We start from the raw sequence: 53,657 nt of genomic DNA on the forward strand, positions 1-53,657 counted from the left end.
TGGCGGCGCGGACCGGGAAGGCCGAGGGCGTCTCCAGGTCGAGCAGGCGCGGCAGCGTGCGGCCGAAGCCGCTGGCGTCCAGCAGATGGCCGGCCTCCACGGTATAGGCCGCGCCGCCGTCCAGCGGCTGCACGTCCAGCTGCGGGCGCTGGCCCGGGCTCACACGCACGGCCGTCACCTCATGGCGGTAGCGCACATCGGCGCCGGCCTTGGCGGCACCGTCGGCCAGCACCTTGTCGAAATGCGCGCGCTGCACCTGGTAGGTGGTGCCCCAGCCGGGGGTGAACTTGTCGCGGAAGTCGAAGGCGGTGCGCTTCGGGCCGCGGCAGAAGGCGGCGCCGTTCTTGAACTGGAAACCGGCCTCGACGACATCCTGCAGCAGGCCGGCCTTCTCGATATAGGCCATGGACTGCGGCAGCAGGCTCTCGCCGATGGAGAAGCGCGGGAAGGTCTGGCGCTCCAGCACGGTCACGGCCAGGCCCTGGCGGCGCAGCAGGGCCGCAGCGACGGCGCCTGCAGGGCCTGCGCCGATGATGCAGACGTCAGTCGTTTCGTGAGTCATGGTCGGTGATGAAGAAGGGAGTGAGGACCCAGGCCAGGGCAATTCCCAGGCCCAGGGTCAGGCCGAAGGCCCGCAAGGCCGGCGTGCCGGACAGGGCCAGCAGCCCGAAGGACAGCCAGGTGCTGGCGGCCGCGAGTGTGATGGAGACGAAGCCGCGCAGGTCGCGCCGGCTGGGTTGGGCGAGCAGGAAGATGCCGTAGTCCACCCCCACGCCGAGCAGCAGCAGCAGGGCCAGCACATGGAAGAGCTGCCAGGGCTGGCCCAGCAGCGCGGTGGCGGCGAGGGACAGGCCGCCGGCCAGCAGCGTCGGCACCAGGGCTCGCCACCAGGCGGCACCCAGGCGCCAGGCCAGCAGGGCCGCCACGGCGCCGACGGCGATGACCAGCACGCCCAGCATGCGGATGCGCTGGCGGGCCAACAGCTCGGAGACATCGGCCACCTTGTCGACCCAGCGCACGGTGTCGCCGTCGGCCAGGGCCGCGAGCTGGGGCAGCCGTTCGCGCGACACGCCGCGCAGCATCACGACGCTGTGCCAGCGGCCGTCGGCATCGCGACCCAGCCATTGGTGGCGCGCGGCCTCACTGACGGGCGCGGCACGCCAGGCCTCCACGGTGAGCACGGGCGCGGCGACGGCGTCGCGCTGCGGCAGGGGCTGGCCCAGTTGCTCGGCCACCCCCAGCGACACCTCGGCCCAGCGGCGCTGCACCAGGGCCGCGTCGGTGGCCTGGCGGGCGGGCGACGGCACCCAGTCGGACACGGCCTGCCAGCCGGCCAGTCCCGGCACGCCGCCAAGCTTGGCCTTCAGGGCTTCCTCGCGCTCCAGCAGCACAGCTTCGCTGCCGGCGGTGAGCAGATAGAACTGGGCCGGGCTGGGCAGGTCCAGGCGCCGGCCGATGTCGATCTGCTCCTGCATCAGCGCGGGCGGCGTGTTCTGCAGCAGGCGGATGTCGTCGTTGGCCCGGCCACGCCAGACCGCCGCAGCCAGCAGCGCGGCGATGACGAGGCCACCGATCAGGCCACCGCGCCAGTTCAGCTGCGGCCAGCGCTGCCAGGCTCGGCCGAGAGCGCGCGTCAGCGGCCGCACGGGCACGGGGCCGGCGTCCAGATGCGGGAACCACAGCCAGGTGCTGACAAAGGCGGCCGTCAGGCCGGCGGCCGAGAACAGCGCGACCTGCTGCAGGCCGGGGAAAGGTGTCGTGGCCAGCAGCGCATAGCCGGCCAACGTCGTGCTGAGCGCCAGCACCATGGTCGGCAGTTGCTCGCGCATCAACGCAAAGCGCTGCGCCGGCGGCTGGGCGATGCGGCTGCTGTAGTGGCTGCTGGCGTAGTTCTCGGCCACGCCGACGAGACTGGCGCCGAACACCAGCGTGATGAGGTGCAGCTCGCCGAACACCGCCAGCGTCGCCGCCACGGCCACCAGCAGGCCGCTGCCCACCGACAGCAGTACCAGCAGGCGCGGCCGGATGCGGGCGAAGGCAACCCAGCTCAGCGCGAACACGCCGACGAGGGAGCCCACGCCGATGAGATGCATCTCGCGCTGGGCCTGGGTGGCGGCGGCATGCGCATGCAGGGGCACGCCGGCGGCCAGCACCTGGGCCTCCGGCACGGCCGCGCGGGCCTGCGCGAGGGCGTTGGCGATGCGTTCGTTGTCGCTCAAGGCGAAGGCGCTGGCGCCGCTGTCGATCAGCGCCAGCATCCAGTCGCCCTGGGCATCGGCCAGGCGCAGGCGGCCGTCGAGGGCGCGCACCTTGCTGCTTTGCGCGCGCTCGGCGAGCCAGGCCCCGAGGGTGTTGAAGGGGTCGTCGATCCAGCGCCCCACGCGCGGCAGGCCCATGGGCTGCATCAGGCCGGTCAGGGCTTCCTGGGCCAGCACATCCGACGCGGTGGACTCCAGCCGGGCACGTTGCGTATCGGTCAGCAGGGCGCCGCGTTGCGGGGCGAAGAACTTGAGCCAGTCGGCCTGCTGCTGGTCCGACACCTGATGGCGCAGCTTGATGCCCGGGGCGGCGGCCTGCAGCTTCCTGATGAAGCGGTCCATCACCGCCTCGCTGTGGTCGGGTGCGCGCAGCAGCACGATGACACGGCCTTCGCCGGCCTTGGCCAGCGCTGCCAGCGCCTGCTCGACCTCGGGCCGGCGCTCGTCCTTGGGCAGCATGGCCAGCACATCGGTGTTGATGCGCACGCGCCCCTGCCAGGCGGCCACGGCCAGGCCGGCGGCCATCAGCAGCAGCGCGAGCGCCCAAAGCCAGGGCGCCCACAGGCGGGGGCGATCAACCAAGCTGCTTGGCCTCGTCGGCGCTGGGGGCGGCGGGCTCGCGGGCCTGCTCGTCGAAGCGCAGCGTCGTCGTGTCGCCCTGGGCTTCGGTCATGACGATGCGGCGCAGCTGGCGGTCGCCTTCCAGCTCGATGCGGCTGAAGAGCTGGGCCAGCGCAGCCGCCTTGGGCTTGAGCGCCGCGCGCCAGGCCTTGTCGCCTTGCAGGCTGGCCTGCACTTCGAAGGCCTGTTGCAGCGCGCCGAGGTCGCCGTCCAGCAGCGACAGCATCAGCTGGGTCACGACGCGGATGCCGGGCTCCTTGCTGGCGTCCAGCTGCAGCCCGCCACCGCCAGCGATGCGGTCGCGCGTCAGCACCAGTTGGCTGGCGAAGGGTGCGGTGGTGCGCCAGATCAGGCCCTTGCCGCGCACCAGCAGGTAGTCGCCCTGGCTCTTCAGCGGCTTGGCGAAGCCGGCGAGCTGCTTGTCCTGCTCGAAGCGACCGCGCTGCACGGCGGCGCTGACGAGGCGTTGCTGGACCTGGGCGATGGTGTCGGCCAACGCGGGCAACGGGCACGCGGCGAGAAGGAAGAGGCGGCGCTTCATGGCAGGGGGATGCCCAGACGTTCAAACAAGATGGGCGGGCTGGCGAACTGCATTTCCTTGCTGCGCATGTCCACGGCCACCATCAGCGTGTGGGCCTTGGTCAGGCGCTCGTTGGTCGCGAGATCGCGCACCGTGTAGTCGATGCGCAGGCGATGCTCCCACTCGGTGATGCAGGCGCGCACGCCCAGGCGCATGCCGTATTCGGCGGGGCGCACGTACTTCAGTTGCAGATGGATGATGGGCCACGAGTAGCCGCTGGCGCGCATCTCGGGGTAGTCGTAGTTGAAGCGCTGCAGCAGCGCGCAGCGGGCCTGCTCCAGGTACTGCACATAGCGCCCGTGCCAGACGATCTCCATCGGATCGAGATCGTGGAAGGCGGGGGTGATCTCGATCTCGTGGGCGAGACGGGGATCCTCACGCAGGCGCATGCAGGGCTCCGGCGGGCAAACGGATCTCGCGCAGCAACATCTGCAGCTCGGCGTCCAGCGCGCGGTCTTCGTCGATAAGCGGCAGGCGGGCACACAGCTGCTCGTACCAGGCCGACAGCGACGGGCTCAGCTGCAGGCCGCCCAGGCGCTGGCGCAGGCCGATGCCCTGGCGGGCGCTGATGAGCAGCCCCGCGACAACCTGCTCACTGAGGTCCAGCACGCGCAATGCGTCGCGGGCGGCGATGCTGCCCATGCTGACCTTGTCCTGGTTGTGGCACTCGGTGCTGCGGCTGAAGACCGAGGCCGGCATGGTCTGCTTCAGGGCCTCCGCCGTCCAGGCAGAGACACTGATCTGCAGCGCCTTCAGACCATGGTTGATGGCGGCGCGCTCGCCGAGCGCACCGCTCAGATTCGACGGCAGGCCGTGGTTGAAGCGCGTGTCCACCAGCAGGGCGAGCTGGCGGTCGAGCAGGTCGGCGACGTTGGCGACGGCCGTCTTCAGCGTGTCCATGGCCATCGCGATATGGCCGCCGTAGAAATGGCCACCATGCAGCACGCGCTCTTCCACCGCATCGACCAGCGGGTTGTCGTTGGCGCTGTTGAGCTCGTTCTCGATGAGCTGACGCAGCCAGGGCAGCGCGTCTTCCAGCACGCCGATGACGTGGGGCGCGCAGCGCAGCGAGTAACGGTCCTGCAGGCGCTGTTCATTGCGGCTGGGCCTGTCGCTGGCGAGGTCGGTGCGCAGGCGCGCGGCGACGCGCTGCTGGCCGGCATGCGGTTTGACGGCGAACAGGCGCTCGTCGAAGTGATGGGCATTGCCGGCGCTGGCGACCACATTGGCCGCCGTGATGCGCGTGGCCAGCAGCGACAGCCTCTCGGCGCGCTGGAAGGCCAGGCAGGCCAGAGCCGTCATGACGGCCGTGCCGTTCATGATGGCCAGGCCTTCCTTGGGCCGCAGCGTGTGCGGCTTGAGGCCAACGGCCGCGAGGGCCTGCGCCGACTGCATCTGCTGGCCCTGGAACCAGACCTCGCGCTCGCCGCACAGCACGGCCGCGACATAGCTCAGCGGCGTCAGGTCGCCGCTGGCGCCAACCGAACCCTCGCTGGGGATCAGCGGCAGGATGTCGTGCTCGATCAGGGCAGCCAACTGTTGCAGCAAGGCGTAGCTCACGCCCGACACACCCTGCGCCAGGGACTGCAGGCGCACGGCCAGCACGGCACGCACCTGCTCGGGCGCCAGCATTGGGCCGGCACCGATGCCGTGATAGGTGTAAAGATGACGCGGCAGCTCGGCGACGAGCGCCGGCGGGATGCTGACGGTGCAGGAGTCGCCATAGCCGGTGGTGACGCCGTAGACAACGCCGTCCTCGGCCAACAGGCGGGCAATGAACTCGGCGCCGGCGTCGATGTGGCGCACGAAGTCGGGCGCGCTGCTCAGGCGGGCGCGGGCCTCGCGGCGGGAGATGGCGGCGATGTCATCCAGGCTCAGCGGGCGGCCGTCGAAAACAATCTCGCAAGGAACCGCCGGGCCGCCCCTAGGTTCCTTGACCCCCTCGGGGGGCGGGCTGGGCTGCGCCCAGCCTTGGGGCTGCTGTTCAAGCGGCATGCGGGCTGTCCCAGAAAGCGTAGAAGTTGAACCAGTCATAGGGCGATTCGCGCAGGCGGCGCTGCAGGATCTGCGCGTAGGTTTGGGCGTATTGGGCCAGAGCCTCGCGGCGGCCGGCGCGCGGCAGGTGCAGGCGCTCGGCCAGCAGCTCGAAACGGATCTCGTAGCCGGTGCCCTTGTGCAGGCAGGTCAGCAGCACCAGCGGGCAGTGCAGCACGCCAGCCAGCACATAGGCGCCCACCGGCAGCGGCGCCGGCGCGCCGAGGAAATCGACGGTGACGGTCTGCGCGGATTGGATGGGCACGCGGTCGCCGGCAATGGCCACCCAGCCGCCGGCATCCACCAGGGCCTTGAGCTGCAGCGCCATGTTCGGGCCGAAATCGGTGACCTCCAGCAGGTTGACGGCCGAGGCCGGGTCCAGGCGCTTGAGGATGCGGTTGAAGGCCTGGGCATGGCGGGTGTGCACCAGCACCGTCAGCTTCAGCCCATGCTTGGACTTGCCGATCATGCGGCACAGCTCCAGGCAACCCATATGGGCAGTGATCAGGATGCCGCCCTGGCCGCGGGCCAGCATGGCGTCGACCATGGAGAAGTCCTGCTCGCGCACGGCTTCGCCCGGGTAGCGGCCGGCCATGGCCAGCAGCTTGTCCAGCATGGTCTCGGCAAAGCAGGCGACGTGGCGCAGGCCCTCGCGCCAGTCGGGCTCGCGCTTGAACACGCCGGGCTCGGCGCGGTGCAGATGGCGCAGGTATTCGAGCGATGCGCGGCGCAGCGCCGGCCGCGTCAGCCAGTGCAGCAGCACGACGGGGAACATGGCCCAGCGCACCAGGCGCCGGCCGAAGAGTCTGTGCACGCCGTACAGCAGCCAGATGCCGCTGACGAAGGTGGTCTCGCCCAGGTTCGCCCAGTGCTGGGCACGCGCCGTCATGCCGAAGGGCTCCGCAGCTTGCGCGCTAGCAGGATGGGGCTGCGCCACAACATGCCGAAGAAGAGCCGCGTGTGCATGGCCGAGATCAGCACGTTGTCGCGCCAGACGCGGAAGTGCGAGATGCCGCCCACCGGGTAGTGCACGCGGGTGGGCTGGTTGACGACCGGCACACCGGCCCAGACCAGGCGAACGGCGATCTCGGTGTCGAAGTCCATGCGCCGGCCCATGGACGCATGGGCCAACTGCGGCAGCGTGGTGGCCAGCGGGTAGATGCGAAAGCCGCACATCGAGTCGCGCACCGCGAAGCTCAGCGTGTTGATCCAGACCCAGATGTGGGTGGCATAGCGGCCATACAGCCGCGCACGCGGCACGGACGCGTCGTAGACGGGGCAGCCGCAGATCAGCGCCTTCGGATTGCTCTCGGCGGCGGCGACGAAACGCGCGGCGTCGCCGGCATCGTGCTGACCATCGGCGTCGATCTGCAGGCCATGCGTATAGCCCTGCTCGGCCGCCAGGCGCATGCCGGCGATGACGGCCGCACCCTTGCCCTGGTTGTGCGGCAGGCGCAGCAGCTGGATACCGTCCTGCCGCGCCAGCGCGTCGAGCTGGGTCGCGGTGGCGGCCTCGCTGCCGTCGTCCACCAGCAGCACCGGCAGGCCCTGCCCGCGCAGCTTGGCCGCCACCGCAGCGACGGTGCCGCCATGGTTGTAGACGGGAATGACGGCGCAAACCTTCACGCAGTGGCTCCGAAGCGCAGCTTGCCACTGGCGTGGGCACCGCGCTCGCTGGTCAGCGCAAAGCGCAGCTCGCTGCCGTCGGCATTGACGGTCAGCTCGAGATCCACGGTGGTACCGGGGCGGATGACCTGCTGGAACTTGAGCTGGTCCAGCCCGGCGAAGGCCGGCTGCAGCGCGAACAGCTCGCGGGCGAAGCGCTCGGCCCAGTCCAGCTGCACGACACCGGGCAACACGGGCTGGCCGTCGAAATGGCCCTCGAAGCCGGGGTGGCGGGCCTCGATGTCCAGGCGCAGCCGCGCCGTCAACGGCTCGCGCGCCAGCAGCCGCGCGGGCGGGCGCATGGGGTCGAACAGGGCCTGCAGCGCGGCCTGCGTCGCCTTGCCCTGGGTGTTGGCGGGCAGCTCGCTGCACAAACGCCAGCGGCGCGGGCGCACGGTGGCCTCCAGCTGGGCCGCCAGGCGTTCGCGCAGCGGCGCCAGCCAGGCGGCGCGGCCGGCCTTCTCGATCGCGTCCCAGGCCTCGGCCGTGGGCACCAGCACGACGCCCAGCTCCTGGCGCGAACCCGGCAGCAGCAGGGCGCGGGCTTCCTGCACCTGGCCGCTGGACGTCAGGGCCTGCTCGACGGCGGCCAGCGACACACGCTTCTCTTCCACCTTGACGATGCGGTCCGCGCGGCCCAGCAGCACGAAGCCGGGGCCTTCGGCGCGGGCATGGTCGGCGGCGGTGTACCAGGCATCGCCGCCGATATGGGCCGAGCGCAGCTGCAATTGGCCATCGCTCAACTGCCACTCGACACCCGGCAGCGCGCGCCAGGGCTCGGCATCGCCGGCGCCGGGCGGGCGCTGGCGCCAGGCCACGCCGCCGGTCTCGCTGCTGCCATAGACCTCGATGGGCGTCTGGCCCAGGCGTTCGGCGCAAGGGGGCAGCGCATCGGCCGGCAGCGGGCCGCCGGAGCTGAACACGGCGGCCAGGCGCTCGGGCAGGTCGCCGGTGACGGCGAGCTGCAGGCGCTTCAGATGGGCCGGGCTGGCAATCAGCGCGATGCGGCCGGGGGCGGCATGCAGGTCTTCGAGATAGGCCACGCGGTGCGCCGCGGTGGGCCGGCCGGCGGCCAGCGGCCACAGCACGCGGAACAGCAGGCCGTAGATGTGCTGGTGGCTGACGGTGGCCTGGATGGTCGCGCCGTCCAGGCGTGCGCCGAACTCGGCTTCCAGCGCCCTCACCTCGTCGAAGAGCTGGTGCAGCTGCTTGGGGATGGCCGTCGGCTCGCCGCTGCTGCCGGACGTGAAGACCACGAGCTGCGGCGCCTGCGGGTCCAGCGGCTGCCAGTCGGGCGGCGCAGCGTCCGGCACGGCGGCGGTCGCATCGGGGCGGCCGGGCCAGTCGCCGGCAAAGGCACCCACGCGCTCGGACAGGCGCTGCGCCGTGGCCGGCAATGCGTCACCAGGCCACCAGACGGTCTTGCGCGCATGCCAGGCGCCAAACAGGGCCGCGGCGGCATGCAAGGTGTCTTCGAAATGGAGAGCGACATCCCCTGTCGCCAGCGCCTGGAAATGCGCGAACCAGCCGGCTGCCTGGGCCAGGAACTCGGCCGACATGATGGCGCGGCCGGCGCGAATGCCCACGGGCTGGGCGGCCCGCGCCGGGCTCAGCGCACCGGCGAGGCCGAGTCGGAGTTCACGCCACATGCTTGCCGGCTCGCACGCGGCGGCGCACCAGCCATTCGCCGCCCATCAGGGTGCCCATCAGCACATAGGTGATGAGGCCGTTGTAGAGCGCCCAGGTCTGCTCGCTGCCCCACAGGGCCGTGGCCAGGCTGATGCCGCCATTGAGGATGAAGAAGCCGCACCAGACGATGGTGACGCGCCGGGTGTAGGCCACGCCGTGGGCGTCCAGTTCGGGGTCGTGCAGGCGCGCCAGGCGCTCGACGACGGTCTGGCCCTTGAGCAGGCTGGCGCCGAACAGCACCAGCATGGCCACGTTCATCGCCACCGGATAGATCTTCAGCGGCAACAGCTGGTTGGACCAGGCCGTCAGCGCCGCCAGCACCAGGCCGGCCAGCGCGACCGCAAGCGCCTGCTGGCTGCGCGAGGCGAGATAACGCGCCAGCGCCAGCGCGAGCAGCAGCAAGGCCAATACCCGGGGCTCGGCATGTGCGAGGCCCAGGTAGACGAGAACGGGATAGAGGGCGGTCAGCGCCACCCAGAGGATGTTGCGCACGCTGGGACGAAAGGAAGGAGAGAAGAACTCAGGCGGCGCGCGGCAGCGCGGCTTCGTCTTCGCCGGTCGTTTCGTCAGCCTGCTGCAGCAGGGCCGTCAGCGCGTTGACGACGTCCTGCAGCGTGCGTACCGACTTGAAGGCCTCGGGCTGCAGGCGCTTGCCCACCAGGGGCTTGAGCTTGACGATGAGGTCCACGGCGTCGATGGAATCGATGTCCAGGTCGTCGTACAGCCGGGCCTCGGGGCGGATGCGCTCGGGCTCGATGTCGAAGGTCTCGACCAGGATGGCCGACAGGCGCGTGTAGATGTCTTGTTCGGTCATTTGAACTCCCCTGGCGATTCAGCTCTTGCGGCTTGTGGCCACGAAGGCTGCCAACGCCCGGATCGAGCGGAAATGCCGGCGCGTCTCTTCCGAGTCGGCCGACATGGTCACGCCATAGCGCTTCTGCAGCGCCAGGCCCAGCTCGAGCGCGTCGATGGAATCCAGGCCGAGGCCTTCGACGAAGAGCGGCTGCTCGGCGTCGATGTCGTCTGCGCTCATGTCCTCGAGGTTCAAGGCGTCGATGAGCAAGGTCTTGATTTCAAGTTCCAGGCTCTGTTCCATCGCCTTTTCCCCTAGAAAAATAGTCCCGCAAGTATCCCGTGAGCCGCCTGGCGGCGAGCGGGAATTCTCCGTGAGCCCCCTCTAGAAAGGGTGTCACGGCGATGTCCTCGCCCACATCCAGACTCAGCTGTAACGGCCGGTCGTGGGTTTTCCACCACGGCCAACCTTTGCTCAAGCCCAGCGGCTCGCAGCGGATGTGCACCGGCGTGATCGCCACGCCGCTGCGCAGGGCCAATTGGGCCGCACCGCGCTGCAACTGCAAAGCATGCCCCGGCACGCTGCGGGTCCCTTCGGGAAAAATCACCAGATTGCTGCCGGATGCCAGGCTGGCGTTGAATCCTTCCAACACCTCGCTGCCACGGTCGTTGCGCAAATAGTTACAGGCGCGCACCGGGCCCCAGGTGAAGGGGTTGTTGCCCAGGCCACCGCGCACGACGCAGTCGGCATTGGGCGTGCGGGCAATCAGCGCCACGACGTCGATCAGCGTCGGATGGTTGGCCAGCACCAGCAGGCCGCGGCGCTGCAGCCGCTCGGCGCCCGTCCAGCGCACCCGCACCAGGCCCAGCAGCGTCATCAGGCCGATGAAGCCGCGAAAGCTGGCGCCCACCAGGGCGCGCGACCAGCGGATGCGGCGCAGCGGCTCCCAGACGAGCAGGTTGATCAGCGGAAAGGCGATCAGGCCCATCAGCAGGCCGCCCAGGCCGAAGCAGGTGAAGCTGAAGGCGGTGGCCGGCACCCGCCAGGCGCGCGACCAAGCCGAAGCCAGGCTAGCGAGCGACGACATGGCGCCAATGCCAGTCCGCAGCGCCGTCTGCCTGGCGCAGTTCGGCGGCAGGGTCGAGCAGGAAGTGCAGCAACTGCAGATTGGGCGCCGTCGGCGCCATGGGCGTCGCAGGCGGGAGGCTGGCCTCACGTGACAGCCGCACAGCCGCCTCGCCCGGCCGTGCCAGCCGCAGCCGCAAGGCAAAGGCATGCAGGGGCGCGATCGCCGCATCCAGCCCGGTGGGGGCGTACAGCGCCGGCAGGGGCGCATCGAAGACGGTCAGCAACACGGCCGGCGCGCCGGTGGCGAGCAGGGCCTGGGCTTCGACCCAGCCGGCGGCGGCACTGACCTCGCCCGCCGCCACGGCGCTGACGTTGGCCGTGATGCCGCGCTGGATGGAGTACTGGGCGCCGATGGCGTTGTGCACCGAGTGGCTGAAGGCCGTGGGCGACAGCGCCTCGCCCTGGGCCAGTTCCTGCAGCATCGTGATGGAACGCGCCAGTTCGCCCCAACGCGACGCAAACACCAGCGGCATGGCCGTCAGCAGCGTGGCATCGACATCCTGCTGGGCCCAGTAGGCCACCTGCAGGGCTGCGCGGCCCAGGGGATCGATGCGGCGCCGCGCCATGGCGGGCACTTCGGGCAAGGGGGGCGACGCCGGGGCGTCGGCGGGCAGGGGCTGCGGATCGCGCAGCCAGGCGCGCCAGTCGTCCTGCGACGCGAGACCCGGCGCCCATGCCGCCCACTGCTCGACATGCAGATCCAGGCCATCCTGGGCAGCAGCGGGAGCGGTGGCGGGGGAAGTCATGGGTGGGTCAGAAAGTAGAAAACCCGCCAAGAGGCGGGCTTGCGGTTCAGCCAGGGCTTGCCCTTAGCTCTTCGCGCGGAACTTGCGCAGCGCCGCGACCTGGGCCGCCAGCGTGAGCAGTTCGTTCTGGATCGCGGCCTGGTCGAGTTCGCTCTTGGCGTTCTTGAGCGCTTCCTCGGCCTGCTTCTTGGCCTCGAGGGCCTTGGCTTCGTCCAGATCCTTGCCGCGGATGGCGGTATCGGCCAGCACGGTAACGCGGTTCGGCTGCACTTCGAGGATTCCGCCGGCAACGAAGACGAACTCTTCGCTGCCATCGGCCAGCTCGATGCGCACGGCGCCCGGCTTGATGCGGGTGATCAGCGGCGTGTGCTTCGGCAGGATGCCGAGCTCGCCACTCTCGCCCGGCAGGGCGACGAACTTGGCCTCGCCGGAGAAGATCTGCTCTTCGGCGGAGACCACGTCGACGTGGAGGGTTGCCATGTTCAATCTTCCTTGGCTAGGTTGCAAAGATTCAAGACTTGATCAGTTGGGGACAGAGCTGCCGCTGCGCGTCAGGTCTGTCCCGCAATGTCTTATTGAATCTTCTTGGCCTTCTCGAAGGCTTCGTCGATGGTGCCGACCATGTAGAAGGCCTGCTCCGGCAGCGTGTCGCACTCGCCGTTGACGATCATCTTGAAGCCGCGGATGGTTTCCTTCAGCGGCACGTACTTGCCCGGGGTGCCCGTGAACACTTCGGCGACGTGGAAAGGCTGCGACAGGAAGCGCTGGATCTTGCGGGCGCGGGCGACAGACAGCTTGTCATCCGGCGACAGTTCGTCCATGCCCAGGATGGCGATGATGTCGCGCAGCTCCTTGTAGCGCTGCAGCACCTGCTGCACGGCACGGGTCGTCGAGTAGTGCTCTTCGCCGACGACGTTGGGGTCGATCTGGCGGCTGGTCGAGTCCAGCGGGTCCACGGCGGGGTAGATACCCAGCGAGGCGATGTCACGCGACAGCACGACGGTGGCGTCCAAGTGGGCGAAGGTCGTGGCGGGGGACGGGTCGGTCAAGTCGTCCGCAGGGACGTAGACGGCCTGGATGGACGTGATCGAGCCGACCTTGGTCGACGTGATGCGTTCCTGCAGGCGGCCCATTTCCTCGGCCAGCGTCGGCTGGTAGCCCACGGCGGAAGGCATGCGGCCCAGCAGTGCGGACACTTCGGTACCGGCCAGCGTGTAGCGGTAGATGTTGTCCACGAAGAACAGCACGTCCTTGCCTTCGTCGCGGAACGACTCGGCGATGGTCAGGCCGGTCAGCGCCACGCGCAGACGGTTGCCCGGAGGCTCGTTCATCTGGCCGTAGACCATGGCGACCTTGGAGTCTTCGAGCTTCTCCTGCACGACGACGCCGGAGTCCGACATCTCGTGATAGAAGTCGTTGCCCTCACGGGTGCGCTCACCCACGCCGGCGAACACGGACAGACCGCTGTGCGCCTTGGCGATGTTGTTGATGAGCTCCATCATGTTGACGGTCTTGCCGACGCCGGCGCCACCGAACAGACCCACCTTGCCGCCCTTGGCGAACGGGCAGATCAGGTCGATCACCTTGATGCCGGTTTCCAGCAGGTCCTGCGACGGGCTCAGCTCGTCGTAGGCCGGAGCGGCGCGGTGGATGGAGGCGGTCAGCGTGGAAGCGACCGGACCACGTTCGTCGATGGGGTTGCCCAGCACGTCCATGATGCGGCCGAGGGTGGCCTTGCCGACCGGCACCTGGATGGTGTCGCCGGTGTTGTAGACCTCGGTGCCGCGGCGCAGGCCGTCGGACGAACCCAGCGCAATGGTGCGGACCACGCCGTCGCCCAGCTGCTGCTGGACTTCCAGCGTCAGAGCGGCGCCTTCCATCTTCAGGGCGTCGTAGACCTTGGGCATCTTGTCGCGCGGGAATTCCACGTCAACGACGGCGCCAATGCACTGAACGATCTTGCCGACTGCTTGAGTGTTAGACATTTGTGCGTTCCTTCAATTCAAATCTTTGCGTTCGGGCTGGATCAGCCCACCGCGGCCGCGCCGCTGACGATCTCGGACAACTCTTTGGTGATGGCTGCCTGGCGGGTCTTGTTGTAGACCAGCTTCAGCTCACCGATCAGCGTGCCGGCGTTGTCGGTCGCGGCCTTCATGGCCACCATGCGGGCGGACTGCTCGCTGGCCATGTTTTCGGCAACGGCCTGGAAGACCAGCGCTTCCGTGTAGCGGACAAGCAGCTCGTTGATGACCGTGGCGGCGTCCGGCTCGTAGATGTAGTCCCACGAGTGACCGGCCTTGTCGGTTGCCATGTCGGCAGCCTTCAGGGGCAGCAACTGGTGGACCTTCACCTCTTGCTTCATCGTGTTGATGAACTGCGTGTAGCAGAGGTAGACGGCGGACAGCTTGCCGGCGGCGTATTGGTCGAGCAGCACCTTGACGGGGCCGATGAGGGCCTCGATGTGGGGCTGGTCGCCGAGCTGCGTGGCGTGAGCCACGACCTTGGCGCCGATGCGGTTCATGAAGCCCAGGCCCTTGCCGCCGATGGCGACGACCTCGGCCTTCTGGCCCGCGGTTTCCAGTTCCTTGAGCTTGGCCGTGGCCGCGCGCAGCAGGTTGGTGTTGAGACCACCGCACAGGCCCTTGTCCGTCGTGACGACGACCATGCCGACCGTCTTCGCTTCTTCGTTCTTGACGAGGAAGGGATGGCGGTACTCGGGGTTGGCCTTGGCCAGTTCGGCCGCGATGTTGCCGATCTTCTCAGCGTACGGGCGAGCCGACCGCATCCGCTCCTGCGCCTTGCGCATCTTGGACGCGGCGACCATTTCCATCGCCTTGGTGATCTTCTTGGTGTTCTCGACCGACTTGATCTTGCCGCGGATTTCTTTGCTTGAAGCCATTCGAACTCCTAGTCAGTGTGGGGCTAAGTAGAGGCTCAGCCCCACGTGTTCCGTGGCTTCTTAAGCGAAGGACTTCTTGAAGGCCGTGATGGCGGCGTTCAGTTCAGCTTCGGCATCCTTGTCCATCGCCTTGTCGGCTTCCAGCTTGGCCAGCAGGGCGGCGTGGCTGGTCTTCAGGAACTGGTGCAGGCCGTGTTCGAAGGCCAGGACCTTCTTCACTTCGATGCTGTCCATGAAGCCCTTGTTGGCGGCGTACAGCGACGCGCCCATCAGCGAGATGGACAGCGGCGAGTACTGGGCCTGCTTCAGCAGTTCCGTCACGCGGGCACCGCGGTCCAGCTGCTTGCGGGTGGCTTCGTCCAGGTCGGAAGCGAACTGCGCGAACGCAGCCAGTTCACGGTACTGGGCCAGGTCGGTACGGATACCGCCGGACAGCGACTTGATCAGCTTGGTCTGGGCAGCACCACCGACGCGCGACACCGAGATACCGGCGTTGATGGCGGGGCGGATACCGGCGTTGAACAGGCTGGTTTCCAGGAAGATCTGGCCGTCGGTGATCGAGATCACGTTGGTCGGCACGAAGGCGGACACGTCACCGGCTTGGGTTTCGATGATCGGCAGGGCCGTCAGCGAACCGGTCTTGCCCTTGACTTCGCCCTTGGTGAAGGCTTCGACGTAGTCGGCGTTCACGCGAGCGGCGCGCTCCAGCAGGCGGCTGTGCAGATAGAACACGTCGCCAGGGTAGGCTTCGCGGCCCGGCGGGCGGCGCAGCAGCAGCGAGACCTGGCGGTAGGCGACGGCCTGCTTGGACAGGTCGTCGTAAATGATCAGCGCGTCTTGGCCGCGGTCGCGGAAGTACTCGCCCATCGTGCAGCCCGAATAGGCCGACACGTATTGCATCGCGGCCGACTCGGAGGCCGAGGCGGCCACGACGATGGTGTATTCCATCGCGCCGGCTTGTTCCAGAGCACGCACCACGTTCTTGATCGACGAGGCCTTCTGGCCGATCGCGACGTAGACGCAGGTCATGTTCTGACCCTTCTGGTTGATGATCGCGTCGATGGCGACGGCGGTCTTGCCCGTCTGACGGTCACCAATGATCAGTTCGCGCTGGCCACGGCCGACGGGAACCATGGAGTCAATCGACTTCAGGCCGGTCTGCACGGGTTGGTCGACCGACTTGCGGGCGATCACGCCCGGGGCGACCTTCTCGATGACGTCGGTCATCTTGGCGTTGATCGGGCCCTTGCCGTCGATCGGCTCGCCCAGCGCGTTGACGACGCGGCCAATCAGCTCGGGGCCGACCGGCACTTCCAGGATGCGGCCCGTGCACTTGACGGTGTCGCCTTCCGAGATGTGCTCGTAGGCACCCAGAATCACGGCGCCGACGGAGTCGCGCTCGAGGTTCAGGGCCAGGCCGAAGGTCTGGCTGCCGTCCTTGGCGACCGGGAATTCGAGCATTTCGCCCTGCATCACGTCGGACAGGCCGTGGACGCGGACGATGCCGTCGGAAACGGACACGACGGTGCCCTGGTTGCGGATGTCCGTGCTGCCACCAAGACCCTCGATGCGGCTCTTGATCAGTTCGGAAATTTCAGCGGGATTCAGTTGCATGCTAGGTCTCCCAGGTGGCCGTTCCTTCGCCGGATCAAGGGCGGGGTCAGACGCGGGGTAAATCGGAATGTCTTGCGGGTGTCCAGCTGCGGATCAGGCAGTCAGCGCAACTTTCATGCGCTCAAGGCGGGCCTTGACGGAGGTGTCCAGCACCTCGTCGCCGACGACGACGCGAACGCCGCCGATCAGGCTGGGCTCCAGCTGCACATGGGCTTCGAGCTTGCGACCGAAGCGCTTTTCCAGCGCAGCCTTGAGGTCAGCGAGCTGAGCGTCGCTGATCTCGTAGGCGCTGAAGATCTGCGCGTCGGACACGCCCGAAGCGGCGTTGGCCAGCACGTGGTACTGGGCCACGATCTCGGGCAGTGCAGCCAGGCGGCCGTTCTCGACGATGGTGCGCAGGAAGTTCTGCACGCCGGCGGCGAGGGTCTGCTTGGCGGCAGCGGTCACGACCGCGACGACCTGCTCGACCTGGGCCTTGGGGTGATCGGCGAACTGGCGCAGATCGGCGTCCTGCGCCACCTGGGCCAGCGCGTCGAGTTGCTGGCCCCAAGAGGTCAGGTCTTGCGACTTGGCAACCTGGAACAGCGCTTCCGCGTAGGGGCGGGCGATGGTGGCGATCTCGGCCATTTACAGCTCCGTCTTCAGGCGAGCCAGCAGCTCGGCGTGAACGCCGGCGTTGACTTCCTTCTGCAGGATCTGCTCGGCGCCCTTGACGGCCAGCGAAGCGACTTGCTCGCGCAGGACTTCGCGAGCGCGGGAAACCTGCTGCTCGGCGTCGGCCTTGGCGGCGGCCAGGATCTTGGCGCCTTCTTCTTCGGCCTTGCCCTTGGCGGCGTCGACGATGGCAGCGGCACGCTTCTCGGCGTCCGAGATCAGCTTGCCCGATTCGGCCTTGGTCTGAGCCAGTTCCTTGGCGATCTGCGCTTCGGCGCCGGCCAGCTCGGCCTTGGCCTTGTCAGCGGCGGACAGGCCTGCGGCGATCTTCGCGGCACGCTCATCGAGCGCCTTGACGATCGGCGGCCACACATACTTCATCGTGAACCCGACCAGCGCCAGGAACACGATCATCTGAACGATGAGCGATGCGTTAATAAACACCTTGGTGCCTCACAAAGTTTTCGAGTGCTTGAAGCCGCCCCCAGGAGTCCGAGGGCGGGGCGGCAACGTCGAATTACTTGGCGGCGATTTGCGCCAGCTGACCCAGGAACGGGTTGGCAGTGGCGAACCACAGGGCGATACCGGTGCCGATGATGAAGGCCGCGTCGATCAGGCCGGCCAGCAGGAACATCTTGGTCTGCAGTTCGTTCATCAGCTCGGGCTGACGAGCGGCGGACTCAAGGTACTTGCTGCCCATGATGCCGATACCGATACAAGCACCGAAGGCGCCCAGACCAATGATCAGACCAGCGGCGAGGGCAACAAAGCTAATGACTTCCACGATGACTCCTTAGAGGGACTAGAGAAAAGGGTTGAAGGAAAACTGCTTGGGGAAACTGGGGTGAGGCTCAGTGCGCGCTATCAGTGCGCGTCGTGGGCCTGGCCGATGTAGACCAGCGTCAGCATCATGAAGACGAAGGCCTGCAGCGTGATGATGATCAGGTGGAACGCTGCCCAGACGAAGCCAGCGATGACGTGCATGCTGAACAGGAAGGCGCCCATGCCGAAGCTCACCGTGGTGATGGCGCCGCCCATCAGGGCGATCAGCAGGAAGATCAGTTCGCCGGCGTACATATTGCCGAACAGCCGCATGCCGTGCGAGACGGTCTTGGCGACGAACTCGATGATCTGCATCGCGAAGTTGATCGGGTACAGATAGACCTTGTCGCCGAACGGTGCTGCCACCAGTTCGTGGGCCCAGCCGCCAGCGCCCTTCATCTTGACGTTGTAGATGAGGCAGGTAACCAGCACGCCAAGGGACAGGCCCATCGTCATGGACAGGTCGGCCGTCGGCACGACACGCAGCTTGGCGTGATGGTCGCCGGTGATGGTCTGCCAGATCAGGGGCAGCAGGTCGACGGGCAGCAAGTCCATCGCGTTCATCAGGAAGATCCACATGAACACGGTCAGGGCCAGCGGGGCCACCAGCTTGCGGCTGTTGGCGTTGTGCACGATGCCCTTGGCCTGCTCAGCGACGATTTCCACGAGGATTTCGACGGCGGCTTGAAAACGGCCCGGGACGCCCGATGTAGCAGCCTTCGCGGCACGCCACAGGAAGAAGCAGCCCACCACGCCCAGCAGGACGCTGAAGAAGAGGGAGTCGAGGTTGACGACGGAGAAGTCGGCGATGCTCTTCTGCGTGCCACTCTGGAAGTGCTGCAGGTGGTGAATGATGTATTCACCAGCGCTCGGGGCGGCTGTTTCGTGGCCTTCTGCTGCCATGTTTCTTTCTGCCTCGTCAGTTCTATCGACGGCTGCGCCAAGCGAGCGCAAGCCAGTTCACTTTGATGCACACCGCGAGGGTGACCAGCAGGGCTGGCCAGCTCAGGCCCGGCACCACCTTTGGCGCCAGCACCAGCATCGCGATCGATGCACCGATTTTCAAAAATTCCCAACCCATGAAGCCTGCAGCCGCACCGACCGCAGAGTCCACGTGCTTTGTCAGGCCCCGCGCCAGCAGCATGTTCGGCAGCACCACCGCCGCAGCGCCGTAGAGCGCCGAGGCCATGGCCACGCCGGACGCCGTCCACAGCCGGATCACGGCCACGCACAGCAAGCCTGCCACCAACTGCATCCCCAGCACACGCCAGGGCGACAGCATCGGCAACGCGGACTTCAGCGCCGCCGCCTCATCCGGGTTCAATGCCTTGACGGGCGGCTCCTCGATGTCGTCGTCCCAGCCACCGGCCGTCGAAACAGCGGGGGGCCAGGTCTTTCGGGGGCCGTTCTCGGTCATGGCGCCTGATCCTGGGGTGGGCGGCTCAGCCTCCCAAACTGCCGGAAAGCTGATTGCACCGGGGCGGCGCACAGGCGCCACCCAACAAAGCCACTCATTATAGGTGACTAGTTACACCGGGGTAAATACGCCCCCTCGCCGGCCCAGGATTCAGGCCCCGTTCAGGCGCCTGTCAGGCTGGCGGGCAAGCCCGGCACGTCGACGCGCAGCTGCAGCACGGCACCGGCGAGCGGTTCGCGCTCCAGTTCGTCGGCCGGGCGCTTTTCGCGGGCCGTCGTGATGAAGAGGGTGCGCAGGTCGTCACCGCCGAAGGTGGGCATGGTCGGGCAGGTCGCCGGCAGCTCGACGCGCTGCACCACTTCGCCGGTCGGCGCGATGCGCAAGACGCAGCCGCCCTCGAACATGGCGACCCAGTAGCAACCCTCAGCATCCATGGCCGCACCGTCCGGGCGGCCGCCATAGACCTCGCCGGGTGCGCGCGGCTTGAACTCGGCGAAGACGCGCGGCGCGGACAGCGTACTGGTCGCCGCGTCGAAGTCGGCGACGTAGACACGGTGGGCCTTGGTGTCTGACCAGTGCATGCGCTTGGCCGAGGGGCTCCAGGCCAGGCCGTTGGACGTCGTCAGGCCGGGCACCTGGGCCGAGAAGCCCTGGACGTCGAAGCGGTAGAGCGCCGCCTCGGGCTCGCGGGCGTCGGAGATGCTGCCGATCCACAGCCGGCCGGCCGGGTCGACCTTGCCATCGTTGAAGCGCAACCGCGCCGGGTCGTAGGGCGGTGGGCTGACGAGGGTCTCGGCGCCTGTCGTCGTGTCCAACGCCCACAGGCCGTCGCGACGCGCCACCAGCAGGCCGCCACCCGCACGGGCCGCGATGCAGCCGGGCTCGGCGTCCTGGCGCCAGACCTCGGGCGCTTCGGCACCCGCATGCCATCGCAGCACCTGACGGCCAGGAATGTCGACCGCGTAGAGCTGCTTTTCAGTGGGATGCCAGAGCGGCGATTCGCCGAGCAGGCAGCGGTGGGAACCGAGGGCTTGGATGTCTTGGGAGGCCATCCCGCCACTCTAGGCGGTTATCCGAAGTAACTCGGCCGGAAGGCGCCGAGCTCGGCCTTCAGGTAATGGGCGCCGGGGATGGGGTTGAAGTAGAACGGCGGCACCTCGGCGAAGCCCAGGCTCTCGTAGAGGCCGCGCGCTGCTTCCATGTCATCCAGCGTGTCGAGCAGCATGGACGAGTAGCCGGCCTCGGTGGCGCGGTCCATCAGCGCCTGCGCCAGGATGCGCCCCAGGCCGAAACGACGGAAGGCCGGACGCACATAGAGGCGCTTCATCTCGCAGGCATTAGGGTAGTCGGCATCGGGCAAGGGGCGGAAGGCGCCGCTGCCGGCGATGGCGCCATCAACCGTGGCCAGCAGCATCAGGCCACCGGGCGGCGCGTAGGCGCCGGGCAGTCCGGCGAGTTCTTGCTCGAAACCCTGGAAGTCGAGATCGATGTCCAGGCTGTTGGCGTAGTCCCGCAGCACGAGCCGGGCTTCCTGCCAGTCCTCGGGGGACTCGGGTGTGATGAGCTGGATGTCTGGGCCGGCCATAGGCGCCGCAGTTTAGCCAGCCGCCTCAGGCAGCAAATCCCAAGACCACGCGACGGGTCTTGGCGCTCTTCTTTTCTATCTTTGTCACGATCACAGGACCGATCTCAGATGTGTTGCTGACGTGCGTCCCACCGCATGGTTGCAGATCCACGCCTTGCACCTCCAGCACCCGAATGCGGCCAAGTCCGCGCGGCGGCTGCACGCTCATCGAGCGGACCAGGCCGGGATTGGCGTCCAGCTCGTCTTCCGTGATCCAGCGGTGGCCCACTGGATGCGCCTCAGCGACTAGGCGATCGAGCCCCGCCTGGATGGCCTCCTTGTCGAAGGGCTCGTCGGTGTGGAAGTCCAGCCGCGCATAGGTCTCGGTGATGGAACAGCCATCGACCGGATAGGGCAGCAGCGCGCACAGCAGATGCGTGGCGGTGTGGAAGCGCCGATGAGCCTGGCGGCGTGAGGCATCGACCTCGACACGAACGGCAGTGCCGATGGCCGGCAACTCGCCTTCGATCAGGTGGACGATGGCCTCGGGTTGCTCCTTGCTCTTGCGCGTGTCGGTGATGCGCCAGCGCTGTTCACCTGCGATCAACCAGCCGGTGTCACCGGCCTGGCCACCGCCGAGCGGGTAGCAAACGCTACGGTCGAGCAACACGCCGCCCTCGCCCTGGGCGATGACGGTCGCGTCACAGGCCAGCAGCGTCGCGTCTTCGCGAAACAGATCCTCGGTCTTCATCAGCCCATCGCCTCCAGTTCGACCTCGCCGCGTGGCGTGGCGAGACGCGCGCGCAGGCCGTCGCGTGAATCAAAGCCCAGCAGTTGCACGCCCTGATCGACCATGCTGTCGGTCGGGTGCGCCTCGCCCCATTCAATCAGCACGGGCAACGCTTCGCGGCGCAGGCGGCGGCCATCCTCGCGCAGCGCGATACGCCAACGCAGGTTGCCGCGCGAGGCTTCGGTCGCCTTGCCGGCATCCACGCCCTCGCTCTGCCAATTGGCCAGGGCCGCATCGAGATTGGGAACCCGGGCCACCCAGTGGATCAGCCCGGGCCCATGGCCCAGGCGCTCACGCAGTTCGGGCAGGTCGAGGTCGAACCAGCGCGCGCGGTCCGGTGGGGGCGCATCGGGGTCGATGGCGATGATCTCCAGATAGGCCCGCGGATGGTTGGGGCCGCTGATGTTGAGCAGGCGGTTGTGCGTGCTCATCAACGCATGCCTGCCGCCGGGGCCGGGCGTCACACCCAGCACGCGCTCGCACCAGGCAACGCCCTCTTCCAGCGTCGCGGCGCCGACGACGAGGTGGTCCAGCTCCATGCTCACAACTTCACCTGGCCATGGATCAGCGGCGTGACGTCCCCGCCAATCCAGGTGCCCTCGGCATCGCGCCTCACATGCACACGGCCGGCGCGGCCCAGGGCTGCGCCTTGGGCCGCGACATAGCTGTCGCCCGCCAGACCCTTTTCCTGCAGCCACAGTGCCAGACCCGCATTCAGGCTGCCGGTCACCGGGTCTTCGGGAATGCCGAGGTCGGGCACAAAGGCACGCACCTCGAACTGGCATTCGCTGCCTTCGGGATAGGCGCCGACGACGCCGAGCTTGAGCCCCTGCATGGCGATGAAGTCGGGCTGCAGGGCCAACACGCTGGCTGCATCGGCCAGGCGCGCGACCATCCAGCCCGGGCCGTTGTCCACCCATTCCAGATCCAGCAAGGCCTCGGGCGCGATGCGCAGCGCAGCGATCGCCTGTGCTCGTTCTGCCGCACCGACCACGCCGCTGCGCTGCAGCGGCGGCGCGGCAAAAGCCAGGCGCGCGCCGTCCCGCTTCACGCGCACCAGGCCGATGGCGCATTGCTGCACGACCTCACCGGGCTTCCTTGCGTCGCCGCCGCCGGCCAGGAAGGCGTGCGCACTGCCCAGCGTCGGGTGGCCGGCAAAGGGCAGCTCGCCGCCGGGCGTGAAGATGCGCACGCGGTAGTCGGCGCCCGGGTCGGTGGGTGGCAGCAGAAAGGTCGTCTCGGACAGATTGGTCCAGCGCGCGAAGTCCTGCATTTCCACGTCGGACAGGCCGCCGCCGTCGATGACGACGGCCAGGGCATTGCCCTTCAGCGGCGTGGCGGTGAAGACATCGACCTGGGCGAATCGGCGGAGTTGAGTCATGGCTTGAGATAGAGGCCTGGGCGAACGATTTCCATGCCGCGCTGCGGGTTGGCCAGCGGCGAGAAGCCGTGACCGGTGTAGACCGCATGGGCGTCGCGGGTGAAGAGCATGAAGCGGCGCAGGCCCTGCAGGTCGGCATGGGCCAGCAGCGTCTCGATCATCCACTTCGCGCGGCCGCTGCCGCGGTGGGCTTGGAGCACATAGACGTCGCAGAGGTAGGCGAAGGTCGCGCGGTCGGTCACGACGCGGGCGAAGCCCACCTGGCCCTGCCCTTCGGCGTGCATCGCGATGCACAGCGAGTTCGCGATCGAGCGCTCGACGATGGCCAGCGGCACCCCCTCGGACCAGTAGGCGCCAACGAGGAAGGCATGCGCGGCCCGCGCATCGATGTCCTCGGGCGCGAAGCTGAGCCGGTAGCCGTCGCGTGACGTCAAGGCGCGTGCTCCACGGCCGGCTCCAGCGCCTCGTGCAGCACACGGCCGAGCTTCTCGACGCCTTCGCGGATCAGGTCGGGCGTCAGCGTCACGAAGGACAGGCGCAGCGTGCGCGGGTCGGGATGCTGGGCATAGAAGGCCGCGCCGGGCACGAAGGCGATGCCGGCATCCACGGCCCGCGGCAGCAGGGCCATCGCGTCCAGGCCCTCGGGCAGGCGGATCCAGAAGAACATGCCGCCCTGGGGCGACAGATAGTCGCAGCCGGCCGGCAGGTGCTCGCGCAGGGCCTCGGCCATGGCGTCGCGATTGGCCTTGTAGAGGGCGCGGATGGTGGGGATGTGGCTGTCCAGGAAACCGTCACGGATGACTTCGTGCACGACGCGCTGGTTGAAGCCCGGCGTGTGCAGGTCGGCGGCCTGCTTGGCCTGCAGCAGCTTGGGGTACAGCTCGGGCGGCGCCACGATATAGCCGAGGCGGAAGCCCGGCGTCAGCACCTTGGAGAAGGAGCCCAGATAGAGCGAGCCCTCGGGCCACAGGCTGGACAGCGAGGCCGGCGGCGGCTCGTCGAACCAGAGGTCGCCGTAGGGGTTGTCTTCGACGATGGGCACGCCGGCGCGGCGCGAAGCCTCGACGACTTCGACGCGGCGCTGGGCGCTCATGACGCGGCCGGTGGGGTTCTGGTAGTTGGGCAGCAGATAGCTGAAGCGCGTGCCGGGCGCGTCGTGCGGCAATGCCGCAATGGCCTCGGGGCGCGGCCCTTCGTGGTCGCTGGCCAGGCTGGCGAACAGCGGCTCGAAGGGCGTGAAGGCCTGCAGGGCGCCGAGATAGGTCGGCGTCTCGACGGCCACCGGCGCGCCGGCGTCGCAGAGGATCTTGCCCACCAGGTCCAGCCCCTGCTGGGAGCCGCTGGTGATCAGCACCTGGTCGGGATTGACGTTCATGCCGAGTGAAGCGACCCGCGTCGCCACCCATTCGCGCAGCGGCGCAAAGCCCTCGCTGGCCGCGTACTGCAGGGCCTCGCGCGGGTTCCTGCTCAACACGCGGTCACAGGCGGCCTTCAGCGCGTCGACGGGAAAGGTATCCGCGCTCGGCAGGCCACCGGCCATGGACAGGATGCCCGGCTTCTCGGTGACCTTGAGGATCTCGCGAATGATGGACGGGTTCATCCGCGCGGCGCGGCGCGCTTGGGTCCAGACGGTGCTCATGATGGAGTTACGTGGGATTTCAAAGGAGTCAGCCTAGCATCCAGTCGACAGCGGCGCGGGCCTGCAAATCGGTGGAGTCGAACAGCGGCAGGGCGGCAGCGCTTTCAGCCGGCAACAGCAGGCCCAGCTCGGTACAGCCCAGGATGGCGGCCTGGGCACCGCGGTCGGCGAGTGCGGCGACCTGGCCACGCAGGGCCTCGCGCGAGGCCGGCTCGAAGCGGCCGCGGCACAGTTCCTCGTAGATCAGCCGGTGCACTTCGCTGCGGCCGGCCTCGTCGGGCGTGATGACTTCGATGCCAAAGCGCTCCCACATGCGCTCGCGGTAGAAGCCCTGCTCCATCGTGAAGCGCGTGGCCAGCAGGCCGGCGCGCTTCACGCCGGCGGCGCGCAGCGCCTCGGCCGTCGCGTCGACGATGTGCAGCACCGGCAGTCCGGCCGCCTGTTCGATCTCGGTGGCGACGAGGTGCATGGTGTTGGTCGCGATCAGCAGCGCCTCGGCGCCGGCGCGCTTCAGGCCGGCGGCGGCATCTCCCAGCACGCGTGCCGCTTCGGCCCACTGGCCGGCCGACTGCATGGCCGCGATGGGCGCGAAGTCGACGCTGTGCAGCACGAGCCGGGCGCTGTGCAGGCCGCCCAGGCGCGCCGCGACGCCGCGGTTGATCAACGCATACAGGTGCTGGGTCGACTCCCAGCTCATGCCGCCCAGGATGCCGAGTGTCTTCATGCGCCCTGCCCCGCCAGATTCATGCGCCAGCCCCGCGCCGGCCTGGCCTCGACTCTGCGCCTGGGCGCCGGCTGCAACAACTGGAAGGCTGCCTCCGGCCAGGCCTCGACGACGACTTCCTGCCCGGCCGCCAGCGTCAGACCCTCGCCGGCGCGCAGCCAATGGTCGTCCGTACCACCGGACACCGTCAGCCACAGCCGGCCACTCGTGACGACCAGGCGGCGCGGCGCGGCCATGGCGGCCAAGGTCAGCGCCTGGCCGGGCATGAGTTGAGTGGTGAAACGTTCGTTCATGGCGGGCCTCCTTCAGTGAACCGGTTGCCGTTTGCCCAGCCACACGACCGCGAGCACGGCGACGGCGAACACGACGGTCATCGCGTCCAGCCGCTCGCCCAGCAGCGGCACGGCAAACAGCATGGACAAAAAGGGTTGCAGCACCTGCACCTGGCTGACGCGCAGCGTGCCGCCCAGGGCCAGGCCGCGGTACCAGGCGAAGAAGCCTATCCACATCGACACCAGCGACACATAGGCAAAGCCGCCCCAGGCCGAGGCCGCGACCGGCGCGGTGGGTCGCGTCAGCACCGCCAGCGGCACGGTGATGGGCAGGCTGATGACCAGCACCCAGCAGATGACTTGCTCAGCCGTCAGTTCCCGAGTGAGCTTGGCGCCGCTGACATAGCCCGCTGACGCGCTGACGACGGCGCCCAGCAGCAGCCCATCCGCCAGCTCCAGGCCGCCCGCACCGCGCCAGGCGGCAAAGCCGATGACGAGGGCCAAGCCCGCCAAGGCGCAGATCCAGAAGCCGCCACTCGGCCGCTGGCGCAGCACCAGCGCCGCGATGACGGCCGTGGCCAGCGGCAACACGCCGGACACGACGGACGCATGCACGGCATCCACATGGCGGACCGCGAAGCCCAGCAGCAGCGGCCAGCCGAACACGACACCGGCGGCCGTGAAGACCAGCAGCCGCCATTCACCGCCACGCGGCCGGCGTGCGCCCGTGGCCCACAGGTAGGCGATCGACAGCAGCCCGGCGACGACGGCGCGCCCGAAGGCGACAAAGGCCGGATCGAGCTGGGGCGCCGCGGTGCTGCCGCCGGCCAGCCGCGTCATCGGGATGCTGAGGGCAAACATCAACACACCAGCCGCACCGAGCAGCAGGCCGCGCGTCGCATCGGACGAGGTGGTCGTCGAGACCGTGGTGGACGTGGAAAACCCTGACATGAACCCAGTCTGAGGCATTACACCGATACAGAACCAGTACAGTCAGCCAACCAGACCACGAATCTGTATTGCCATGCCGACCGGTACACACCCTCCGCTGCAACGCGGCGCCAGCCTGCCGCTGGCCGGCCAGCTTGCCGAGCGCTATGCCCAGCGCATCCGCGAACGCCTGCTGCTGCCGGGCGCCCGCCTGCCGTCGGTGCGCGACTGCGCGCGCCAGCACGGCGTCAGCCCGCACACCGTCGTCGCCGCCTATGACCAGTTGCAGGCCGCCGGCCTGCTCGAGGCGCGCCGCCAGCGCGGCTTCTTCGTGCGTGAAAGTCGCCCTGCCACGACGCGACCCCCCGCGCCCCGCGCGCCCGCCACGGCCATGCCGCGCCAGGCGCCGATGGACGCGACCGCGCTGATCCGCGGCATGTTCGAGGCCGACGCGGCGCGCTCGCCCGGCCTGGGCACGCTGCCGGCCGACTGGCTGGACCCGACGCTGCTGCAGTCGGCCCTGCGCCGCCTGAATGCGAACGACGCGCTGGCCGTGCAGACCAGCTATGGCGACCCGAGCGGCGACGAGCGCCTGCGCGCGGCCCTCGGCCAGCGCCTGCACGACCTCGGCATCCACGCTGCGCCGGCGCAGATCCTGACCACCAATGGCGCCACGCACGCGCTGGACCTCATCATCCGCACGCACTTGCAGCCGGGCGATGCCGTCCTCGTCGACGACCCCGGCTGGGCCATCATGTTTGCGCGGCTCACGCAGGCCGGCATCCGTCTGTTGCCCGTGCCGCGTGGGGCCCACGGACCGGACCTGGACGTGCTGGGTGCCCTGGCCGCCGCGCATGCGCCGCGTGCCTACCTGACCGTGTCGGTACTGCACAACCCGACCGGCCACAGCCTCAACCTGGCCGGCGCGCACAAGCTGCTGCGCCTGGCCGACGAGCACGACTTCTTCATCGTCGAGGACGACAGCTACGGCTTCCTGGCGCCCGAGCATCTGCCGCGCCTGGCGGCCCTCGATGGCCTGCGCCGCGTGACCTATGTGTCGGGCTTCTCCAAGGTGCTGACGCCGGCCTGGCGCGTGGGCTACCTGGCCGCCGCGCCCGAGCGCCTGCGCGCGCTGACCGACACCAAGCTGCTCGACGGCCTGACCAGCTCGCCCGTGCTGGAGCGTGCCGTCGCGCTGTGCCTGGAGCAGGGGCGGCTGCGCCGCCATGCGCAGCGCCTGCGCGAGCGCCTGGCCACGGCGCGCCAGCGCATCTCGGTGCTGGCCACCAAGCAGGGCTTTGCCTGGGCCGCGCCGCCGGACGGCCTGTTCGGCTGGCTGGACGTCGGTGTCGACACCGAGAGACTGGCCCAGCCGCTGCTGGACGCCGGCTGGCTGATCGCGCCCGGCGCCCTCTTCAGCGCCACGCGCCGGCCCGGCTCGCTGATGCGCATCAATATGGCGACCTCGCAGGACCCGGCCTTCTGGCGCGCGCTGCGCGCTGGCGTGGACAGCCTGCAAGGCCGGGCGGCGCCCCCCTAGGTTCATCCCCCCTTGTTCACGGGAGCAACCCCTGGCGCTGGAGCGGCGCTGCGAGTCCACTGAGCCGCCTGACAACGCCCGGGGGACTCCATGCTCGGCAACCGGTTCCGTTTCGCCCGCCTCCTCGGCGGCGTCGCCCTCACCCTGGCCTCGCTCACCGCCCAGGCCGATTTCGCGGGCGACATCACGGTGCAATTGCTCGCCCCCGGCGGCACGATGAGCGGCGGCCCGGCGGCCATCGCGCTGTCGCAGACGGTAGCCTTCGCCGACCTCGCCCAAGGTGTCCAGGCCACCAACCTGGGTGGCGCGGGCGACATCAGCGGCTTCATGCTCGACAACGAGCGCGTCTTCTTCACCGGCACCATGATCCTGATGCGCGTGGCCGCCGGCGACGACACGGGCGGCGTGCTGACGACGGGCTATGTCGGCAGTGGTGGTCAGCATGCGCGCTACCAGTTCGACGGCATTGCCTTCACGGGCCGCGTCATCACCAATGTGCTGGTCTATGCCTACGACGGCTTCGCGACCTCGGGGCCCGCCAGCGCGAGCGGCCTGCTCAGCCCGAACGACCCTGCGGTGCTGGTGCACAAGGTCGATGCCGACTCCTACAGCTTCGATCTCGACACCCTGCAGTTCAAGCAGCGCTTCGCGGGAGGGGGCGACAACTACGCCGAGTTCCGCATCGACTTTGTCACCGCCGCCGTCCCCGAGCCCGCCGCCTGGCTGCTGCTGGCGAGCGGCCTGCTGCCCGTGCTGCGCCGCCGCCGTGGCTGAAACCGCCGCCTTCACGCTGGCGCGCTTCGAGCCGCTGGTGGGCAGCCGCTTCACGCTGCGCCTCGACGATGCCACCGGGCTGCCCGCCCAGCTCATCGAAGCCCGCGCCGGCCGTGGCGAGGCCTTCAACGGCCGCCAACCCTTCAGCCTGACCTTCGAGGCGCCGGCCGAGCCGCCGCTGCCGCAGCGCATCTACCGCGTCGAGCACCCGCGCCTCGACGCCATGGAGATCTTCCTCGTGCCCGTGGCCCGCACGGCCGATGCCCTGCGCTACGAGGCCGTGTTCGGCTAGGAGACCGCGATGTCCACTCCCTTCCTCGGCGAGCTCAAGCTGGTGAGTTTCGGCTTCACCCCCAAGGGCTGGGCCCAGTGCAATGGCCAGCTGCTGCCCATCAACCAGAACCAGGCCCTGTTCGCGCTGCTGGGCACGACCTATGGCGGCAATGGCCAGACCACCTTCGCCCTGCCCGACCTGCGCGGCCGCTCGCCCCTGCACCAGGGCGCGGGCGTCAACCTCGGCGACAGGGCCGGCGCCGAGGCCGTGGCGCTGACGCTGGCCGAGCTGCCCGCCCACAGCCACACGCTGACGGCCACCAGCGACCTCGCCAACGCCAGCGTCGCCGGCGGTGCCGTGCCAGCGTCCAAGCCGCGCGGCGGCATCAACCGCTATGCGCCCCCGGGCAGCAACACCGTCATGGGCGCCACCTCCATCGCCGGCAAGGGCGGCGGCCAGCCGCACGACAACATGCAGCCCTATGTCGTGCTGAGCTGGGTCATCGCGATGCAGGGCATCTTTCCGAGCCGCAACTAGGAGACTGCGATGTCCACTCCCTACGTCGGCGAAATCCGCCTCTTTGCCGGCAACTTCGCACCCGTCGGCTGGGCCCTGTGCCAGGGCCAGTTGCTGTCGATCGCCGACAACGACGTGCTGTTCCAGTTGATCGGCACGACCTATGGCGGCGACGGCCAGCAGACCTTCGCCATGCCCGATCTGCGCGGCCGCCTGCCGGTGCACCAGGGCCAGGGACCGGGGCTGAGCAGCCGGGTCATCGGCGAGGTTGGCGGCAGCGAGACCGTCACGCTGACGCTCGCCCAGATGCCCGTGCACAGCCACGCCATGGCTGGCAGCTCGGCGGCCGCCAGCATGGGCAGCCCCGGCGGCGCGATGCTGGCCACCACGGCCGTCAACAGCTACGACACCAGCGCCGGCAGCACGGCCATGGCGGCCGGCGCCATTGGCAGCAGCGGCGCCTCCCAGCCCCACCAGAACATGGGCCCGACGCTGGCGCTGAACTACATCATTGCGCTGTTCGGCATCTTCCCGTCACAGGCCTGAGGAGCACGTCATGTCCGACCCCTTCGTCGCCGAAATCCGCGTGCTGCCCTTCAGCTTCGCCCCTGTCGGCTGGGCCAGTTGCGACGGCCAGTTGCTGCCCATCAGCCAGAACACCGCGCTGTTCTCGCTGCTCGGCACCTACTACGGCGGCAACGGCAAGACCACTTTCGCGCTGCCCAATCTGGCCGGGCGTTTCGCGATGGGACCGGGCCAGGGACCCGGCCTGAGCGATCGCTTCCTGGCCGAGGACACCGGCCAGGCCAGCGTGACACTGACCGCGGCCGAGATGCCTGCCCACAACCACGACCTCAAGGCCGGCAGCGCCGGCCTGGCCGCCAGCCCGGTCGGCGCCATGATGGCGCCACCCGTCAACGGCGCCAGCACCTATCGCGCGCCGGGCGCGCCGGCGCCGATGGCCGCCAGCATGGTGGGCGCGGCGGGCGGTGGCCAGCCGCACGAGAACCGCCAGCCCTATCTGGCGCTGATGTTCTGCATCGCGATGCAGGGCATCTTTCCGGCGCGCAGCTGATGGACTACCGCCTGCGCGTCGCCACCCCTGCCGACCAAGCCTGGCAGCTGGCCATCTATGCCGGCACCCGCGCCGACGAGATGGCGCTGACGGGTTGGCCGCACGAGCAGTGCGAGCAATTCGTCGCGATGCAGCACCGCGCCCAGCAGCAGCACTATGCGCTGCACTACCCCGCCTCGGTCTGCCATCTCATCCTCGTCCAGGACGAGGTGGCCGGCCGGCTCTGGCTGGACGACCGGACCGACCGCCTGCACGTCCTCGACATCGCGCTGCTGCCGGCCTGGCGCGGCCGCGGCATCGGCACGCGCTGCCTGCAGGCCCTGAGCGACTCCGGCCGGTCCCTGAGCATCCAGGTGGAAATCCACAACCCCGCCCGGCGCCTCTACGAGCGCCTGGGTTTTGTCGCCGAGGGCGAGTTGCAGGGCCTCTACCAGGCCATGCGACGCCCCGCCCCCAGCCCTGAGGAGTGCCTGCCGTGATCAACAAGCGCGATTTCCTGAAGAGCGGCGGGGCCGCTGTCGTCGCCGGCGCCGGCGCGACGGCTGCGCTGGCCGCGGTGCGCCCCAGCCTCGACGCCCGGGCCGGGCTGGCGAGCTGGCAGGCCCATGTCGGCCAGCGCTTCGAGATCGATGGCCACGCCGTCACGCTGCGGGCTGCCAGCGCCCTGAAAAGCCGCCAGCCGGGCGAGCAGTTCAGCCTGCGCTTTGCCGGCGCGCTGCCGGCCGGCGTGGGCGACGCCATCCACACGCTGACCCAGGATGGCGGCGACGCCCAGGCCCTGTACCTGGCCCGCACACCGCAGGGGCTGCGGGCCGATTTCTGCCGACTGCAGAGCTGACGAAAAGTTCTCGCCGAGCGGGTGTTTGTCACGGGCCGGGCGCGGCGCGGGCGGCAAAATCCTGCCGCTGCGAAATCGTTTCCGCGGCCCTCCGGCGGCCATGACAGACTCCTTGAAATTCCTCGTTGTAGATCCCCTGGCCGGCGTACAGACCTTTGCGCGGCAGCTGCTTCAAAGCCGCGGCTTCGCCGCCGACAGCATCCTGTGCTGCGCTGACACCGAGGCCGCCCTGGCCCAGGGCCTGCTCTTCAAGCCTCATTTCCTGATCACCGACTGGTTTGCCAAGGCGCCGCTCAGCGGCATCCAGCTCTACCAGCGCCTGCGCGAGGTGCGGCCCTCGCTGCATCTGTCGCTGCTGAGCTTCGAGGTGACGCCCGAGCATGAATTCGAGGCTCAGGCCCATGGCGCCGACTTCCTGCTGAAGAAACCCTTCACGGCCGAGCAGCTCAGGGCCGAGATGACGCGCTCGCTCGACGCCCTGGCCAAGCGCTCGCCCGGCCTGCATGGCCAGGTGCGCGAGGTGATGCGCGCGGCCAGGCCGGCTGCGCGCCCCGTGCTGCCGGTGATCCCGCCTCAACCCGTCATCAAGCCCGGTGACAAGGTGCGCTTCAACGGCGCCGTTCACGTGGCCCAGTACGTCGTGCACCGCCATGGCGAGACGGTCGTTCAGCTCAAGGGTCAGAGCAGCCTCGTGACCCTCGACAAGCTGCAGCCCGCCTAGACGACGACCACCAGCGCCATCAGCAACGGATAAGGTAAAGCGACCGTCGGGCGCAGCGCACTCTTCAGGTACTGCGTCACCAAGCCCGCGCCACGCGGCCGGCTGGCGAGCCAGTCACTGTGCAGCTGCATCGCCACCACGCCCTCGCCCGCCTTCAGCCCTGCCTCGACGGCGAGCAGGCGATCGCCCAGCCGACCCTGGAAGGTCTTGAGTACGCCTTCCTGCAGCCACAGCAGGGCCAGCAGCGCCAAGGCCAGCGTGTTGTCGGGAACAAGGACGGTGGCCGCAAACGCCACCAGCTTCACGCCCAGGGCCAGAGCCTCGTAGCGCTCGTGCTGGGACTGCAGGGCCAGCCACTCCTGGTTCAGGGCGTTCACTTTGCCTCCAGCACTTCCCAACGCTCCATCAGCGTCAGCAGCTCGGCGTCGATGTCGGCCGCGCGGTCCGTCACTTCGGCGATGCGGGTCGCACCTTGCGTGTACAGCTCGCTGCCAGCGATCAGCGCGTTCAACTGCTTCTGCTCGGCCTCCAATGCGGCGATCTGCTTGGGGAGCTCGTCCAGCTCGCGCTGCTCCTTGTAGCTGAGCTTGCGCTTGGTCGCGACGACCGGGGCCGGCTCGGGCGCGGGCGGCGGCGTGGGGGCCGCGGCGGCCTTGGGCGCCGACTGGGCCTGCAGGGACGCTGCGCGCCGGGACTGCGTCAGCCAGTCCTGCACGCTGCCTTCGTACTCGCGCCAGCGCGCATCGCCCTCGTAGACGATGGTGGACGTGACGACGTTGTCCAGGAAGCGTCGGTCGTGGCTGACGAGGAAGACGGTGCCGTCGTAGTCGGCGAGCAGTTCCTCCAGCAGCTCCAGCGTCTCGATGTCGAGGTCGTTGGTGGGCTCGTCCAGCACCAGCACATTGGCCGGGCGGGCGAACAGGCGGGCCAGCAGCAGGCGGTTGCGCTCGCCACCGGAGAGAGTGCGCACCGGCGAGTTGGCCCGGGCCGGCGAGAACAGGAAGTCGCCCAGATAGCTCTTCACATGCTTCTTCTGCGAGCCGATCTCGATCCACTCCGAGCCGGGGCTGATGGTGTCGGCCAGCGTCGCGTCGAGGTTGAGCGTGTCGCGCATCTGGTCGAAGTAGGCCACGCTCATCCGCGAGCCCAGGCGCACCGTGCCGCTGTCGGGCGCCAGTTCGCCGAGGATCATCTTCAGCAGCGTCGTCTTGCCGGCGCCGTTGGGCCCGATGAGGCCGACCTTGTCGCCGCGCAGGATGGTGGACGTGAAGCCGCGCACGATGGCGCGCTCGCCATAGCTCTTGGACACGTCCTCCAGCTCGGCGACGATCTTGCCGCTGGCGCCACCGGTGTCGATGTCCAGCCTGACCTTGCCCTGCACGTCGCGCCGCGCGGCGTGCGCCAGGCGCATGGCCTCCAGGCGCTGGATGCGCGCGACCGAGCGCGTGCGGCGTGCCTCCACGCCCTTGCGGATCCAGACTTCCTCCTGCGCCAGCAGCTTGTCGAAGCGGGCGTTGAACAGCGCCTCGTTCTCCAGCTCATAGGCCTTGGCGGCCTGGAAGGCGGCGTAGTTGCCGGGGTAGCCGCGCAGCTGGCCGCGGTCCAGCTCGACGATGCGGTTGGCCACGTTGTCCAGGAAGGCGCGATCGTGGGTGATCAGCAGCAGCGAGCCCTTGAAGTCGTTCAGCAGGCCTTCCAGCCAGGTGATGGCATCCAGGTCCAGGTGGTTGGTCGGCTCGTCCAGCAGCAGCACATCGGGCTGGGCCACCAGCGCACGGCCCAGCGCCACGCGCTTCTTCAGGCCGCCGGACAAGGTACTCACCAGGCGCGAACCGTCCAGGCCCAGGCGGTGCAGGGTCTCTTCGACGCGCTGCTCCCAGTTCCAGGCGCCGATGTGCTCGATGCGCTCCTGCACCCAGGCCAGGTCGTCGTTCTCGTCGTGGATCTCGTAGCGCTCGCGCAGCGCCTTGTGCTCGGCCACGCCCTCGCTGATGACGTCGAAGATGGTCGCGTCGCCGCGCAGCTCGGGCTCCTGCGGCACATAGACGTTGGTCAGGCCTTGTTGCTGCTGCAGCAGGCCGTCATCGAGCTTCTCGAGCCCGGCGAGGATCTTCAGCAGCGAGGACTTGCCGGTGCCGTTGCGGCCGATGAGGCCGACGCGTTCGCCGACTTCGAGAGAAAAGCCGGCACCGTCGAGCAGGGCGACGTGGCCGAAAGCGAGGTGGGCGTTGGAGAGGGAGAGGACTGCCATCCCTCGATTGTCCCTCGGCGGTTCAAACGGCCCTCAGCGACGGCGTTGCCGACAGGTGGGCCAGCACCTGCTGCATGACGGCCGGGTCACTGAGCAGGCGGCGGTGGCCCAGGCCCTCGGTCACGTGCAGGCGGCCCGCGGGCAGGCCGGCCAGCAGCGTTTCGCTGCCGGCAAGGGGGGCCGTCACATCGCCGCGGTCATGCACGATCAGCGTCGGCTGCCCGACGCGCTCGCCCAGCCAGGCGGGCTCGAAAAGGCCAAGCGACACGCCCTCGCGCTGCTCGACCTGGCCGCGCATGCGCAAGGCCAGGCCCTCCCCGGTGCCCATGGCCTGGGCGAACCAGCGCAGGAACTGCGCCGGTGCCGGCGCCAGCGCGACCAGCGCCGCGCGTCGCACCGGCAGGCCGCGGGCCAGCGCATGCGACATCGCCAATGCACCCAGGGAATGCGCGACGACGCCGTCCCAGGGGCCGAAACGCGCCGTGACGGCAAACAGCGCCCTCACCCACTGCAGCAGATTGCTGCGCCAGCCGCTGCTGCGCCCGTGCGCCGGCAGGTCCAGCAGCAGGGGCTCGAAGCCAGCCGCCGCCAACGTGTCGGCCAGCGGCCGCAGTTGCTGGGCGTCACCGGCCCAGCCATGGGTCAGCAGCACCTTGGGCCGGCCGGCCTCGATGTCGTTGCGCTGCCAGACGCTGATGTGGCCGCCCTCGAAAGGCAGCTGGCGCTCCACCCAAGGCCGCGGCACGTCGCGCGAGCGGGCCAGCCATTTGGTCGGCATGGGCGTGAAGAAGAGGCTGAGCGCGACGCGCGTGCCGAGGTCGGGCGACAGGCGGTGCAGGCCGCGCAGCAGCGCCGCGATGCCGCGGGCGGTGGGCGACGCGTAGAAGGCGGCGGCAGGGTTGTGCGAGGTGGTCATACAGGCTCCGTATTTCGCACGACCGTGCGAAGAAAAGGCAGGCGAAGAAAGTCAGCGGTCATGGGCTCAATCAGTCAGGGAGGCAGTCGTTCAGCAGGCGCTGCCAGGCACGCTCCGCGCGCTCGGGCGCGCGCGGATCGCGCAGAAAGCGGGCGTCGTGCAGCAGGATGGTGAAGATGGCGTCCATCTCGAACACCATCTGCTCGGCGTCGAGGTCGGCGCGCAGATGGCCGGCCTCCATCGCTTGCAGCACCGTGCGGCGCAGCGTGGCGCGCCAGCGCAGCACGCCGTCCAGCAGGTGCTCGCGCACCGGGCCTTCGCGGTCGTCGTACTCGAAGGCGCCGGCTGTGTAGAGGCAGGTCTTGTGGCGGTCGACGTCGCTGGCCCAGAGCAGCCAGCGGCGCATGACGGCCTGCAGCCGCGGCAGGCCGCGCGCCTCGCCCATGGCGGGCAGGAAGACGGTCTGCACAAAGCGCTTGTCGAACTCCAGCAGCACCGCCACCTGCAACTGCTCGCGCGAGCCGACGCGGGAGAACACGCCGCTCTTGGACAGCTCCAGTCGCTTGGCCAGCTCGCCGATGCTGATGCTCTCCAGGCCCTCGGTGACGGCCATGTCCAGCGCCGCGCCGACGATGGCGGCCAGCGTGGTTTCAGCGCGTTCGCTGCGGGTTTCCATGCCCGCAATTTAGCACGGTCGTGCCAAATACCTATCGGGGCGTCGGGTTATTGGGCATGTGCTGGTCCACGGCGTCCAGCACCTCCTCGGGTTCGTCGGCCTGGGCCGGCGTCTCGTTGTTCAGCACCGCCTGCATGCGCGCCGAGTCGAGGTCGCCAGTCCACTTGCCAACGACGACGGTGGCGACGCCATTGCCGATCAGATTGGTCAGGGCCCGCGCCTCGGACATGAAGCGGTCGATGCCCAGGATCAGCGCCAGCCCCGCCACCGGCACGCCGCCCACCGCCGACAGCGTGGCTGCCAGCACGATGAAGCCGCTGCCGGTCACGCCGGCCGCGCCCTTGCTGGTCAGCAGCAGCACGCCGAGCAGCGTCAGCTGCTGGGTCAGCGTCATCGGCGTGTCGGTCGCCTGGGCGATGAAGACGGCCGCCATCGTCAGGTAGATGGAGGTGCCGTCGAGGTTGAAGGAATAGCCGGTCGGGATGACGAGGCCGACGGTGGACTTGCGCACGCCCAGGTTCTCGAGCTTGGCCATCATGCGCGGCAGCACCGACTCGCTGGACGAGGTGCCCAGCACGATGAAGAGCTCTTCCTTGATGTACTTGATGAACTTCCACACCGAGAAGCCGTGCAGCCTTGCGATGGTGCCCAGCACGATGAAGATGAAGATCAGGCAGGTGGCATAGAAGGTGCCCATCAGCTTGGCCAGCGAGATGAGGGAGCCGACGCCGTACTTGCCGATGGTGAAGGCCATCGCGCCGAAGGCACCGATGGGGGCGACCTTCATGATCATGCCGACGATGGCGAACAGCACATGCGAGGTCTTCTCGATGCCGTCGAACACCAGCGTGCCGCGCCCACCGAAGCGGTGCAGCGCGAAACCGAACAGCAGCGAGAACAGCAGCACCTGCAGCATCTCGCCCTTGGCGAAGGCGTCCACCACCGTGGTCGGGATGATGGCCAGCAGGAAGTCCACCGTGCCCTGCAGCTTGCCCGGGCCGGTGTAGGCGGCGATGCCCTTGGTGTCCAGCGTCTTGGGGTCCACATGCATGCCCTCGCCGGGCTGCAGCACATTGACGACGATGAGGCCGACGATGAGGGCGATGGTCGACACGATCTCGAAGTACAGCAGCGCATAGCCGCCGGTCTTGCCGACGCGCTTCATGTCCTCCATGCCCGCGATGCCCACCACCACGGTGCAGAAGATGATGGGCGCGATGATCATCTTGATCAGCTTGATGAAGCCGTCGCCCAGCGGCTTCAAGGCCTCGCCCGTCTGCGGCCAGAAGTGGCCCACGACGACGCCGATGACGATGGCCGTGATGACCTGGGCGTAGAGGGACCGATAGATGGGCGGGCGCCCGGTGGCGGTGGCTTGCATGCGTGTCTCCATCAGTTCTTCGAGCGGAACCGGCTTTGGCGGCAGCTTAGGTGCGAAGGCCCGCGGTGGGGACTGTGGCTTCCCACATGAATTGCAAAGAAGTTAGGGGAGCAGCTGGCCCGCGTGGTGATGCAGATGGTCGTCGACGAAGCTGGCGATGAAGTAATAGCCGTGGTCGTAGTCGGCCTGGCGGCGCAGCGTCAGGGGCTGGCCGACCGCGGCGCAGGCGGCCTCGAAGGCCTCGGGGTGCAACTGCTCGGCGAGGAATTTGTCGTTCAGGCCCTGGTCGATGAGGATGCCGCCGGGATAGGGCGCGCTGGCCTGGGCCCGCATCAGCTCGCTGGCGTCATGAGCGGCCCAGGCGGTGCGGTCGTCGCCGAGATAGCCGCTGAAGGCCTTCTGGCCCCAGGGGCACTGCATGGGTGCGCAGATGGGCGCAAAGGCCGACAGCGAGGCGAAGCGGCCGGGGTGGCGCAGGGCCAGCGTCAGCGCGCCATGGCCACCCATGGAGTGGCCGAAGATGCCGACGCGGTCCAGCCCCGTCTCGGCCTGCACCAGCGGCAGCAGTTCCTTCATCAGCCAGCTTTCCATGCGCCAATGCTTCGCCCAGGACTCACGCGTCGCATCGAGATAGAAGCCCGCGCCGACGCCGAAGTCCCAGGCATCGCTCTCACCCGGCACACCGGCGCCGCGCGGGCTGGTGTCGGGCATCAGCAGGGCCAGGCCCAGCTCGGCCGCCACGGCCTGGGCGCCGGCCTTCATCGTGAAGGTCTCTTCCGTGCAGGTCAGGCCGGCCAGATAGACCAGCAGCGCCCGCGGCTCGGGCGGCGTGAAGAGGGCGAAGCGCATCGGCAGGCCGATCTCGGTCGAGTCGTGCTGGTGGAAGCGCTGAGTGCCACCAAAAGCGCCGTGTTCACTGAGGGTCTTCATGCCCCAAGTGTGGCCGCAGAATGCGGGCGATGTCCAAGACCTTCCAGACCTATCTCGTCGGCGGTGCCGTGCGCGACCGCCTGCTGGGCCTGCCGGTGCAGGACCATGACTGGGTCGTCGTCGGTGCGTCGCCCAAGGACTTGCTGGACGCCGGCTACCAGGCCGTCGGCAAGGACTTCCCCGTCTTCCTGCACCCCCGGACCCACGAGGAAGTGGCGTTGGCCCGCACCGAGCGCAAGACGGCCGCGGGCTATCACGGCTTCGCCTTCCACGCCGCGCCCGACGTCACGCTGGAGCAGGACCTGGCGCGCCGCGACCTGACCATCAATGCGATGGCCCAGGACGAGCAGGGCCAGCTCATCGACCCCTATGACGGCCAGCGCGACATCGCCGCCAAGGTGCTGCGCCATGTGTCGCCCGCCTTTGCCGAAGACCCGGTGCGCATCCTGCGCCTGGCCCGCTTCGCGGCGCGCTTCGCCGACTTCAGCGTCGCGCCCGAAACCGTCGAGCTGATGCGCGCCATGGTTGCCGCCGGCGAGGTGGATGCGCTGGTGGCCGAGCGCGTCTGGCAGGAGCTGTCGCGCGGCCTGATGGAGAACAAGCCATCGCGCATGTTCGAGGTGCTGCGCGAGGCCGGCGCGCTGCAGAAGCTGCTGCCCGAGGTCGAAGCGCTGTTCGGCGTGCCCCAGCCCGAGGCCCACCACCCTGAGGTCGACACCGGCATCCACCTGCTGATGGTGCTGGACCAGTGCGCCCGCCTGCAGGCGCCGCTGACGGTGCGCTATGCCTGCCTCTGCCACGACCTCGGCAAGGGCACGACGCGCAAGGAGGAACTGCCGCGCCACATCGCCCACGAGGTGCGCAGCGAGAAGCTCGCCCGCGGCGTGAGCGCGCGCTGGAAGGTGCCGACCGACTGCCGCGAGCTGGCCGAGTTGGTCGCGCGCGAGCACACGCATGTGCACCAGAGTCAGGGCTTCAGCGCCGAGGCGCGGCTGCGCCTGCTGGAGCGCTGCGACGCCTGGCGCCGGCCCGACCGCTTTGCCGAAATGCTGTGGGCCTGCGAGTGCGACGCCCGCGGCCGCCTCGGGCTGGAAGACCGCGACTACCCGCAGCGCGAGCGCCTGCTGGCCGACCTGGCCGCGACGCTGAAGGTCGATCTCGCCGCCGCCAGCGCCGAGGCCATCGCGCGCGGCGCCAAGGGGCCCGACATCGGTCGCGCCGTGCAGCGTGCGCGGTTGGCGGCGCTCAACGCGACGGTCACCTGAGCCTCAGGGCTTTGCGTTGCTTCACCGGCATGAAAGCGATTGCATGGCTAAAGTTGCTGGTTTTGCTCCGCCCGCCAACATTGGCGCCCGGGGCGGGCCGTCGAGAAGCAAGTCGAACAGGACGCAATGATGAAGTTGGCATGGGGTAGCAGCGCTCGGCTGGGTGTCTTGGTGGCGCTGGGCGCTGGGCTGGGTCTGAGTGGTTGCAGCGGAGGCGATAGCAAGCCCGCAGCGGCCGCGCCCCCGCCGCCCGAGGTGGGCGTCGTCACCGTCGCTCCTGGCCGGGCCGATCTGGCCGCCGAACTGCCCGGTCGGCTGGAGGCTTTCCGCGTCGCCCAGGTGCGTGCCCGTGCGGCCGGCATCCTGCAAAAGCGCCTCTTCACCGAAGGCTCGGACGTGAAGGCCGGCCAGGCCCTGTTCGAGATCGACGCGGCGCCCTACCGCGCCACGCTGTCCAGCGCCCAGGCCCAGCTCGCGCGCGCCGAGGCCAACCTCACCCAGGCCCAGGCCCTCGCCGACCGCTATGCGCCCCTGGCCAAGACCCAGGCCGTCAGCCAGCAGGAAGCGCTGAGCGCCCAGGCTGCCGCTGGGCAAGCCAAGGCGGACGTCGCCGCCGGCAAGGCCGCCGTGCAGACGGCGCAGATCAACCTCGGCTATGCCGCCGTCACCTCGCCCATCTCGGGCCGCATCGGTCGCGCCCTGGTCACCGAAGGCGCGCTGGTCGGCCAGGGCGAAGCCACGCCGCTGGCCATCGTGCAGCAGATCGACAAGCTCTATGTGAACTTCACGCAGTCGGCCGCCGAGGTCATGCGACTGCGCCAGGCCCTGGCGGACGGCAAGCTGCAGCGCGCCGGCGGCGGCGAGACCGCCAAAGTGCAGGTGCTGATGGAAGACGGCAGCGTCTACCCGCAGGCCGGCAAGCTGCTGTTCTCCGACCTCAGCGTCGACGCCGCCACCGGCCAGATCACGCTGCGCGCCGAACTGCCCAACCCCAAGGGCCTGCTGCTGCCCGGCCTGTATGTGCGCGTGCGCCTGGCCCAGGCCGAGGTGGCCGACGCCGTCTGGTTGCCGGCACAAGCGGTGGCGCGCGGCGCGACCGGCGAGACCGTGCTGGTGGTGGCCGACGACGGCAGCGTCAGCGCGCGGCCCGTCAAGCTGGGCCCGGCCCAGGGCGGCAACGCGCTGGTGCTGAGCGGCCTGAAGGCCGGCGAGAAGGTCATCGTGGACGGCCTGCAGAAGGCCAAGGCCGGCGGCAAGGCCCGCCCGGTGCCATGGTCGCCCGCGGGCTCGGCACCGGCTGCTCCTGCTGCGGCCCCTGCTTCCGCCGCCTCGAAGGCCTGACCCCACATGGCGCAGTTCTTCATCAACCGACCCATCTTCGCGTGGGTCATCGCGCTGTTCATCACGGTCATCGGCATCGTTGCGGTCACGCAGCTGCCGATCGCGCAATACCCGCCGGTGGCACCGCCGTCCATCGTGCTGTCGGTCAGCTACCCCGGCGCGTCGGCCCAGACGCTGGAGGACTCGGTCATCAGCGTCATCGAACGCGAGATGAACGGCTCACCCGGCCTCATCTACATGGAAGCCGTGGCGCAAGCCGACGGCACCGGCTCCATCACGATGAGCTTCGACCCGGCCACCAGCCCCGACCTGGCCCAGGTGGACGTGCAGAACCGCTACGCCCGCGCCCAGCCGCGCCTGCCCCAGGCCGTCATCCAGCAGGGCGTGCGCGTCGACAAGGCCAACCCCAACTTCCTGCTCTTCATCATCCTGTCGAGCAGCAACCCGGCCTTCGACCCCATCGCGCTGGGTGACTACGCCTCGCGCACCGTGCTGCCCGAGATCCAGCGCGTGCCCGGCGTGGGCCAGGGCCTGCTGTTCGGCACCGAGCGCGCCATGCGCATCTGGCTGGACCCGGCCAAGCTGGTCGGCTTCCGCCTCGCGCCGTCGGACGTCAACGCGGCCATCCAGGCCCAGAACGCCCAGGTCAGCTCCGGCTCCATCGGCGACCTGCCCAATCTGCCCGGCCAGACGGTCGCGGCCACGGTCGTCGTGCGCGGCCAGCTCACCAACGTCGAGCAGTTCGGCAACATCGTGCTGCGCGCCAACGCCGACGGCTCCACCGTGCGGCTCAAGGACGTGGCCCGCATCGAGCTGGGCGCCGACAGCTACACCGGCCGCTCGACGCGGCTGAACGGCAACCCGTCGGCCGGCGTGGGCGTGCAGCTCGCGCCGTCGGCCAACGCGCTGCAGACGGCCAAGCTCATCAAGCAGCGCCTGAAGCAACTGGAGCCCTATTTCCCTGCCGGCGTGAAGGCCAGCATCCCCTACGACAGCTCGCTGTTCATCGACATCTCCATCTCCCAGGTCGTCGAGACGCTGGTGGAGGCCGTGGCGCTGGTGTTCCTGGTGATGTTCCTGTTCCTGCAGAACATCCGCTACACCATCATCCCGACGCTGGTCGTGCCCATCGCGCTGCTGGGCAGCTTCGCCACGCTGCTGGCCCTGGGCTTCTCCATCAACGTGCTGACGATGTTCGGCATGGTGCTGGTCATCGGCATCGTGGTGGACGACGCCATCGTCGTGGTGGAGAACGTCGAGCGCGTCATGAGCGAGGAGGGGCTGTCGCCCCTCAAGGCCACGCGCAAGGCCATGGGGCAGATCTCCGGCGCCATCGTCGGCGTGACCGTGGTGCTGATCTCGGTGTTCGTGCCGCTGGCCTTCTTCAGCGGCTCCATCGGCAACATCTACCGCCAGTTCTCGGCGGTGATGGTCAGCTCCATCGCCTTCTCGGCCTTCCTGGCCCTGTCGCTGACGCCGGCGCTTTGCGCCACGCTGCTCAAGCCCGTCGAGGCCGGCCACCACCTGGAGAAGCGCGGCTTCTTCGGCTGGTTCAACCGCGGCTTCACGCGCACGGCCAAGGGCTATGAGGGCTGGGTGTCCAAGTTCATCTACCGCGGCGCGCGCATGGCCGTCGTCTACGCGGCCGTCATCGCGGCGGCCGTGCTGGTGTTCCAGAAGCTGCCCACCTCCTTCGTGCCCAATGAAGACCAGGGCAACATCCTCGTCAACATCCAGTTGCCGCCGGGCGCCACGCAGGCCCGCACGCTGGACGTGGTGAAGCAGGTCGAGACCTACATGCTCAAGCAGCCCGAGGTGGAGAGCATGGTCGGCGTCGTCGGCTTCAGCTTCTCGGGCGCGGGGCAGAACGCGGGCCTGGCCTTCGTCACGCTCAAGCCCTGGGACGAGCGCCACGGCGCCGAGCACTCCGCGCAAGGCCTGGCCGCCCGCGCCTTCGGGGCGCTGAGCAAGGTGCGCGACGCCATCATCTTTCCGACCAGCCCGCCGCCCATCCGCGACCTCGGCCGGGCCAACGGCTTTGCCTTCCGCCTGCAGGATCGCAGCGGCCACACGCGCGCCGAACTGCTGGCCGCGCGCAACCAGTTGCTGGGTGCTGCGGCCAAGAACCCGCTGCTGGCCGCCGTTCGGCCTGATGGCCTGGAAGACGCCGCGCAGCTGGAGCTCAGCATCGACCGCGACCGTGCCCAGGCGCTGGGCGTGAACATCGGCGCCGTCAACGCGGTGCTGGGCACGTCGCTCGGCTCCTCCTATGTGAACGACTTCCCCAACACCGGCCGCCTGCAGCGCGTCATCGTGCAGGCCGACGCGCCCGCACGCATGCAGCCCGAGGATCTCGGCCGGCTGAATGTGCTCAACAGCGCCGGCCAGCCGGTGCCGCTCTCCGCCTTCTCCACCAGCAAGTGGGTCACCGGTGCGATGCAGACGGTGCGCTACAACGGCTATTCGGCCATGCGCATCCTGGGCGAGCCGGCCAAGGGCGTGTCCACCGGCGTGGCCATCGCCGAGATGGAGAAGATCGCCGCCACGCTGCCCGACGGCTTCGGCTACGAGTGGACCGGCCAGTCGCGCGAGGAGAAGCTCTCGGGCTCCACCGCCTTCATCCTGTTCGGCTTCTCGCTGCTGGCCGTCTTCCTGTGCCTGGCCGCGCTGTACGAGAGCTGGAGCATCCCGCTCGCCGTCATCCTGGTCGTGCCGCTGGGCGTGCTGGGCGTGGTGCTGGGCGCCACCTTCCGCGGGCTGGAGAACGACGTCTACTTCAAGGTGGGCATGATCACCATCATCGGCCTGTCGGCCAAGAACGCGGTGCTCATCATCGAGTTCGCCAAGGACCTGCAGGCCCACGGCAAGAGCGCCTTCGATGCGGTGCGCGAGGCGGCGCACCTGCGCTTCCGTCCCATCATCATGACGTCCCTCGCCTTCATGCTGGGCGTGCTGCCACTGGTGCTCGCCAGCGGCGCCGGCTCGGCCAGCCAGCGTGCCATCGGCACGGGTGTGCTGGGCGGCATGCTGTCGGCCACGGCGCTGGCCGTGTTCTTCGTGCCGGTGTTCTTCGTCGTCGTGCGCCGCTTCTTCCCGGGCAGCGAGCGCCAGAGAAAGCGCGATGCCCACGAGGCGGAAGATGACATGGGAGGCCAGGCATGAAGACGTCTCTCTCGCTGATCGCCCTCGCGGCGCTGCTGGCCGCCTGCGCCGGCCCCGAGCCCAAGCGCCCGGTTGCCTCGGAAGCCGCGGCCGCCGCCGTGCCGCAAGCCTTTCCGCAGGCCGGTGGCCCTGGCGCGACGGCCGCCACCGAGCTGCCCTGGGCCCAGGCCTTCAAGGGCGCACGGCTGCAAAAGCTCATCCCGCTGGCCCTGGCCAACAACCGCGACCTGCGCGTCGCGGTGCTCAACATCGAGAGCGCCCGCGCCACCGCTTCGGCGCGCGATGCCGACCTCTGGCCCACCGTCAACGCCGGCCTCAGTGGCTCGCGCACGCCGACGGCGGCTGGCGGCATCAACAGCGTCTACCAGGCCGGCCTGCAGGTCTCGGCCTATGAGCTGGACCTGTTCGGCCGCCTGCGTGGCCTGAGCGCCGCGGCCGCCGCGCAGGTGCTGGCGGCACAGTCCAACCAGCAGGCGGTGCGCACGGCGCTGGTGGCGAGCGTCGCCAATGCCGAGATCGCGCTGCAGGCCGACGAGGCCCTGCTGAAGATCACGCGCGACGCCCTCGCCACGCGCGAGCAGTCGCTGTCGCTGACCCGCCAGCGCTTCGAAGGCGGCGTGTCAGGCGAGTTGGACCTGCGCTCGGCCGAGTCTTCCTGGCAGGCCGCCCGCGCCGTGCTGGCCCAGGCCCAGCGCCAGCGCGCGCTGGACGAGAACGCGCTGGCCCTGCTGATCGGCGGCCCGCTGCCGGCCGACCTGCCCGCGCCCACCGGCGACCTGGCGGACTTCGAGCCCCTGGCCGAACTGCCCGCCGGGGTGCCCAGCGAGGTGCTGACGCGCCGGCCCGACATCCGCCAGGCCGAGTTCCAGCTCGGCGCAACGGACGCCAACATCGACGCCGCCCGCGCCGCCTTCTGGCCGCGCATCACGCTGACCGGCAGCGTCGGCACGGCCAGCGGCCATCTGTCCGACCTGTTCAAGAACTCGGCCTGGAGCTTTGCACCGCAGCTGATCCAGCCCCTCTTCGACGCCGGACGCAACCGCGCCAACCTGGCCGGTGCGCGTGCGTCGCGGGACATTGCGCTGGCCCAGTACGAGAAGGCCATCCAGACCGCCTTCCGCGAGGTGGCCGACGGCCTCGCGGGCCGCGCCACGCTGGCCGAACAGCGCGCCGCACTGGCTGCCCAGGTGGAAGCCGAGACTCGCCGCCTGAACGCGGCCGAGCAGCGCTACACGGCCGGTGTCTCCAGCGCCCTGGACCGGCTGGACGCTCAGCGCTCGCTGTTCGCGGCCCAGCAGACGCTGGTGCAGGTGCAGAGCCAGCGCGCGCAGAACCTCGTCGCGCTCTACCGGGCGCTCGGCGGCGGCGGCTGAACCATGCGTGCGCTCGCACTCGCGCTTCTGGTGTTGCTGCCCGCAGCACAGGCCCAGGAGACGCTGCGCGAGCGCATCAAGGCGCGCATGGAGCAGCGCCGCGCCGGGCAAGAGTCACCGGCCGGCTTGCAGGAGATCCAGGTGCAAGGCCGCAAGGTACTGGTGCACCTGCCTACCGGCTATGACACCGCCAAGCCGGCGCCCCTGGTGCTGGCCTTCCACGGTGGCGGCGGCCATGCCGAGTACATGGCCGACGACGCCAAGTACGGCTTGCAGAAGAAGGCCGACGAGGCCGGCTTCGTCGTCGCCTTCCCGAACGGCTACAGCAAGCTGCCGGGCGGCAAATTCGCCACCTGGAATGCCGGCGGCTGCTGCGGCGATGCGCGTGACCGCCAGGTCGACGACGTCGCCTTCGCCCGCGCCGTCGTCAAGGCCATCGAGGGCCGGTACGGCATCGACGGCACGCGAATTTTCGCGACCGGCATGTCCAACGGCGGCATGCTGAGCCACCGCCTGGCCTGCGAAGCGGCCGACGTGTTCCGTGCGGTCGCGTCCGTCGCCGGCACCGATGCCACCGCCAGCTGCACGCCGAGCAAGCCGATCTCGGTGCTGCACATCCACGCCAAGGACGACGACCATGTCCTCTTCAACGGCGGCGCCGGTCCGAACGCCTTCCGCGACGAGAGCAAGGTGATGAGCTTCACCTCCGTGCCCGAGACGATCTCGCGCTGGGTACAACGCGATCACTGCGCCGCCCCACCACAGCGCACGCTGGACAAGGCGGGCGCCTACTGCGAGGCCTACAGCGGCTGCAGCGGCGGCACGCAGGTGCAGCTCTGCGTCACCGACACCGGCGGCCATTCCTGGCCCGGCGCCGACAGTGTGCGCCGCGGCAAGCCGGCCGCGTCACAAGCCCTGGACGCCAACGACGTGATCTGGCGCTTCTTCGAGCAGACTTCGAGATAGCCTCGCTGGAATCGCTTCCAATTTCCTGCTTCATACTGCGTCGCCATGCGTTTCCTGACCGCCTCCCTCCTCCTCGCCACCAGCCTCGCCGCCCAGGCCAGCGGCCCGCCGGCCATCTATGACGAAGGCGTCGACGCCAAGGCCGCCATCCGTGCGACGCTGGCCGAAGCCGAGAAGGCCAAGGTGCCCGTCCTCGTCGTCTTCGGCGCCAACTGGTGCGGTGACTGCCGCATGCTGGACAACACGTTCAAGCACGGGCCCAGCGCGCCACTGATCGCCAAGAGTTTCAAGGTGGTCAAGGTCGACGTCGGCCGCTTCGACCGCAATGTCGATATCGCCGAGGGCTACCGCGTGCCCTTGAAGAAGGGCATTCCCGCCGTCGCCGTGCTGTCGCCCCAGGGCAAGCTGATCTACGCCACCGAGGGCGGCGAGCTGGCCGACGCCCGCAAGATGGGCGACCAGGGCGTCTACGACTTCTTCACCCGCATCAGCGCGACCGCCAAGTGACGTCGGTCGTCGGTGCTTCGCGCGCGCTGCGCGCGCAGTTCTTCGTGCTGGGCGTCATGTTCGCGACCTGGGGCGTCCATGTGCCCACCGTCAAGGGCCACTACGGGCTGGGTGAACAGGCCCTGGCCATCGCCATGCTCGCCGGGGGCGTCGGCGCGCTGCTGGCCCTGGCCCAGGCCGGCCGCGTCGTCGGCCGCTGGGGGCCACGTGCCGTGTCCGCCGTCATGGGCGTGGCCTGCTGCGCCTCCATCGCCTGCCTGCTGGCAGGATCGACCTATGCCGCCCTGCTGGGCGTGATGCTGGTGTTCGGCATCACCGGCAGCCTGGTCGACGTCGCCATCAACACGGAGGCCACCGAGATCGAGCGCCTGGCCACCAGGCCGCTGATGAGCGGCTTCCACGGCATGTTCAGCCTCGGCGGCATGGCGGGTGCCGGCCTGGGCAGCGCCGCTCCCGCGCTCGGCCTGTCGCCCCAGGCCCATCTGCTGGTGGCCACCGGCATCGGCGCCATCGTCGTGCTGGTGGGCAGCCGGGCCATGCTGCCGGTGCCCGAGAAGGCGGCCGAGGAGAAACATCCGCTCAGCTTGCCGCGCGGGCCGCTGCTGCTGCTGGGCGTGCTGGCCTCGATGGGCCTGATCGCCGAGGGCGCGATGTACGACTGGAGCGTGCTCTTCATGAAGCAGGAGCGCGCCAGCGAGGCCAGCACCGCGGCCCTGGCCTATGCCAGCTTCAGCGGCGCGATGGCCGCCGGCCGCTTTGGCGGCGACTGGGTGCGCGCGCGCATGTCCGGCACGAAGCTGATGCGCGCCAGCGGCGTGCTCGGCGCCGCCGGCATGGCGCTCGCGCTGGCCGTGCCCTCGCCCGCCGTGGCGCTGATCGGCTTCGCGCTGGTCGGCCTCGGCCTGTCCAACGTCGTGCCGGTGATCTTCAGCGCCGCGTCGCAAGCGCCCGGCGTGTCGTCGGCCCACGGCATCGCCGCTGTGTCGGGCGTCGGCTACCTCGGCATGATGGCCGGCCCGCCGCTGATCGGCCTCATCGCCGAGCGCTCGTCGCTGACGGCCGGCCTGGTCGTCGTCGTCGTGTTCGCCGTCTTCATGGCCTTGTCGGCAAAGCGGGCGATGCGCGGGACCTGAGCTGGCGTGAAGCCACCGCCTGCGCGGCCTGGATCTGCTCCGCGCTCAGCCCAAGGTCGCGCCCGGCGCGGTTGGCTTCGCCGAGGCTGGCCGGATCGCGGCCGCTGAGCTGGCCGAAGATGACGAGCGCCTCCAGGTAGCTTCCCCAGGCGCTGAGGTGATAGCCGTCCTCGCCCCACACGTTGAACTTGCCGGCATCGATGCCGTCGTAAGGGTTGCGGTCGGCCACGCCCTCCTGCACGGCGCGCAGGGTGGCGTCGCCCACGGGCACGACGCCGGCGATGCAGCCGGCGCGCGCCATCGCCTGCGCGTAGGCCGCGCGCAGCTCACCCTGCATGGCCTCCAGCGACTTGCCGTTCCAGCGGCCGCCAGGCGTGCGGTAGACCTGGTCGGCACGCGCCCAGGTCTGCAGCAGATAGACGCGGGCGGCGGGGTTCACACCATGCACCGCGGCTTCCAGCCGGCCGGCTGCCGCAATGAAGGCTGTCGCGTCGCCGGGCCGCTGCGGGCTCAGCGTGCTGTATTCCTGCAGCACGACGATGTCCCATGGCCGGCTGGCGATCAGCGTGAGCTTCTCGTCGAGGTGGAACTGCAGCGTCTGCCCGCTGAGCAATTCGCTGGCGACGTCGACATGCAGGCCGGCGTCATCGGCGAGCTGCTTGAACACGGCCGGCACGCCGCCATGGCCGCTGCCGTTCAGGTCGGTCACGCGGTCCGCGTTGTAGTGCAGCACCGGCGGCATATGGCCGTGCAGGAAGCTGTTGCCGACGAAGAGGATGCGGTGGGGCGCGTCGGCCCGCGCAGCGGGCAGTGGCCTGCGCTCGCAGGCGGCGCTGGCCGACGCGGCGGCGGCCCACAGCGCCAGCAGCGGGAGAAGATGGCGGGCGCGGATCATCGCGCGGAGTATGGCCGGGCCCAGGAGGGCGAGGTGATGCAGGTCAGCGAACACCGGGCCCTCGCTGGCCCGTCTCAGCCCACCCTCCTCAGCGGGAAGGCGGTCGCGGCCTGGACTTCGTCGAATGTCAAACCGGGAGCCAGATCGATCAGCGTCGCGCCGTCGGCATCGAAGGCGATGACTGCCATGTCGGTAAACACGCGGCTGACGCAGGCCAGGCCTGTGAGCGGATAGGTGCAGCGTTCGACCAGCTTGGCCTGCCCGTCCTTGGTCAGGTGATCCATCATGACCCAGACGGCCTTGGCACCGGTGGCCAGGTCCATCGCCCCGCCAACGGCGGGAATCGCATCGGCAGCACCGGTATGCCAGTTCGCGAGATCGCCGTTGCCGGCGACCTGGAATGCGCCGAGCACGCACAGGTCCAGGTGGCCGCCGCGCATCATGCCGAAGCTGTCCGCGTGATGGAAGAAGCTGCCGCCGGGCAGCAGCGTCACCGGCTGCTTGCCGGCATTGATGAGGTCGTAGTCCTCCTGCCCCTCGGGCGGCGGGCCGCCCATGCCGAGCACGCCGTTCTCGCTGTGCAGGATCACCTCGCGGTCGGACGGCAGGTAGGCCGCCACCTGCGTCGGCAAGCCGATGCCGAGGTTGACGACCATGCCTTCGGCAATGTCCTGCGCGACACGCGCGGCGATCTGCTGACGCGTCCAGCGCTTGCTGCCCGTGCTGCTCATGGCCTGTGCCCTCTCACGACTTGAAGCCGCCGGCCCGCGTGGCCGCACGGGGTGTCTGGACCAGGCGCTTCACGTAGATGCCCGGCGTGACGACCTGCTCGGGGTCCATCTCTCCCAGCGGCACCAGCTCGTGGATGCTGGCCACCGTGACCTTGGCCGCCGTGGCCATGACGGGACCGAAATTGCGGGCGGTCATGCGATAGGTCAGGTTGCCCCAACGGTCACCGCGTTCGGCCTTGATCAAGGCCAGGTCGGCATGGATGGGGTGCTCCAGCACATGGCCGCGCCCGCCGATGACACGGGTCTCCTTGCCCTCGGCGAGCGGCGTCCCGTAGCCGGCGGGTGTGAAGAAGGCACCGATGCCCGCCCCGGCCGCGCGGATGCGCTCGGCCAGGTTGCCCTGCGGCACCAGCTCCAGCTCCAGCTTGCCGGCGCGGTACAGCGCGTCGAAGTGATGCGAGTCGGTCTGCCGCGGAAAGGAGCAGATGATCTTGCGCACGCGGCCGGCCGCGAGCAGCGCCGCCAGGCCCGTGTCGCCATTGCCCGCGTTGTTGTTGACGACGACCAGGTCCCTGGCACCCTGGGCGATCAGCGCTTCAACCAACTCATCGGGCAGGCCTGCGGTGCCGAAGCCTCCGATCATCACGGTGGCGCCGTGTGGCGTATCTGCCAGCGCCTGCTCGGCGCTGGCGCAGAGTTTGTTGATCATGAAGAGACGTCCAGCTTCTGAAGGAATTCGCGCAGGGCGGCGTGGAACGGGCCCGGCTGCTCGATGACCGACAGATGGGCCGCGCCTTCCAGCAGATGCAGTTGCGCACCCGGAATTCGTGCGGCCATGGCCTCACTCATGGTGAGCGGCGTGGCCTGGTCCTGCGTGCCCGCGATCAGCAGCGTGGGCAGCCTGAGTTCGGGCAGGCGCCCCAGCGTGTCCAGTTCGCTGACCGCCTGGCATGCTGCCGCGTAGGCCTGCGCATCGGTGCAGACGAGTCGGCGTCGGGCGCGCGCCAGCGTCGCGGGATGGCGCTCGCTGAACTCGGCGCTGAACCAACGCTGCAACGCAGCGTCCGCGATCTCCTCCATGCCTCGCGCCCGCACGGTGGCGATGCGCTGGTGCCATTGCGCACGCGCCGCCTCGTCATAGCCGGCACAGGAGTTCGCGATCACCAAGGCCTTCAGCCGCTGCGGGTGGCGCAATGCCAGCTCCTGCCCGACCATGCCCCCCAGGGACAGGCCGACCCACACCACCGGCTCGGGCCCCAGCTCTTCGAGAACCCTGACGGCATCTTCGGCCAGCTCCGCCATGCTGCAAGGGCCGGCCGGCCGATCGGACTGCCCATGACCGCGGTGGTCGTAGCAGACCACGCGGCAGTCCGCGGCGAGCTTGCTGGCCAGCGCATCCCACATGGACTCGTCGCAGCCCAGCGCATGACTGAGCACGAAGGTATGCCGCGGTGCGGCCCGGCTGGCCGGCTCGCGCACGGTGTAGTGCAGCGACGTCGGGCCGCGCGTACAGGCCTCGCGGCCATAGCCGGGGTGGAAGCTGTCGGCCAGCGCCGCAGGTTCGAGCACCATGCCCAGTTCGCGCATGATCTTCAGCGCATGCGTCACTGCCGTGTTTGCGGCTGGCACGCCGGCATAGATGGCCAGCTGCAGCAAGACCTCTTTCAGCACATCCGGCGTCAGGCGTGAGGCCTCGTCCGCGCTGCTCAACGCGGCGCGGCAATGCAGCTCGAACTCCTCCCAGCGGCCCAGCGACGCGGTAGAGACCAACACGATGATGCGTCGCGTGCTGGCCGCAAGGCCCGGCCGCCCCCAGACCTCATGCCAGGCATAGCGGGTGATGAAGGCCTGGAAATCGGCGTTGAACGCGTTGGCGCCCGCGCTGGCGCCATCCACCCAGGCGTCGCCCAGGATCTCCCGCCGATTGCGCAGGCCGCGTTCCAGCGGGTTGTCGAAATTGTCGGGGGGCATCTTGTCTCCAGCGCTCAGTGGTTGTCTTCGCGAAGCTCGGCCAATTGCTGTGCTGCCAGCGCGGCGGCTTGGTGAACGCCCTGCTCAAGCTTCACGGGCTCAGGCAGTGCGCCGATGTTGGCGAGCATGCGAGCGGTATCCACCCGCAGCCCCGACATCGCGCCGCACAACGCCGCCAAGGCCGCATGGGCGCTGATCCACAGCCACGGCCATTCAGCCATCTCGGCCTGCCAGTTGCCCAGACCGCGCTCGTGCTCCTGATCCATGCAGGCCAGCAGCGCCGCCGCGCGCGCCGGGACACGCCTGGCGTTGGCCAACGCCAGCATCGCGCCGACCGGGTTGTGTTTGTGAGGCATCGCCGTGGAACCACCGCCCTGCTCTTCCTGCAGCTCGCCAACCTCAGCCTGGCTCATCAGCGCGAGATCGGTAGCGAGCTTGGCCAGGCTGCCGCAGAGCACTGCCACCGCCAGCCCCAGTCGCACCCAGTCGTCGCGTTGCGTGTGCCAGCAGCCCGATGACGCCTGCAGCTGCAGCGCCTTCGCCATGGCCTCGCGAACTGCGGGTCCGTGAGGTGCCATGGCCGCGAGCGTGCCGACGGCGCCGCCCAGTTGCAGCTGAAGGCTGGCCTGGGCCTGCGCCAGCAGATGCTTGCGGGCGCGCACCAGCGGTGCTGCCCAATTGATGCACTTGAGCCCGAAGCTGCTGGGTTGAGCCGGCTGCATCAGCGTGCGCGCCAGCACCGGCGTGCGCAGATGCCGCTCGGCCAGCCCGAACAGCATCGCGATCAGTTCCCCCAGACCGGCGTCGATCAGTTGCAGCGCTTCGCGTGTGGCCAGCACCATGGCCGTGTCCAGGACGTCCTGGCTGGTGCAGCCGAGATGGACGCAGTGCACGGCAGCGGGGTCCTTGCGGCCCACGGCCTCCTTCAAGCCCTGGACCAACGGAATCGCCAGACTGCCGGCGCGGCGGCCTGCCGCGGCGAGCGCGGGGATGTCGAAGTCGGCGACGCGACAGCAGGCCACGATGTGCATGGCCGCCGCAGCCGGAAGGAGGCCACAACCAGCCTGAGCGCGTGCCAGCGCGGCCTCGAAGTCCAGCATGTGCTGGACCAGGGCCTCATCTGAAAAGACTTCGCCCATGGCCTCGGGGGCGAGGAAGCGCTCGAAAAGTGGCAGGCTCATGGCACGCTCAGCAGTAGTCGAAGAAAACGGTTTCCGTCACCGGATCCCCCTGCAGGCGGATGTCCCAGCGGTAGCGGCCCTCGCCGGCGGGAACTGCCAGCAGGCTTGCGCGGCGATCAGTCTGCACCTGCGCCAGCAGCGGCGCCTCCGCGAGGCCCGCGTCATCTGCCAGGAACACCGCCGTTTGTTGATGGAGCCCCAGTCCCCGCGCGAACACGGCGACGTAGGCCGCCGGCTCACCGGCGTGCGGGCGCTTGGCGAGTGCCAGCGAGAACATGCCTTGATCGTCGGTCGCCAGGCGCCGGAAGCTCGGCATGCCGTCTGATGGTGAGCCTTCACCAGGCATCCAGGCTTCCACCCAGCCATCGTTCACCGGCGCGCCATCGCCGTCCAGCAGGCGGCCTTCGATGCACAGTGCCGGCAGGCCGCTCGGGGCACTGGCAGTGACCGCCCATTGCCAGGCTTCGTGAGGAAAGGGGCCGATCGTCTGGGACGGCGTCAACGGCTGTGCCGCGGGAGGGACTTGGCTCATCGGGCGCTCCTCAGAGTCCGAACGGCGTGGCGTTGCGCCCGCGCAGCACGATGTCGAACACATAGCCCAGCATCTGGGCACCGACAGTCTCGTCCAGGCTGAAGCGCGACACCAGGCGCTGGCGGGCTGCGGCGTCCTCGATGCTCTGGAAGATGGGGTCGTGGTCGAACAAGGGGTCGCTCGGGAAATACATCTGCGTGACCAGGCGTTGCGCCATCACGTTCCCGAACAGCGAGAAGTGGATATGTGCCGGACGCCAGGCCTTGTCGTGATTGCCCCAGGGATAGGGCCCGGGCTTGATGGTGACGAAGCGGTAGCGGCCCGTGTCGTCCGTCAGCAGCTTGCCGAACCCGAAGAAGTTGGGGTCCAGCGGCGCCGCATGCTGGTCCTTCTTGTGCCAGTAGCGGCCCGCAGCATTGCACTGCCAGACCTCGACCAGCGAGTTGCGCACCGGCCGACCGTCTTCGTCGGCCACGCGACCGGTCACG

General features: G+C 69.2%; 61 protein-coding genes (2 of these 61 cut by a window edge). 16 read left to right on the plus strand and 45 right to left on the minus strand.

Going from position 1 to position 53,657, the window contains the following annotated elements; all coding sequences use genetic code 11:
- The 32 genes from AC1D2H_RS11335 to AC1D2H_RS11490 all read right to left on the minus strand — a co-directional run.
- Positions 1-562 carry the beginning of an NAD(P)/FAD-dependent oxidoreductase gene (locus AC1D2H_RS11335; RefSeq protein WP_477932018.1) on the minus strand. Its footprint begins 671 nt before the window's first position, so 562 of the gene's 1,233 nt are visible here — the first part of the coding sequence; it begins with the start codon at positions 560-562; its stop codon lies off the left edge, out of view.
- Complete coding sequence (locus AC1D2H_RS11340) at positions 543-2,840, minus strand: MMPL family transporter (protein WP_478011004.1); 2,298 nt, start codon at positions 2,838-2,840, stop codon at positions 543-545. Before AC1D2H_RS11340 ends, AC1D2H_RS11335 begins: the two co-directional genes overlap by 20 nt.
- Positions 2,833-3,420 (minus strand): LolA family protein, encoded by a 588-nt coding sequence (locus AC1D2H_RS11345; protein ID WP_478011005.1) that lies wholly within the window; start codon positions 3,418-3,420, stop codon positions 2,833-2,835. The genes AC1D2H_RS11340 and AC1D2H_RS11345 overlap by 8 nt, the downstream gene beginning before the upstream one ends.
- Positions 3,417-3,848, minus strand: coding sequence for an acyl-CoA thioesterase (locus AC1D2H_RS11350; RefSeq protein ID WP_477932024.1), 432 nt, complete (start codon positions 3,846-3,848; stop codon positions 3,417-3,419). The genes AC1D2H_RS11345 and AC1D2H_RS11350 overlap by 4 nt, the downstream gene beginning before the upstream one ends.
- Positions 3,835-5,454, minus strand: coding sequence for an HAL/PAL/TAL family ammonia-lyase (locus AC1D2H_RS11355; protein WP_478011006.1), 1,620 nt, complete (start codon positions 5,452-5,454; stop codon positions 3,835-3,837). Before AC1D2H_RS11355 ends, AC1D2H_RS11350 begins: the two co-directional genes overlap by 14 nt.
- Positions 5,444-6,382 carry an LpxL/LpxP family acyltransferase gene (locus AC1D2H_RS11360; RefSeq protein WP_478011007.1) on the minus strand — a complete coding sequence of 313 codons (939 nt, stop codon included), beginning with the start codon at positions 6,380-6,382 and terminating at the stop codon, positions 5,444-5,446. The genes AC1D2H_RS11355 and AC1D2H_RS11360 overlap by 11 nt, the downstream gene beginning before the upstream one ends.
- On the minus strand, positions 6,379-7,119 hold the full coding sequence (locus AC1D2H_RS11365) for a glycosyltransferase family 2 protein (RefSeq protein ID WP_478011008.1): 741 nt from the start codon (positions 7,117-7,119) through the stop codon (positions 6,379-6,381). The genes AC1D2H_RS11360 and AC1D2H_RS11365 overlap by 4 nt, the downstream gene beginning before the upstream one ends.
- Complete coding sequence (locus AC1D2H_RS11370; RefSeq protein ID WP_478011009.1) at positions 7,116-8,807, minus strand: ApeI family dehydratase; 1,692 nt, start codon at positions 8,805-8,807, stop codon at positions 7,116-7,118. Before AC1D2H_RS11370 ends, AC1D2H_RS11365 begins: the two co-directional genes overlap by 4 nt.
- Positions 8,797-9,339, minus strand: a complete 543-nt coding sequence (locus AC1D2H_RS11375; RefSeq protein ID WP_478011010.1) for a COG4648 family protein — start codon at positions 9,337-9,339, stop codon at positions 8,797-8,799. Before AC1D2H_RS11375 ends, AC1D2H_RS11370 begins: the two co-directional genes overlap by 11 nt.
- 28 nt (positions 9,340-9,367) lie before the next feature.
- Positions 9,368-9,661: an acyl carrier protein gene (locus AC1D2H_RS11380; RefSeq protein WP_477932036.1), complete on the minus strand. Its 294-nt coding sequence runs from the start codon at positions 9,659-9,661 to the stop codon at positions 9,368-9,370.
- Positions 9,662-9,679: 18 nt separating this feature from the next.
- A complete protein-coding gene (locus tag AC1D2H_RS11385; RefSeq protein WP_477932038.1) occupies positions 9,680-9,943 on the minus strand; it encodes a phosphopantetheine-binding protein in 264 nt (87 codons plus the stop codon).
- Entirely contained in the window at positions 9,921-10,628 is a 708-nt protein-coding gene (locus AC1D2H_RS11390; RefSeq protein WP_477932040.1) for a lysophospholipid acyltransferase family protein, read from the minus strand. The genes AC1D2H_RS11385 and AC1D2H_RS11390 overlap by 23 nt, the downstream gene beginning before the upstream one ends.
- Before the next feature lie 82 nt (positions 10,629-10,710).
- A complete protein-coding gene (locus tag AC1D2H_RS11395) occupies positions 10,711-11,514 on the minus strand; it encodes a beta-ketoacyl synthase chain length factor (protein WP_478011011.1) in 804 nt (267 codons plus the stop codon).
- A 63-nt stretch (positions 11,515-11,577) separates the two neighbouring features.
- On the minus strand, positions 11,578-11,994 hold the full coding sequence (locus AC1D2H_RS11400) for a F0F1 ATP synthase subunit epsilon (RefSeq protein WP_477932044.1): 417 nt from the start codon (positions 11,992-11,994) through the stop codon (positions 11,578-11,580).
- Between the two features lie 92 nt (positions 11,995-12,086).
- The gene (gene atpD, locus AC1D2H_RS11405) at positions 12,087-13,499 is read right to left on the minus strand and encodes a F0F1 ATP synthase subunit beta (protein WP_477932046.1); all 1,413 of its coding nucleotides are present in this window, start codon (positions 13,497-13,499) and stop codon (positions 12,087-12,089) included.
- Between the two features lie 41 nt (positions 13,500-13,540).
- Entirely contained in the window at positions 13,541-14,413 is an 873-nt protein-coding gene (gene atpG, locus AC1D2H_RS11410) for a F0F1 ATP synthase subunit gamma (protein ID WP_477932048.1), read from the minus strand.
- Positions 14,414-14,473: 60 nt separating this feature from the next.
- Positions 14,474-16,027, minus strand: a complete 1,554-nt coding sequence (gene atpA / locus AC1D2H_RS11415) for a F0F1 ATP synthase subunit alpha (protein WP_478011012.1) — start codon at positions 16,025-16,027, stop codon at positions 14,474-14,476.
- A 93-nt stretch (positions 16,028-16,120) separates the two neighbouring features.
- Entirely contained in the window at positions 16,121-16,654 is a 534-nt protein-coding gene (locus AC1D2H_RS11420; protein WP_477932051.1) for a F0F1 ATP synthase subunit delta, read from the minus strand.
- Entirely contained in the window at positions 16,655-17,125 is a 471-nt protein-coding gene (locus tag AC1D2H_RS11425) for a F0F1 ATP synthase subunit B (protein WP_477932053.1), read from the minus strand.
- Positions 17,126-17,198: 73 nt separating this feature from the next.
- Positions 17,199-17,465: a F0F1 ATP synthase subunit C gene (gene atpE, locus AC1D2H_RS11430; RefSeq protein ID WP_056873235.1), complete on the minus strand. Its 267-nt coding sequence runs from the start codon at positions 17,463-17,465 to the stop codon at positions 17,199-17,201.
- Positions 17,466-17,545: 80 nt separating this feature from the next.
- Positions 17,546-18,406 (minus strand): F0F1 ATP synthase subunit A, encoded by an 861-nt coding sequence (atpB, locus tag AC1D2H_RS11435; RefSeq protein ID WP_478011013.1) that lies wholly within the window; start codon positions 18,404-18,406, stop codon positions 17,546-17,548.
- A 22-nt stretch (positions 18,407-18,428) separates the two neighbouring features.
- Positions 18,429-18,920: an ATP synthase subunit I gene (locus AC1D2H_RS11440; protein WP_477932058.1), complete on the minus strand. Its 492-nt coding sequence runs from the start codon at positions 18,918-18,920 to the stop codon at positions 18,429-18,431.
- 161 nt (positions 18,921-19,081) lie between these two features.
- Entirely contained in the window at positions 19,082-19,972 is an 891-nt protein-coding gene (locus AC1D2H_RS11445; RefSeq protein ID WP_478011014.1) for an SMP-30/gluconolactonase/LRE family protein, read from the minus strand.
- Between the two features lie 17 nt (positions 19,973-19,989).
- Positions 19,990-20,505, minus strand: coding sequence for a GNAT family N-acetyltransferase (locus AC1D2H_RS11450; RefSeq protein ID WP_477932062.1), 516 nt, complete (start codon positions 20,503-20,505; stop codon positions 19,990-19,992).
- Positions 20,506-20,530: 25 nt separating this feature from the next.
- Positions 20,531-21,235 (minus strand): alanyl-tRNA editing protein, encoded by a 705-nt coding sequence (locus tag AC1D2H_RS11455; protein ID WP_478011015.1) that lies wholly within the window; start codon positions 21,233-21,235, stop codon positions 20,531-20,533.
- Complete coding sequence (locus tag AC1D2H_RS11460) at positions 21,235-21,813, minus strand: VOC family protein (protein WP_478011016.1); 579 nt, start codon at positions 21,811-21,813, stop codon at positions 21,235-21,237. The genes AC1D2H_RS11455 and AC1D2H_RS11460 overlap by 1 nt, the downstream gene beginning before the upstream one ends.
- A 2-nt stretch (positions 21,814-21,815) precedes the next feature.
- Positions 21,816-22,655 (minus strand): PhzF family phenazine biosynthesis protein, encoded by an 840-nt coding sequence (locus AC1D2H_RS11465; protein ID WP_478011017.1) that lies wholly within the window; start codon positions 22,653-22,655, stop codon positions 21,816-21,818.
- The gene (locus tag AC1D2H_RS11470; protein ID WP_477932070.1) at positions 22,652-23,089 is read right to left on the minus strand and encodes a GNAT family N-acetyltransferase; all 438 of its coding nucleotides are present in this window, start codon (positions 23,087-23,089) and stop codon (positions 22,652-22,654) included. Before AC1D2H_RS11470 ends, AC1D2H_RS11465 begins: the two co-directional genes overlap by 4 nt.
- On the minus strand, positions 23,086-24,294 hold the full coding sequence (locus AC1D2H_RS11475; RefSeq protein ID WP_478011018.1) for an aminotransferase-like domain-containing protein: 1,209 nt from the start codon (positions 24,292-24,294) through the stop codon (positions 23,086-23,088). Before AC1D2H_RS11475 ends, AC1D2H_RS11470 begins: the two co-directional genes overlap by 4 nt.
- A gap of 28 nt (positions 24,295-24,322) precedes the next feature.
- Positions 24,323-25,018, minus strand: a complete 696-nt coding sequence (locus AC1D2H_RS11480; RefSeq protein ID WP_477932074.1) for an aspartate/glutamate racemase family protein — start codon at positions 25,016-25,018, stop codon at positions 24,323-24,325.
- Positions 25,015-25,311: a DUF2917 domain-containing protein gene (locus tag AC1D2H_RS11485; protein WP_478011019.1), complete on the minus strand. Its 297-nt coding sequence runs from the start codon at positions 25,309-25,311 to the stop codon at positions 25,015-25,017. Before AC1D2H_RS11485 ends, AC1D2H_RS11480 begins: the two co-directional genes overlap by 4 nt.
- A gap of 12 nt (positions 25,312-25,323) precedes the next feature.
- The gene (locus AC1D2H_RS11490) at positions 25,324-26,241 is read right to left on the minus strand and encodes a DMT family transporter (protein ID WP_478011020.1); all 918 of its coding nucleotides are present in this window, start codon (positions 26,239-26,241) and stop codon (positions 25,324-25,326) included.
- 73 nt (positions 26,242-26,314) lie between these two features.
- Between AC1D2H_RS11490 and AC1D2H_RS11495 the strand changes: the two genes are divergently transcribed.
- From AC1D2H_RS11495 to AC1D2H_RS11535, 9 genes are all read left to right on the plus strand, one after another.
- Positions 26,315-27,760: an aminotransferase-like domain-containing protein gene (locus AC1D2H_RS11495; RefSeq protein WP_478011021.1), complete on the plus strand. Its 1,446-nt coding sequence runs from the start codon at positions 26,315-26,317 to the stop codon at positions 27,758-27,760.
- Positions 27,761-27,850: 90 nt separating this feature from the next.
- The gene (locus AC1D2H_RS11500) at positions 27,851-28,534 is read left to right on the plus strand and encodes a hypothetical protein (protein WP_477932082.1); all 684 of its coding nucleotides are present in this window, start codon (positions 27,851-27,853) and stop codon (positions 28,532-28,534) included.
- Positions 28,527-28,826: a DUF6916 family protein gene (locus AC1D2H_RS11505; protein ID WP_477932084.1), complete on the plus strand. Its 300-nt coding sequence runs from the start codon at positions 28,527-28,529 to the stop codon at positions 28,824-28,826. Before AC1D2H_RS11500 ends, AC1D2H_RS11505 begins: the two co-directional genes overlap by 8 nt.
- Before the next feature lie 9 nt (positions 28,827-28,835).
- Entirely contained in the window at positions 28,836-29,345 is a 510-nt protein-coding gene (locus AC1D2H_RS11510) for a phage tail protein (protein ID WP_477932086.1), read from the plus strand.
- 9 nt (positions 29,346-29,354) lie between these two features.
- Positions 29,355-29,870 (plus strand): phage tail protein, encoded by a 516-nt coding sequence (locus AC1D2H_RS11515; RefSeq protein ID WP_477932088.1) that lies wholly within the window; start codon positions 29,355-29,357, stop codon positions 29,868-29,870.
- A 10-nt stretch (positions 29,871-29,880) separates the two neighbouring features.
- Positions 29,881-30,399 carry a phage tail protein gene (locus AC1D2H_RS11520; RefSeq protein WP_478011022.1) on the plus strand — a complete coding sequence of 173 codons (519 nt, stop codon included), beginning with the start codon at positions 29,881-29,883 and terminating at the stop codon, positions 30,397-30,399.
- Positions 30,399-30,878, plus strand: a complete 480-nt coding sequence (locus AC1D2H_RS11525) for a GNAT family N-acetyltransferase (RefSeq protein WP_478011023.1) — start codon at positions 30,399-30,401, stop codon at positions 30,876-30,878. Before AC1D2H_RS11520 ends, AC1D2H_RS11525 begins: the two co-directional genes overlap by 1 nt.
- On the plus strand, positions 30,875-31,237 hold the full coding sequence (locus AC1D2H_RS11530) for a DUF6916 family protein (protein WP_478011024.1): 363 nt from the start codon (positions 30,875-30,877) through the stop codon (positions 31,235-31,237). Before AC1D2H_RS11525 ends, AC1D2H_RS11530 begins: the two co-directional genes overlap by 4 nt.
- Before the next feature lie 100 nt (positions 31,238-31,337).
- Entirely contained in the window at positions 31,338-31,958 is a 621-nt protein-coding gene (locus AC1D2H_RS11535) for a response regulator (RefSeq protein ID WP_478011025.1), read from the plus strand.
- Here the strand turns inward: AC1D2H_RS11535 and AC1D2H_RS11540 are convergent.
- The 6 genes from AC1D2H_RS11540 to fghA form a co-directional block, all read right to left on the minus strand.
- The gene (locus tag AC1D2H_RS11540) at positions 31,955-32,335 is read right to left on the minus strand and encodes a hypothetical protein (RefSeq protein ID WP_477932097.1); all 381 of its coding nucleotides are present in this window, start codon (positions 32,333-32,335) and stop codon (positions 31,955-31,957) included. The genes AC1D2H_RS11535 and AC1D2H_RS11540 overlap by 4 nt on opposite strands.
- Entirely contained in the window at positions 32,332-34,209 is a 1,878-nt protein-coding gene (locus tag AC1D2H_RS11545) for an ATP-binding cassette domain-containing protein (RefSeq protein WP_477932099.1), read from the minus strand. Before AC1D2H_RS11545 ends, AC1D2H_RS11540 begins: the two co-directional genes overlap by 4 nt.
- Before the next feature lie 22 nt (positions 34,210-34,231).
- Positions 34,232-35,125, minus strand: coding sequence for an alpha/beta hydrolase (locus tag AC1D2H_RS11550; protein ID WP_478011026.1), 894 nt, complete (start codon positions 35,123-35,125; stop codon positions 34,232-34,234).
- Positions 35,126-35,195: 70 nt separating this feature from the next.
- A complete protein-coding gene (locus AC1D2H_RS11555) occupies positions 35,196-35,801 on the minus strand; it encodes a TetR/AcrR family transcriptional regulator (RefSeq protein WP_478011027.1) in 606 nt (201 codons plus the stop codon).
- 31 nt (positions 35,802-35,832) lie between these two features.
- Positions 35,833-37,182 (minus strand): dicarboxylate/amino acid:cation symporter, encoded by a 1,350-nt coding sequence (locus AC1D2H_RS11560; RefSeq protein WP_477932105.1) that lies wholly within the window; start codon positions 37,180-37,182, stop codon positions 35,833-35,835.
- Positions 37,183-37,284: 102 nt separating this feature from the next.
- Positions 37,285-38,112, minus strand: coding sequence for an S-formylglutathione hydrolase (gene fghA / locus AC1D2H_RS11565; protein ID WP_478011028.1), 828 nt, complete (start codon positions 38,110-38,112; stop codon positions 37,285-37,287).
- A gap of 29 nt (positions 38,113-38,141) precedes the next feature.
- Here fghA and AC1D2H_RS11570 point away from each other — a divergent pair, with 29 nt between their 5' ends.
- From AC1D2H_RS11570 to AC1D2H_RS11600, 7 genes are all read left to right on the plus strand, one after another.
- Positions 38,142-39,377 (plus strand): multifunctional CCA addition/repair protein, encoded by a 1,236-nt coding sequence (locus tag AC1D2H_RS11570; protein ID WP_478011029.1) that lies wholly within the window; start codon positions 38,142-38,144, stop codon positions 39,375-39,377.
- A gap of 129 nt (positions 39,378-39,506) precedes the next feature.
- Positions 39,507-40,718, plus strand: coding sequence for an efflux RND transporter periplasmic adaptor subunit (locus AC1D2H_RS11575; protein ID WP_478011030.1), 1,212 nt, complete (start codon positions 39,507-39,509; stop codon positions 40,716-40,718).
- A 6-nt stretch (positions 40,719-40,724) separates the two neighbouring features.
- Entirely contained in the window at positions 40,725-43,880 is a 3,156-nt protein-coding gene (locus AC1D2H_RS11580) for an efflux RND transporter permease subunit (protein WP_478011031.1), read from the plus strand.
- The gene (locus AC1D2H_RS11585) at positions 43,877-45,253 is read left to right on the plus strand and encodes an efflux transporter outer membrane subunit (RefSeq protein ID WP_477932115.1); all 1,377 of its coding nucleotides are present in this window, start codon (positions 43,877-43,879) and stop codon (positions 45,251-45,253) included. Before AC1D2H_RS11580 ends, AC1D2H_RS11585 begins: the two co-directional genes overlap by 4 nt.
- Before the next feature lie 3 nt (positions 45,254-45,256).
- Positions 45,257-46,219, plus strand: a complete 963-nt coding sequence (locus AC1D2H_RS11590; RefSeq protein WP_478011032.1) for an extracellular catalytic domain type 1 short-chain-length polyhydroxyalkanoate depolymerase — start codon at positions 45,257-45,259, stop codon at positions 46,217-46,219.
- Positions 46,220-46,264: 45 nt separating this feature from the next.
- On the plus strand, positions 46,265-46,726 hold the full coding sequence (locus AC1D2H_RS11595; RefSeq protein ID WP_478011033.1) for a thioredoxin family protein: 462 nt from the start codon (positions 46,265-46,267) through the stop codon (positions 46,724-46,726).
- The gene (locus AC1D2H_RS11600) at positions 46,723-47,859 is read left to right on the plus strand and encodes an MFS transporter (protein ID WP_478011034.1); all 1,137 of its coding nucleotides are present in this window, start codon (positions 46,723-46,725) and stop codon (positions 47,857-47,859) included. The genes AC1D2H_RS11595 and AC1D2H_RS11600 overlap by 4 nt, the downstream gene beginning before the upstream one ends.
- Here the strand turns inward: AC1D2H_RS11600 and AC1D2H_RS11605 are convergent.
- From AC1D2H_RS11605 to pcaH, 7 genes are all read right to left on the minus strand, one after another.
- Entirely contained in the window at positions 47,819-48,754 is a 936-nt protein-coding gene (locus AC1D2H_RS11605; protein WP_478011035.1) for a PEP-CTERM sorting domain-containing protein, read from the minus strand. The genes AC1D2H_RS11600 and AC1D2H_RS11605 overlap by 41 nt on opposite strands.
- A 74-nt stretch (positions 48,755-48,828) precedes the next feature.
- Positions 48,829-49,485 carry a 3-oxoacid CoA-transferase subunit B gene (locus tag AC1D2H_RS11610; RefSeq protein ID WP_478011036.1) on the minus strand — a complete coding sequence of 219 codons (657 nt, stop codon included), beginning with the start codon at positions 49,483-49,485 and terminating at the stop codon, positions 48,829-48,831.
- Positions 49,486-49,498: 13 nt separating this feature from the next.
- Positions 49,499-50,194: a 3-oxoacid CoA-transferase subunit A gene (locus tag AC1D2H_RS11615; protein ID WP_478011037.1), complete on the minus strand. Its 696-nt coding sequence runs from the start codon at positions 50,192-50,194 to the stop codon at positions 49,499-49,501.
- Positions 50,191-51,456 carry a bifunctional 4-carboxymuconolactone decarboxylase/3-oxoadipate enol-lactonase PcaCD gene (gene pcaCD, locus AC1D2H_RS11620; RefSeq protein WP_478011038.1) on the minus strand — a complete coding sequence of 422 codons (1,266 nt, stop codon included), beginning with the start codon at positions 51,454-51,456 and terminating at the stop codon, positions 50,191-50,193. The genes AC1D2H_RS11615 and pcaCD overlap by 4 nt, the downstream gene beginning before the upstream one ends.
- 14 nt (positions 51,457-51,470) lie before the next feature.
- On the minus strand, positions 51,471-52,637 hold the full coding sequence (locus AC1D2H_RS11625) for a lyase family protein (RefSeq protein WP_478011039.1): 1,167 nt from the start codon (positions 52,635-52,637) through the stop codon (positions 51,471-51,473).
- 7 nt (positions 52,638-52,644) lie between these two features.
- Entirely contained in the window at positions 52,645-53,139 is a 495-nt protein-coding gene (locus AC1D2H_RS11630; RefSeq protein WP_477932132.1) for a peptidase associated/transthyretin-like domain-containing protein, read from the minus strand.
- Between the two features lie 40 nt (positions 53,140-53,179).
- Positions 53,180-53,657, minus strand: partial view of a protocatechuate 3,4-dioxygenase subunit beta gene (gene pcaH / locus AC1D2H_RS11635; protein WP_477932134.1) — the 3' portion only. 215 nt of this gene lie beyond the right edge of the window; the window shows 478 of its 693 coding nt (coding positions 216-693); its start codon lies off the right edge, out of view — the gene reads right to left on this strand; the stop codon is at positions 53,180-53,182.

It is taken from the genome of Roseateles sp. P1_C1_2, from assembly GCF_056406535.1.

Excerpts from the sequence above, each read along its gene's own strand:
- AC1D2H_RS11345 (WP_478011005.1), bottom strand. The coding sequence starts at position 3,420 with ATGAAGCGCCGCCTCTTCCTTCTCGCCGCGTGCCCGTTGCCCGCGTTG.
- AC1D2H_RS11350 (WP_477932024.1), bottom strand. The coding sequence starts at position 3,848 with ATGCGCCTGCGTGAGGATCCCCGTCTCGCCCACGAGATCGAGATCACC.
- AC1D2H_RS11355 (WP_478011006.1), bottom strand. The coding sequence starts at position 5,454 with ATGCCGCTTGAACAGCAGCCCCAAGGCTGGGCGCAGCCCAGCCCGCCC.
- AC1D2H_RS11360 (WP_478011007.1), bottom strand. The coding sequence starts at position 6,382 with ATGACGGCGCGTGCCCAGCACTGGGCGAACCTGGGCGAGACCACCTTC.
- AC1D2H_RS11370 (WP_478011009.1), bottom strand. The coding sequence starts at position 8,807 with ATGTGGCGTGAACTCCGACTCGGCCTCGCCGGTGCGCTGAGCCCGGCG.
- AC1D2H_RS11380 (WP_477932036.1), bottom strand. The coding sequence starts at position 9,661 with ATGACCGAACAAGACATCTACACGCGCCTGTCGGCCATCCTGGTCGAG.
- AC1D2H_RS11385 (WP_477932038.1), bottom strand. The coding sequence starts at position 9,943 with ATGGAACAGAGCCTGGAACTTGAAATCAAGACCTTGCTCATCGACGCC.
- AC1D2H_RS11390 (WP_477932040.1), bottom strand. The coding sequence starts at position 10,628 with ATGGGCCTGATCGCCTTTCCGCTGATCAACCTGCTCGTCTGGGAGCCG.
- AC1D2H_RS11395 (WP_478011011.1), bottom strand. The coding sequence starts at position 11,514 with ATGACTTCCCCCGCCACCGCTCCCGCTGCTGCCCAGGATGGCCTGGAT.
- AC1D2H_RS11400 (WP_477932044.1), bottom strand. The coding sequence starts at position 11,994 with ATGGCAACCCTCCACGTCGACGTGGTCTCCGCCGAAGAGCAGATCTTC.
- atpD (WP_477932046.1), bottom strand. The coding sequence starts at position 13,499 with ATGTCTAACACTCAAGCAGTCGGCAAGATCGTTCAGTGCATTGGCGCC.
- atpG (WP_477932048.1), bottom strand. The coding sequence starts at position 14,413 with ATGGCTTCAAGCAAAGAAATCCGCGGCAAGATCAAGTCGGTCGAGAAC.
- atpA (WP_478011012.1), bottom strand. The coding sequence starts at position 16,027 with ATGCAACTGAATCCCGCTGAAATTTCCGAACTGATCAAGAGCCGCATC.
- AC1D2H_RS11420 (WP_477932051.1), bottom strand. The coding sequence starts at position 16,654 with ATGGCCGAGATCGCCACCATCGCCCGCCCCTACGCGGAAGCGCTGTTC.
- atpB (WP_478011013.1), bottom strand. The coding sequence starts at position 18,406 with ATGGCAGCAGAAGGCCACGAAACAGCCGCCCCGAGCGCTGGTGAATAC.
- AC1D2H_RS11440 (WP_477932058.1), bottom strand. The coding sequence starts at position 18,920 with ATGACCGAGAACGGCCCCCGAAAGACCTGGCCCCCCGCTGTTTCGACG.
- AC1D2H_RS11445 (WP_478011014.1), bottom strand. The coding sequence starts at position 19,972 with ATGGCCTCCCAAGACATCCAAGCCCTCGGTTCCCACCGCTGCCTGCTC.
- AC1D2H_RS11450 (WP_477932062.1), bottom strand. The coding sequence starts at position 20,505 with ATGGCCGGCCCAGACATCCAGCTCATCACACCCGAGTCCCCCGAGGAC.
- AC1D2H_RS11455 (WP_478011015.1), bottom strand. The coding sequence starts at position 21,235 with ATGAAGACCGAGGATCTGTTTCGCGAAGACGCGACGCTGCTGGCCTGT.
- AC1D2H_RS11460 (WP_478011016.1), bottom strand. The coding sequence starts at position 21,813 with ATGGAGCTGGACCACCTCGTCGTCGGCGCCGCGACGCTGGAAGAGGGC.
- AC1D2H_RS11465 (WP_478011017.1), bottom strand. The coding sequence starts at position 22,655 with ATGACTCAACTCCGCCGATTCGCCCAGGTCGATGTCTTCACCGCCACG.
- AC1D2H_RS11475 (WP_478011018.1), bottom strand. The coding sequence starts at position 24,294 with ATGAGCACCGTCTGGACCCAAGCGCGCCGCGCCGCGCGGATGAACCCG.
- AC1D2H_RS11480 (WP_477932074.1), bottom strand. The coding sequence starts at position 25,018 with ATGAAGACACTCGGCATCCTGGGCGGCATGAGCTGGGAGTCGACCCAG.
- AC1D2H_RS11485 (WP_478011019.1), bottom strand. The coding sequence starts at position 25,311 with ATGAACGAACGTTTCACCACTCAACTCATGCCCGGCCAGGCGCTGACC.
- AC1D2H_RS11490 (WP_478011020.1), bottom strand. The coding sequence starts at position 26,241 with ATGTCAGGGTTTTCCACGTCCACCACGGTCTCGACGACCACCTCGTCC.
- AC1D2H_RS11495 (WP_478011021.1), top strand. The coding sequence starts at position 26,315 with ATGCCGACCGGTACACACCCTCCGCTGCAACGCGGCGCCAGCCTGCCG.
- AC1D2H_RS11500 (WP_477932082.1), top strand. The coding sequence starts at position 27,851 with ATGCTCGGCAACCGGTTCCGTTTCGCCCGCCTCCTCGGCGGCGTCGCC.
- AC1D2H_RS11510 (WP_477932086.1), top strand. The coding sequence starts at position 28,836 with ATGTCCACTCCCTTCCTCGGCGAGCTCAAGCTGGTGAGTTTCGGCTTC.
- AC1D2H_RS11515 (WP_477932088.1), top strand. The coding sequence starts at position 29,355 with ATGTCCACTCCCTACGTCGGCGAAATCCGCCTCTTTGCCGGCAACTTC.
- AC1D2H_RS11520 (WP_478011022.1), top strand. The coding sequence starts at position 29,881 with ATGTCCGACCCCTTCGTCGCCGAAATCCGCGTGCTGCCCTTCAGCTTC.
- AC1D2H_RS11525 (WP_478011023.1), top strand. The coding sequence starts at position 30,399 with ATGGACTACCGCCTGCGCGTCGCCACCCCTGCCGACCAAGCCTGGCAG.
- AC1D2H_RS11535 (WP_478011025.1), top strand. The coding sequence starts at position 31,338 with ATGACAGACTCCTTGAAATTCCTCGTTGTAGATCCCCTGGCCGGCGTA.
- AC1D2H_RS11545 (WP_477932099.1), bottom strand. The coding sequence starts at position 34,209 with ATGGCAGTCCTCTCCCTCTCCAACGCCCACCTCGCTTTCGGCCACGTC.
- AC1D2H_RS11550 (WP_478011026.1), bottom strand. The coding sequence starts at position 35,125 with ATGACCACCTCGCACAACCCTGCCGCCGCCTTCTACGCGTCGCCCACC.
- AC1D2H_RS11555 (WP_478011027.1), bottom strand. The coding sequence starts at position 35,801 with ATGGAAACCCGCAGCGAACGCGCTGAAACCACGCTGGCCGCCATCGTC.
- AC1D2H_RS11560 (WP_477932105.1), bottom strand. The coding sequence starts at position 37,182 with ATGCAAGCCACCGCCACCGGGCGCCCGCCCATCTATCGGTCCCTCTAC.
- fghA (WP_478011028.1), bottom strand. The coding sequence starts at position 38,112 with ATGAAGACCCTCAGTGAACACGGCGCTTTTGGTGGCACTCAGCGCTTC.
- AC1D2H_RS11570 (WP_478011029.1), top strand. The coding sequence starts at position 38,142 with ATGTCCAAGACCTTCCAGACCTATCTCGTCGGCGGTGCCGTGCGCGAC.
- AC1D2H_RS11575 (WP_478011030.1), top strand. The coding sequence starts at position 39,507 with ATGAAGTTGGCATGGGGTAGCAGCGCTCGGCTGGGTGTCTTGGTGGCG.
- AC1D2H_RS11580 (WP_478011031.1), top strand. The coding sequence starts at position 40,725 with ATGGCGCAGTTCTTCATCAACCGACCCATCTTCGCGTGGGTCATCGCG.
- AC1D2H_RS11585 (WP_477932115.1), top strand. The coding sequence starts at position 43,877 with ATGAAGACGTCTCTCTCGCTGATCGCCCTCGCGGCGCTGCTGGCCGCC.
- AC1D2H_RS11590 (WP_478011032.1), top strand. The coding sequence starts at position 45,257 with ATGCGTGCGCTCGCACTCGCGCTTCTGGTGTTGCTGCCCGCAGCACAG.
- AC1D2H_RS11595 (WP_478011033.1), top strand. The coding sequence starts at position 46,265 with ATGCGTTTCCTGACCGCCTCCCTCCTCCTCGCCACCAGCCTCGCCGCC.
- AC1D2H_RS11605 (WP_478011035.1), bottom strand. The coding sequence starts at position 48,754 with ATGATCCGCGCCCGCCATCTTCTCCCGCTGCTGGCGCTGTGGGCCGCC.
- AC1D2H_RS11610 (WP_478011036.1), bottom strand. The coding sequence starts at position 49,485 with ATGAGCAGCACGGGCAGCAAGCGCTGGACGCGTCAGCAGATCGCCGCG.
- AC1D2H_RS11615 (WP_478011037.1), bottom strand. The coding sequence starts at position 50,194 with ATGATCAACAAACTCTGCGCCAGCGCCGAGCAGGCGCTGGCAGATACG.
- pcaCD (WP_478011038.1), bottom strand. The coding sequence starts at position 51,456 with ATGCCCCCCGACAATTTCGACAACCCGCTGGAACGCGGCCTGCGCAAT.
- AC1D2H_RS11625 (WP_478011039.1), bottom strand. The coding sequence starts at position 52,637 with ATGAGCCTGCCACTTTTCGAGCGCTTCCTCGCCCCCGAGGCCATGGGC.